At 69.1% G+C, this 56,930-nt stretch carries 48 protein-coding genes (2 of these 48 cut by a window edge); 31 read left to right on the top strand and 17 right to left on the bottom strand.

The window, feature by feature from the left end; translation table 11 throughout:
* The 4 genes from AC07RV_RS00495 to AC07RV_RS00480 form a co-directional block, all read left to right on the top strand.
* Nucleotides 1-2,423, top strand: partial view of an efflux RND transporter permease subunit gene (locus AC07RV_RS00495; RefSeq protein WP_296783838.1) — the 3' portion only. The gene continues 712 nt to the left of window position 1, outside the view; the window shows 2,423 of its 3,135 coding nt (coding positions 713-3,135); the start codon falls outside the window, past its left edge; its stop codon occupies nt 2,421-2,423.
* Nucleotides 2,424-2,439: 16 nt separating this feature from the next.
* Nucleotides 2,440-4,002: an efflux transporter outer membrane subunit gene (locus AC07RV_RS00490; protein ID WP_296783841.1), complete on the top strand. Its 1,563-nt coding sequence runs from the start codon at nt 2,440-2,442 to the stop codon at nt 4,000-4,002.
* A 64-nt stretch (nt 4,003-4,066) separates the two neighbouring features.
* Nucleotides 4,067-4,768, top strand: coding sequence for a response regulator (locus AC07RV_RS00485; protein WP_208508160.1), 702 nt, complete (start codon nt 4,067-4,069; stop codon nt 4,766-4,768).
* Nucleotides 4,768-6,159, top strand: coding sequence for a sensor histidine kinase (locus tag AC07RV_RS00480; RefSeq protein ID WP_208508161.1), 1,392 nt, complete (start codon nt 4,768-4,770; stop codon nt 6,157-6,159). The genes AC07RV_RS00485 and AC07RV_RS00480 overlap by 1 nt, the downstream gene beginning before the upstream one ends.
* A 39-nt stretch (nt 6,160-6,198) precedes the next feature.
* Here the strand turns inward: AC07RV_RS00480 and AC07RV_RS00475 are convergent, their stop codons facing one another.
* The 6 genes from AC07RV_RS00475 to AC07RV_RS00450 form a co-directional block, all read right to left on the bottom strand.
* Nucleotides 6,199-7,815, bottom strand: a complete 1,617-nt coding sequence (locus tag AC07RV_RS00475) for a glycosyltransferase family 39 protein (protein ID WP_281077161.1) — start codon at nt 7,813-7,815, stop codon at nt 6,199-6,201.
* 73 nt (nt 7,816-7,888) lie between these two features.
* Entirely contained in the window at nt 7,889-8,242 is a 354-nt protein-coding gene (locus AC07RV_RS00470) for a hypothetical protein (RefSeq protein ID WP_296783851.1), read from the bottom strand.
* The gene (locus AC07RV_RS00465; RefSeq protein WP_093345317.1) at nt 8,242-8,613 is read right to left on the bottom strand and encodes a RidA family protein; all 372 of its coding nucleotides are present in this window, start codon (nt 8,611-8,613) and stop codon (nt 8,242-8,244) included. Before AC07RV_RS00465 ends, AC07RV_RS00470 begins: the two co-directional genes overlap by 1 nt.
* The gene (locus tag AC07RV_RS00460; protein ID WP_296783854.1) at nt 8,610-10,124 is read right to left on the bottom strand and encodes an efflux transporter outer membrane subunit; all 1,515 of its coding nucleotides are present in this window, start codon (nt 10,122-10,124) and stop codon (nt 8,610-8,612) included. The genes AC07RV_RS00465 and AC07RV_RS00460 overlap by 4 nt, the downstream gene beginning before the upstream one ends.
* 12 nt (nt 10,125-10,136) lie before the next feature.
* A complete protein-coding gene (locus AC07RV_RS00455) occupies nt 10,137-13,232 on the bottom strand; it encodes an efflux RND transporter permease subunit (protein ID WP_296783856.1) in 3,096 nt (1,031 codons plus the stop codon).
* Nucleotides 13,225-14,364 (bottom strand): efflux RND transporter periplasmic adaptor subunit, encoded by a 1,140-nt coding sequence (locus AC07RV_RS00450; RefSeq protein WP_296783858.1) that lies wholly within the window; start codon nt 14,362-14,364, stop codon nt 13,225-13,227. Before AC07RV_RS00450 ends, AC07RV_RS00455 begins: the two co-directional genes overlap by 8 nt.
* 182 nt (nt 14,365-14,546) lie before the next feature.
* Between AC07RV_RS00450 and AC07RV_RS00445 the strand changes: the two genes are divergently transcribed.
* From AC07RV_RS00445 to AC07RV_RS00410, 8 genes are all read left to right on the top strand, one after another.
* Entirely contained in the window at nt 14,547-15,233 is a 687-nt protein-coding gene (locus AC07RV_RS00445) for a response regulator transcription factor (protein ID WP_208510203.1), read from the top strand.
* Entirely contained in the window at nt 15,226-16,668 is a 1,443-nt protein-coding gene (locus tag AC07RV_RS00440) for a sensor histidine kinase (protein ID WP_296783861.1), read from the top strand. The genes AC07RV_RS00445 and AC07RV_RS00440 overlap by 8 nt, the downstream gene beginning before the upstream one ends.
* Nucleotides 16,669-16,745: 77 nt before the next feature.
* Complete coding sequence (locus AC07RV_RS00435) at nt 16,746-17,126, top strand: glycosyltransferase (protein ID WP_366929021.1); 381 nt, start codon at nt 16,746-16,748, stop codon at nt 17,124-17,126.
* A 27-nt stretch (nt 17,127-17,153) separates the two neighbouring features.
* Nucleotides 17,154-17,744, top strand: a complete 591-nt coding sequence (locus tag AC07RV_RS00430; RefSeq protein WP_444813840.1) for a hypothetical protein — start codon at nt 17,154-17,156, stop codon at nt 17,742-17,744.
* A complete protein-coding gene (locus tag AC07RV_RS00425; protein ID WP_296783862.1) occupies nt 17,741-18,574 on the top strand; it encodes a ChbG/HpnK family deacetylase in 834 nt (277 codons plus the stop codon). The genes AC07RV_RS00430 and AC07RV_RS00425 overlap by 4 nt, the downstream gene beginning before the upstream one ends.
* Nucleotides 18,575-18,721: 147 nt before the next feature.
* Nucleotides 18,722-20,287 (top strand): AMP-binding protein, encoded by a 1,566-nt coding sequence (locus AC07RV_RS00420; RefSeq protein WP_281078802.1) that lies wholly within the window; start codon nt 18,722-18,724, stop codon nt 20,285-20,287.
* 13 nt (nt 20,288-20,300) lie between these two features.
* On the top strand, nt 20,301-21,281 hold the full coding sequence (locus AC07RV_RS00415; protein ID WP_208513206.1) for a Bug family tripartite tricarboxylate transporter substrate binding protein: 981 nt from the start codon (nt 20,301-20,303) through the stop codon (nt 21,279-21,281).
* A 71-nt stretch (nt 21,282-21,352) separates the two neighbouring features.
* Entirely contained in the window at nt 21,353-22,396 is a 1,044-nt protein-coding gene (locus AC07RV_RS00410; RefSeq protein ID WP_296783868.1) for an AraC family transcriptional regulator, read from the top strand.
* Nucleotide 22,397: 1 nt separating this feature from the next.
* Here the strand turns inward: AC07RV_RS00410 and AC07RV_RS00405 are convergent, their stop codons facing one another.
* Nucleotides 22,398-23,519 carry a CaiB/BaiF CoA transferase family protein gene (locus AC07RV_RS00405; RefSeq protein ID WP_296783870.1) on the bottom strand — a complete coding sequence of 374 codons (1,122 nt, stop codon included), beginning with the start codon at nt 23,517-23,519 and terminating at the stop codon, nt 22,398-22,400.
* Nucleotides 23,520-23,671: 152 nt separating this feature from the next.
* Between AC07RV_RS00405 and AC07RV_RS00400 the strand changes: the two genes are divergently transcribed.
* Nucleotides 23,672-24,667 carry an NADPH:quinone oxidoreductase family protein gene (locus AC07RV_RS00400; RefSeq protein WP_296783874.1) on the top strand — a complete coding sequence of 332 codons (996 nt, stop codon included), beginning with the start codon at nt 23,672-23,674 and terminating at the stop codon, nt 24,665-24,667.
* Nucleotides 24,668-24,700: 33 nt separating this feature from the next.
* Here AC07RV_RS00400 and AC07RV_RS00395 read toward each other — a convergent pair whose 3' ends face one another.
* Entirely contained in the window at nt 24,701-25,861 is a 1,161-nt protein-coding gene (locus tag AC07RV_RS00395; protein WP_296783877.1) for an acyl-CoA dehydrogenase family protein, read from the bottom strand.
* A gap of 277 nt (nt 25,862-26,138) precedes the next feature.
* On the opposite strand from AC07RV_RS00395, the gene AC07RV_RS00390 reads away from it, so the two are divergent.
* Entirely contained in the window at nt 26,139-26,681 is a 543-nt protein-coding gene (locus tag AC07RV_RS00390) for a hypothetical protein (RefSeq protein ID WP_296783880.1), read from the top strand.
* Nucleotides 26,682-26,758: 77 nt separating this feature from the next.
* On the opposite strand, the gene AC07RV_RS00385 is transcribed toward AC07RV_RS00390, so the two are convergent.
* Nucleotides 26,759-28,039, bottom strand: a complete 1,281-nt coding sequence (locus tag AC07RV_RS00385) for a hypothetical protein (RefSeq protein ID WP_296783883.1) — start codon at nt 28,037-28,039, stop codon at nt 26,759-26,761.
* Nucleotides 28,040-28,596: 557 nt separating this feature from the next.
* On the opposite strand from AC07RV_RS00385, the gene AC07RV_RS00380 reads away from it, so the two are divergent.
* Complete coding sequence (locus AC07RV_RS00380; protein WP_296783886.1) at nt 28,597-28,887, top strand: hypothetical protein; 291 nt, start codon at nt 28,597-28,599, stop codon at nt 28,885-28,887.
* A gap of 32 nt (nt 28,888-28,919) precedes the next feature.
* Nucleotides 28,920-29,582 carry a Crp/Fnr family transcriptional regulator gene (locus AC07RV_RS00375; RefSeq protein WP_296783888.1) on the top strand — a complete coding sequence of 221 codons (663 nt, stop codon included), beginning with the start codon at nt 28,920-28,922 and terminating at the stop codon, nt 29,580-29,582.
* Between the two features lie 404 nt (nt 29,583-29,986).
* Here the strand turns inward: AC07RV_RS00375 and AC07RV_RS00370 are convergent, their stop codons facing one another.
* Entirely contained in the window at nt 29,987-30,160 is a 174-nt protein-coding gene (locus AC07RV_RS00370) for a hypothetical protein (RefSeq protein ID WP_296783892.1), read from the bottom strand.
* Nucleotides 30,161-30,194: 34 nt separating this feature from the next.
* Between AC07RV_RS00370 and AC07RV_RS00365 the strand changes: the two genes are divergently transcribed.
* The 11 genes from AC07RV_RS00365 to AC07RV_RS00315 all read left to right on the top strand — a co-directional run bounded on the left by AC07RV_RS00365 (nt 30,195) and on the right by AC07RV_RS00315 (nt 42,059).
* Complete coding sequence (locus tag AC07RV_RS00365; RefSeq protein WP_296783895.1) at nt 30,195-31,694, top strand: GGDEF domain-containing protein; 1,500 nt, start codon at nt 30,195-30,197, stop codon at nt 31,692-31,694.
* Between the two features lie 91 nt (nt 31,695-31,785).
* A complete protein-coding gene (locus tag AC07RV_RS00360; protein WP_296783896.1) occupies nt 31,786-32,790 on the top strand; it encodes a helix-turn-helix domain-containing protein in 1,005 nt (334 codons plus the stop codon).
* Nucleotides 32,791-32,987: 197 nt separating this feature from the next.
* Nucleotides 32,988-33,926 (top strand): NAD(P)-dependent oxidoreductase, encoded by a 939-nt coding sequence (locus AC07RV_RS00355; RefSeq protein WP_296783898.1) that lies wholly within the window; start codon nt 32,988-32,990, stop codon nt 33,924-33,926.
* 9 nt (nt 33,927-33,935) lie between these two features.
* Nucleotides 33,936-35,294, top strand: coding sequence for an MmgE/PrpD family protein (locus tag AC07RV_RS00350; RefSeq protein ID WP_296783900.1), 1,359 nt, complete (start codon nt 33,936-33,938; stop codon nt 35,292-35,294).
* A complete protein-coding gene (locus tag AC07RV_RS00345) occupies nt 35,294-36,145 on the top strand; it encodes an NAD(P)-binding domain-containing protein (protein WP_296783903.1) in 852 nt (283 codons plus the stop codon). The genes AC07RV_RS00350 and AC07RV_RS00345 overlap by 1 nt, the downstream gene beginning before the upstream one ends.
* A complete protein-coding gene (locus AC07RV_RS00340; RefSeq protein ID WP_296783905.1) occupies nt 36,142-37,305 on the top strand; it encodes an ABC transporter substrate-binding protein in 1,164 nt (387 codons plus the stop codon). Before AC07RV_RS00345 ends, AC07RV_RS00340 begins: the two co-directional genes overlap by 4 nt.
* Nucleotides 37,306-37,316: 11 nt before the next feature.
* On the top strand, nt 37,317-38,189 hold the full coding sequence (locus AC07RV_RS00335) for a branched-chain amino acid ABC transporter permease (RefSeq protein ID WP_093345272.1): 873 nt from the start codon (nt 37,317-37,319) through the stop codon (nt 38,187-38,189).
* Nucleotides 38,186-39,136 (top strand): branched-chain amino acid ABC transporter permease, encoded by a 951-nt coding sequence (locus AC07RV_RS00330; RefSeq protein WP_296783909.1) that lies wholly within the window; start codon nt 38,186-38,188, stop codon nt 39,134-39,136. Before AC07RV_RS00335 ends, AC07RV_RS00330 begins: the two co-directional genes overlap by 4 nt.
* Nucleotides 39,133-39,918, top strand: a complete 786-nt coding sequence (locus AC07RV_RS00325) for an ABC transporter ATP-binding protein (protein WP_208510471.1) — start codon at nt 39,133-39,135, stop codon at nt 39,916-39,918. The genes AC07RV_RS00330 and AC07RV_RS00325 overlap by 4 nt, the downstream gene beginning before the upstream one ends.
* Nucleotides 39,905-40,606 (top strand): ABC transporter ATP-binding protein, encoded by a 702-nt coding sequence (locus AC07RV_RS00320; protein WP_093345264.1) that lies wholly within the window; start codon nt 39,905-39,907, stop codon nt 40,604-40,606. The genes AC07RV_RS00325 and AC07RV_RS00320 overlap by 14 nt, the downstream gene beginning before the upstream one ends.
* 22 nt (nt 40,607-40,628) lie before the next feature.
* Nucleotides 40,629-42,059: an aldehyde dehydrogenase family protein gene (locus AC07RV_RS00315; protein ID WP_296783915.1), complete on the top strand. Its 1,431-nt coding sequence runs from the start codon at nt 40,629-40,631 to the stop codon at nt 42,057-42,059.
* Nucleotides 42,060-42,184: 125 nt separating this feature from the next.
* Here AC07RV_RS00315 and AC07RV_RS00310 read toward each other — a convergent pair whose 3' ends face one another.
* The gene (locus AC07RV_RS00310) at nt 42,185-42,814 is read right to left on the bottom strand and encodes a TetR/AcrR family transcriptional regulator (protein WP_296783919.1); all 630 of its coding nucleotides are present in this window, start codon (nt 42,812-42,814) and stop codon (nt 42,185-42,187) included.
* Between the two features lie 84 nt (nt 42,815-42,898).
* Between AC07RV_RS00310 and AC07RV_RS00305 the strand changes: the two genes are divergently transcribed.
* Nucleotides 42,899-43,870, top strand: coding sequence for an SDR family oxidoreductase (locus AC07RV_RS00305; RefSeq protein WP_296783922.1), 972 nt, complete (start codon nt 42,899-42,901; stop codon nt 43,868-43,870).
* A complete protein-coding gene (locus AC07RV_RS00300) occupies nt 43,867-44,964 on the top strand; it encodes an alpha/beta hydrolase family protein (RefSeq protein WP_296783925.1) in 1,098 nt (365 codons plus the stop codon). Before AC07RV_RS00305 ends, AC07RV_RS00300 begins: the two co-directional genes overlap by 4 nt.
* A 21-nt stretch (nt 44,965-44,985) precedes the next feature.
* On the opposite strand, the gene AC07RV_RS00295 is transcribed toward AC07RV_RS00300, so the two are convergent.
* Entirely contained in the window at nt 44,986-45,894 is a 909-nt protein-coding gene (locus AC07RV_RS00295) for a LysR family transcriptional regulator (protein WP_296783928.1), read from the bottom strand.
* Nucleotides 45,895-46,053: 159 nt separating this feature from the next.
* On the opposite strand from AC07RV_RS00295, the gene AC07RV_RS00290 reads away from it, so the two are divergent.
* Together AC07RV_RS00290 and AC07RV_RS00285 are read left to right on the top strand one after the other, a co-directional pair.
* Nucleotides 46,054-46,800, top strand: coding sequence for an SDR family NAD(P)-dependent oxidoreductase (locus tag AC07RV_RS00290; RefSeq protein WP_296783930.1), 747 nt, complete (start codon nt 46,054-46,056; stop codon nt 46,798-46,800).
* Nucleotides 46,801-46,927: 127 nt separating this feature from the next.
* The gene (locus AC07RV_RS00285) at nt 46,928-47,677 is read left to right on the top strand and encodes an SDR family NAD(P)-dependent oxidoreductase (protein WP_296783931.1); all 750 of its coding nucleotides are present in this window, start codon (nt 46,928-46,930) and stop codon (nt 47,675-47,677) included.
* 188 nt (nt 47,678-47,865) lie between these two features.
* Here AC07RV_RS00285 and AC07RV_RS00280 read toward each other — a convergent pair whose 3' ends face one another.
* From AC07RV_RS00280 to AC07RV_RS00260, 5 genes are all read right to left on the bottom strand, one after another.
* Complete coding sequence (locus tag AC07RV_RS00280; RefSeq protein ID WP_296783933.1) at nt 47,866-49,161, bottom strand: GGDEF domain-containing phosphodiesterase; 1,296 nt, start codon at nt 49,159-49,161, stop codon at nt 47,866-47,868.
* A 144-nt stretch (nt 49,162-49,305) separates the two neighbouring features.
* Entirely contained in the window at nt 49,306-50,052 is a 747-nt protein-coding gene (locus tag AC07RV_RS00275; protein ID WP_093345249.1) for a Crp/Fnr family transcriptional regulator, read from the bottom strand.
* 438 nt (nt 50,053-50,490) lie between these two features.
* Nucleotides 50,491-55,191, bottom strand: coding sequence for a beta strand repeat-containing protein (locus AC07RV_RS00270; protein WP_296783936.1), 4,701 nt, complete (start codon nt 55,189-55,191; stop codon nt 50,491-50,493).
* 89 nt (nt 55,192-55,280) lie between these two features.
* Nucleotides 55,281-56,696, bottom strand: a complete 1,416-nt coding sequence (locus AC07RV_RS00265) for a CsgG/HfaB family protein (RefSeq protein WP_296783938.1) — start codon at nt 56,694-56,696, stop codon at nt 55,281-55,283.
* Nucleotides 56,697-56,709: 13 nt separating this feature from the next.
* Nucleotides 56,710-56,930 carry the final stretch of a hypothetical protein gene (locus AC07RV_RS00260; protein WP_296783940.1) on the bottom strand. It continues 352 nt past the right edge of the window, so 221 of the gene's 573 nt are visible here — the last part of the coding sequence; its start codon lies off the right edge, out of view; the stop codon is at nt 56,710-56,712.

Raw genomic sequence — 56,930 nt, 5'->3', positions numbered from 1 at the left:
TCCGCGCGGCGGTGGTCGCCTCGCGCCAGGGCCGGCCCGTGACGGTGGCCGACTTGGCGCAGGTGCGCGAGGGCGAGCGCCCGCGCCTGGGCATCGCCGCGGCCGGCGAGCGCGACAGCATCGTCGAGGGCATCGTCTCGATGACCAAGGGCGGCGATCCGGCGAAGATCAATGCCGAGCTGCGCCAGCGCATCGCGCAGCTCGAGCCGCGCCTGCCGGCCGGCGTGAAGATCGTGCCGATCTACGACCGCACGCAGCTCGTGCACCACACGGTCGCCACGGTGGTCGAGAACCTGGTGGTGGGCGCGCTGCTGGTGGTGGCGGTGCTCGTGATCTTCCTCTCGAGCTGGCGCGCGGCGCTGGTGGTGGCCACCGTGATCCCGCTGGCCCTGCTGTTCGCCTTCATCCTGATCACCGCGCGCGGCGTGTCGGCCAACCTGATCTCGCTGGGCGCGGTCGACTTCGGCATCATCATCGACAGCGCGGTCGTGATCGTCGAGGCGCTGATGGTGCGGCTCGCGGCCAAGAGCGCGCTCGACGCCGATTCGCCCGAGGCGCGCCACCAGCGGCTGGGCGTGCTGCATCACACGGTGAGCGACCTCGCGCACCCGGTGCTGTTCTCGAAGGCGATCATCATCCTGGCCTTCGTGCCGATCTTCACCTTCCAGCGCGTGGAGGGAAAGATCTTCACGCCGGTGGCCCTGACCCTGAGCTTCGCGCTGCTCGGCGCGGTGCTGCTGACCTTCACGCACCTGCCCGCGCTGCTGGCCACGGTGCTGCAGCGCCGCACCCTGGCCGAGAAGCACAAGCCCTGGCTGGACTGGCTGCAGGCGCGCTACCGCGGCCTGCTCGCGGCGACCATGCGCTATGCGGGCCGCACGCTGTGGCTCGCGGCGCTGCCCCTGGCGCTCGCGCTGGGCCTGGCACCGCGGCTGGGCAGCGAGTTCCTGCCCAAGCTCGACGAGGGCAACATCTGGCTGACCATCACGCTGCCGACCTCGGCCGCGCTCGAGACCACCAAGCAGGTGGAACGCAGCGTGCGCGCCACCCTGCTCGAGTACCCCGAGGTGGCGCGGCTGATCAGCCAGGTCGGCCGGCCCGACGACGGCTCGGACCCGAAGGGGCCGAACAACCTCGAGATCCTGGTCGACCTGCAGCCGCGCTCGGGCTGGCGCTTCGCGGGCAAGGAGGCGCTGATCGCCGACATGTCCGCCAAGCTGGAAGACATCCCCGGCATCAGCACCAACTTCTCGCAGGTGATCCAGGACAACGTCGAGGAGTCGCTGTCGGGCTTTCGCGGCGAGATCGTCGCGAAGGTGATCGGCAACAACCTCGACATCCTCGACGAGCTCGGCGAGAAGGTGGCCACCACCTTGCGCGCCATCCCCGGCGCCACCGACGTGGACAGCACGCGCATCGGCGGGCAGAGCGAGCTGGTCGTCACGCCCGACCGCGCGCGGCTCGCGCGCTACGGCCTCACGGTCAACGACGTCGACAACGCCATCGGCCAGTCGATGTCGGGCGCCTCGACCACCAGCTTCTACGACGCCGACCGCCGCTTCGACGTGGTGGTGCGGCTCGCGCAGCCGCACCGCGACAGCGTGGACGCGGTGCGCGGACTGCAGCTCGCCGTGGCCGGCACGCAGGTCGGCAACGGCCCCGGCACCATCTCGCTGGGCGAGGTCGCGAACGTCGAGGTGCGCCAGGGCGCCTCGCGCATCTTCCGCGAGTCGGGCTCGCGCATGGTCATCGTCAAGGTCAACCTGCTCGGCCGCGACCAGGGCAGCTTCGTGGAGGAGGCGCAGCGCACCGTGGCGCGCCAGGTCGCGCTGCCGCCGGGCTACCAGCTGGTGTGGGGCGGTCAGTTCGAGAACTCGCAGCGGGCCGCGGCGCGGCTCGCGGTGATCGTGCCGTTCACGGCGCTGCTGATCTTCTCGCTGCTGTTCTGGGCCTTCCGCTCGGTGCGGCTGGCCTCGCTGGTGCTGGGCATGGTGCCGTTCACGCTGGTCGGCGGGCTGGCCGCGCTCGGGCTTGCGGGCCTGCACCTGTCGGTCTCGGCCGCGGTCGGGTTCATCGCGGTGGCAGGCATCTCGGTGCAGAACGGCGTGATCATGGTCGAGGAGATCATGGCGCGCGTGCGCTCGGGCGCGGCGGTCGCGACGGCGATCGTCGAAGGCGCGACGACGCGGCTGCGCCCGATCCTGATGACGGCGCTGATGGCGGGCCTGGGCCTGCTGCCGGCCGCGCTCTCGCACGGCATCGGCAGCGAGACCCAGCGGCCCTTCGCCTGCGTGATCGTCGGCGGCATCGTCACCGGCACGCTGTTCACGCTGCTGGTGCTGCCGGTGGCGATCCGCCGCTTCGGCGATTTCTACGACGAGCCGCAGCAGGCGCGCGAGGCGCGCCCGGCGGCCGCGCCCTGATGCACCGGAGCCCGCGATGACGTACGCCCCCGCCTTGTTCTATCCCCGCGTTCGATCGGCACTCGCGCTGGCCTGCGCGGCGCTGCTGGCCGGCTGCACGGTCGGCCCCGATTTCCGGCGCCCCGATCCGCCCGCGGCCACCGGCTATGCGCCGTCGGCGCTGCCGCTCGACACCGCGTCGGCACCGGTGCCCGGCGGCGACGCGCAGCGCTTCGCGCCGGGCCGCGACATCCAGGCCGACTGGTGGACGCTGTTCGGCTCGCCGCGCCTCGACGCGCTGATCTCGCGCGCGCTCGCGCGCAGCCCCACGCTCGAGGCCGCGCAGGCCGCGCTGCGCGCGGCGCAGGAGAACGTCTACGCGCAGCGCGGCTTCTTCTTTCCCACGGTCGGCATCGGCTATTCGCCCGCGCGCACCAAGATCGCGGGCAACCTCGGCGGCAATTCGCCGGGCGTGCAGGGCAATGGCCGCGTGATCTCCACCTACCAGGGCACGCCGGCCAGCGAGGGCGGCAGCGCGCCCTTCAACGCGCCGGTGATCTACAACTTCCACACCGCGCAGCTCACGGTCGGCTATGCGCCCGACATCTTCGGCGGCCAGCGGCGGCAGCTCGAGAGCCTCGAGGCGCAGGCGCGGATGCAGCACTACCAGCTCGAGGCGGCGCGCCTCACGCTGGCCTCGAACCTGGTGGCGGCCTCGATCCAGGAGGCGCTGCTGCGCCGGCAGCTCGCGATCGCCGAAGGCATCGTCGAGGCCAACGAGCAGGCGGTGGCGCTGGTGCAGCGCCAGCTGCGCGCCGGCTACGCGGCGCGGCAGGACCTGGCGCAGCAGGAACTCGCGCTCGCGCAGGCGCGCCAGCAGTTGCCGCCGCTGCGCAAGCAGCGCGAGCAGACGCGCAACCTGCTGCGCGCGCTGGCCGGCGATGGCCCCGACGAGGACCTCGCGATCGACTTCGACCTCGATGCGCTGGTGCTGCCGCGCGAACTGCCGCTGGCCCTGCCCTCGCGCCTGGTCGAGCAGCGGCCCGACATCCGCGCCGCCGAGGAGCAGTTGCATGCCGCCAGCGCGCAGGTGGGCGTGGCGGTGGCCGACCGGCTGCCGCAGTTCTCCATCGATGCGAGCTGGGGCGGCGCGGCCAGCCGGCTCGGCGAGATGTTCCTGAAGTCGGGGCGCTTCTTCAGCCTCGCGGCCAATGTCGGGCAGACCCTGTTCGACGGCGGCACGCTCGAACACCGCCAGCGCGCGGCCGAGGAAGGGCTGCGCCAGGCCGATGCGCAGTACCGCGCGACCGTGATCGCGGCACTGCAGAACGTGGCCGACACGCTGCAGTCGATCCAGGCCAACGCGCAATCGCTGCAGGACGCGGCGCTGGCCGAGGAGAAGGCCCGCAGCGGGCTGGAGCTGGTGCGCCGCCAGCTGCGGCTCGGCGACGTCAACCGCCTCGCGTTGCTCAATGCGCAGCAGGCCCACGACCAGGCGATGCTCGCGCGCGTGCAGGCGCAGGCCGCGCGCCTGGGCGACAGCGCCGCGCTGTTCCAGGCCTCGGGCGGCGGCTGGTGGCAACGCGCGCCGACGTCGTGAACGCGCCGCCGCTGGCCGACAATGGCGGCCCCTCCGCCCCCGCGTCCCGCCGCCTCGCACCGCGATGCTCCTGCTGCTGATCGAAGACGACCCCGTGATCTCGCGGGAACTGCAACTGCGCTGGCGCCAGCGCGGCTGGGTGGTGCGCGGCTGCGGCGACCTCGCCGAGGCCGACCGCGCGCTGGCCGAGCGCGACGTGCAGGACTTCGAGCTCATCGTTCTCGACCTCAACCTGCCCGACGGCGACGGCCTGGACTGGCTGCGGCGACTGCGCCAGCGCGACCGCCTCACGCCCGCGCTGATCCTGACCGCGCGCAGCCGCGTGGCCGACCGCGTGCTGGGCCTGCAGGGCGGCGCCGACGACTACCTGGTCAAGCCCTTCGCGCCCGAGGAGCTCGATGCGCGCATCGAGGTGCTCGGCCGCCGCGCCCAGGTGGCGCGCGGCGACCATCTGCACTATGGCCGGCTGACCTGGCGCGGCGACCTGGGCCGGGCCTACGTGGACGACCGCGTGCTCGAGCTGGCGCCGCGCGAGTTCGAGGTGCTGGGCCTGCTGATGCAGCGCGCGCCGCGGCTGGTCGCCAAGCGCGCGCTGGTCGATGCGCTCGCCGAGCGCAACATCGAGCTCGGCGACAGCGCCTCCGAGATCTACGTCTCGCGCCTGCGCCGCAAGCTGGTCGACGCGGGCGTGCAGGTGCGCACCGTGCGCGGCTTCGGCTACATGCTGGTGCTCGACGCGGCCGCTCCCGGCGCGCAGGAGGCTTGATGGAAGCGATAACGCCACAACCGCCGCGCCGCATCCGCTGGCTGCGGCGCGAACTGCTGCTGCGCCTGATGCTGCCGCTGATCACGATGATGGCCGTGGCGGGCGGCTTCGGCCTCCACTACACGCACGCGGTGATCGAGCGCGTGTTCGATCGCTGGCTGCTCGATGCCGCGCGCTCGAGCATCGCGCTGCTGCGCTACGACGACCGGGGCATCGCGGCGATCGACATGTCGCCGCAGCTCAAGGCCATGCTGCTGTTCGACGAGATCGACCAGAACTGGTTCAGCGTCACGCAGTCCGACCGCCTGCTGGCCGGGCAACCCGGCCTGCCCGACCACGGCAGCAGCCGCGTCGGCTACCGCCGCGGCGAGGCCTTCGATGCCGAGTACCTGGGCCAGCCGGTGCGCGTGGTGCGCGTCGAGCTGACACGGCCCGGCGCCGCGCCGGTCACGATGCTGATGGGCGAGACGCTGACCAAGCGCCATCGCGCCGAGCAGGAACTCTGGGTGCTGCTGTGGCCCGTCGTCGCGCTGGTCGTGGCGGCCGCGCTGGCCATCGCGATCGCGGTGCGCCGCACGGTGCGGCCGCTGCAGGCCATCGCCACGCGCTGGAACGAGCGCTCGCATGCCTCGCTCGATCCCATCGGCGTGGACGAAGTGCCGCGCGAGCTGCAGGCCTTCGCGAGCTCGCACAACGAGCTGCTCGCGCGCATCCGGACCATGCTGGCGCGCGAGCGGCAGTTCGCCGCGACCGCGGCGCACCAGCTGCGCACCTCGCTGACCGGCCTGCAGCTCGGGCTGGCGCGTGCCAGCGAGACGCCCGATCCGCAGGCGATGCGGCGCATCGTCGACGAGCTCGGCGGCTCGATCCAGCGCTCGGGCCGGCTGGTGCAGCAGCTGCTGACCTTCGGCGCCCTCGACCCCGAGGCGCGCGCCGACCTCGACCGGCGCCGCATCGACCTCGTCGCGCTGGCGCAGGACGTGGGCGCCACCCACATCGAGCAGGCCTCGGCGCGCGCGATCGAGCTGGAACTCGCGGCGCCCGAGCGGCCGGTGTGCGTCGCGGTGCAGCCCGAGCTGATCGCCGACGCGCTGAGCAACCTGCTCGACAACGCGATCCGCTACACGCCGCCGGGCGGGCGCGTGCTGGTGGAGTTCGAGAGCGATCCACCCGCGCTGCGCGTGAGCGACTCGGGACCGGGCATTCCCGAGGACGAACGCGAGGCCGTGCTCGAACGCTTCGTGCGCGGCCGCGATGCGACCGGCGACGGCAGCGGCCTGGGGCTGGCGATCGTGCGCGATATCGTCGCGATGCACGGCGCCACGGTCGCGCTGTCGGACAGCGCCTGGGGCGGCCTCGCGATCACGCTGCGCTTTCCGGCCGGGCACTGAGCACTGAGTACCGAGCGAGTTCGGCGCGCGGCGGCCGGCTCAGCGCGCGGCGCTCGCCTGCGGATCGTGCCCGCAGGCGATGCCCGGCGCGCCCCGTTCGTTCTCCGCCAGCACGATGCCCCAGCGCAGGCGCACGCGGCGCTCGGGCCCCTCGCCGGTCCAGGGCAGCTCCATGCTGCCGGCGCAATCCACGGTCTTCATCAAGGGCTCGAGCAACGGCCCCTCGGCCTGGAACGGCCGCGTGTCGAGCATCAGCACCATGCCGCCCTCGCGCGCCAGCACGCCCGGTGCCAGCCAGGGCGAGGTCCGCTCGTCGCCGTCGATGAGCAGACGCACGCCGGGATCCATCCGCAGCGCGACGGCGCCCGCGAACCAGGTATCGCCGACCAGCAGCGTCAGCGGACGCTCGCCCATGCGATCGCGCCATGTCGCCTCGACCGCGGCGGCGATCCGCTGCGAGGGCAGGTTGGCGCGCGTGGCGCGGCCGGTCCGCGCGCTCCAGACGCCGTCGACCCCGGCATAGCCCCAGGCGGTGGCGATGTGCAGCAGCCCCGCCACCGCCAGCACGGCCTGCCAGCGGCGCCGGCTCCAGCGCTCCACGTCGAGCCATGGCAGCGAGGCGGCCGCCCATACGCCCAGCGGCAGGAAGAAGGTCGTGAGCCAGGCCGGAATCAGCCGCGAATGCAGCAAGGCCGAAGCGACCAGCACCAGCACGGTGGGACCGAGGGTCGCCCAGGCCAGGAAGCGCCGGTCGAATGCGGCGGGCAGCGGCGCCCGCTGCGTGGCCGCTTCGCGCCGCTGCGCGAACCAGGCCCAGCCGATGAACAGCAGCATCGGCGACAGCCGCGCGAGCTGGACCAGCAGCACGAACACCGGCCGGGGCAGCAGGTGCCTGCCGGGTGCATGCACCGAATGGACCGAGTGCCGCGCATAGAGCACCGTGGTGTCGCCATGCTGCAGCACCCACCACAGGTGCGGCGACAGCAGCAGCAACGCGAGGCCGGTGGCCAGCAGCAGGTCGCGCCGCACGCGCGCGTCGCGCCACAGGCCCTGGCGGACCACGAAGCCCAGGCCCACGGCGAACTGCACCGCCGCGCTGTACTTGGTGAGCATCGACAGGGCCGCGAACAGCCCGAGCCAGACCCAGTCGGCGCGGCCGCTTCCGGCCGGCCGCAGCACGCGCCACAGCATCCACCAGTAGCCCGCGAGCGGCAGCAGCTGCACCGTGTTGTGGTTGTAGACCACCGCGCGCTGCACGTGGTAGGTGACCAGCGTGCCCAGCAGCAGCGCGAAGGCGGCGCGCGCCGGCGTCATCATCTCGCGCGACCAGCGCCACAGCAGGTAGAGCGCGCCGACGCCGCAGCCCACGCCGGCCACGTAGGTCAGCCACGGCTGCCGGCCGAGCAGCGCCACCGGCAGGCTCAAGAGCCAGCTCGGCAGCGGCGGATGCTTGTAGTAGCCCCACTGCAGGCTGCCGCTCCAGAACAGCTCCTCCACGTTGTCCCAGGGCGGCGTGACATCGAGCGCCACCATCGGCCAGGCCCACGCCAGCACCAGCGCGACGAGCAGCGCGGGCACCCAGCGCTCGATCGGCTCGCGTGCCGCGGCGGCGGCGGGAAGAAAGCGGCCCGGCACGGGCGTCGATCCGGAAGTCATGGGCGGGATTTATAGGGACCGCACCCCACCGCCGCCTGACTTCGCGCGCCGTTGCGCGTGCGTCACCGGGCCCTCACGACGCGTCGGCGGGCGCCGGCCGCGAGAGCAGCTCCAGCGGCGCATTGCAATCGAGCACGTCGACGCGCACGGTGTCGCCGACGCGCAGGTCCGGCGGCAGGCGCGTGGTGCCGAGCGCGCGCGTGCGCAGTCCGCCGTCGTGATAGCGCACGACCGCATAGGGTTCGTCCGCACCGGCCCGCGGCGCGCAGTCGCGGTACATGCCGCGCGCGAGTTCGCCGGCGCGGCCCAGGGCCTCGACGCGCCCGGTGCGCCAGCCGGCCACGAAGTCGGCATGGCTGGCCGCGAGCCCGGCACAGCCGGCCAGCGCGAACAGGCATGCCGCCAGCGCGCAGCCGAGGCCGCGCATCAGCCGCGCGCTCCCACCGCGGCCGTGGCCTGGATCTCCACGCGGTACTCCGAATCGATCAGCCTCGCGCCCACGGTCGCGCGCGCCGGCGTGTGGCCCGCCGGCACCCATTCGTCCCACACCGCGTTCATCGCGGCGTAGTCGCCCACCGTGCGCAGGTAGATCGTCACGCTGACCAGGTTCTCGCGCGTGGCGCCCTCGAGGCCGAGCAGGTCGTCGATCTGGCGCAGGATCTGGCGCATCTGGCCGGTCACGTCGAGCGAGGGGTTCTCCGCCACCTGCCCCGACAGGTAGAGCAGGCGGGCTGCGCCGAGGTCGACGGTCACCATCTCGCTGAAGCGCGGGCCCATCTCGTGGCGGCTGATGTTCATGGCGTTGCGGTCGAAGAAGAAGAAGACGACGAGGAAGAAGCGACGGGGGCAGCCGCCGGTGGCCGTGGATCGGCGGGCGCGTTCCACCAGCCGCCGCCGAGCGCCTGGAACAGCGCGGCCGCGTCGGTGAGCCGCTGCGCGCGCGCCTGCACGAGGTTGATCTCGGCCTGCGCCTGCTGCTGCTGCGCGAGCAGCAGCGCCAGCGCGCTGGCATCGCCCCACTGCAGCTGCGCGCGGGTGCGCGCGAGCGCCTGCGCGGCGGTGCGCTCGGCCCGCACCGATGCCTGCAGCGCGCGCGTGTCGGCATCGATGGCGGCCAGCGTGTTGGCCACGTCCTGGAAGGCCGAGAGCACGGTCGCGCGGTACTGCGCCGCCGCTTCGTCGAACGAGGCGCGCGCGGCCGCCTCGCGATGCCCGAGCGCACCGGCATCGAACAGCGGCTGCGCGACGCCGGCCGCGACGGTCCAGAACATCGCGGGCGAATGGAACAGCTGCGACAAGGTGTAGGCCGAGGAACCGAGGTTCGCGCTCAGCGTCACGGCAGGCAGCCGCGCCGCCACCGCGACGCCGATGGCCGCGCTCGCGGCCTGCAGCTGGGCCTCGGCGGCGCGCACGTCGGGCCGGTGTTCGACCAGCAGGGCGGGCAGCGCGAGCGGCAGCTCGGTGGGCAGTGCCAGCGTGTCGAGCTCGAAGCGCGCGGCCACCTCCTCGCTCGGGTAGTGGCCGCCGAGCACCGCCAGCTGGTTGCGTTGCTGCGCGAGCTGCTTGTCGAGCGCGGGCACGGCGGCCTCGGTCGCGGCCAGCAGGGCAGCCTGCGCCTCCACGTCGGCCTGCGCGACCTGCCCCAGCGCGAGCTGGCGGCGATAGGCCTGCAGCGCCTGCGCCTGGCTCTCGGCGATCGCCAGCGTGGCACGCCGCTGCGCGCGCAGCGAGGCCTCGGCGATCGCGGCCGCCACCACGTTGCTGCTGAGCGTGAGCCGCGCGGCGAGCAACTGGAAGCGCTGCGCCTCGGTCTGCGCCTGCGCGCCCTCGACCTGCCGGCGCGTGGCGCCGAACACGTCGGGCGCATAGCTCACGTTGAGCTGCGCCGTGTGCAGCGTGTAGAGGCTCGCGTTCGACGACACCGGGCTCGCGACCGCATTCGCCACGCGCTGGCGCGTGGGCGCCAGCCCGGCCGTCAGCACGGGCCAGAAGGCCGCGCGCTGGGCCGCCTCGTTCTCGCGTGCCGCGCGCAGCGCCGCGTCGGCGGCCTCCACGCCGGGATTGCCGGCCAGGCTCTGCGCCACCAGCGCGTTCAGCGGCTCGTTGTGGAAGGCGGCCCACCACTGGGCCGGGATGTCGAGGCCGGGCGCCAGCCGCGGCAGCGGCACGCCCTCGCCGGCCTCGGCCAGCGGCGGCGCGGCCGTGTAGCGCGCGGGCAGATCGAGCGGCGGGCGCGCGTAGTCGGGACCGGCCGCGCAGCCGGCCAGGCACAGCGCGACGGCCAACGCGGCGGGAATGCTCTTGTTCATCGTTCTCTCCCCTTAGCGATCGCGCCGCGAGCGCACGCCCCAGCCCTTGCGCTCGAACAGCCGCTCCATCGCGTAGTAGAAGGCCGGCAGGATGAACAGCGTGAGCAGGGTCGACACCACCAGGCCGCCGACCACCACCGTGGCCAGCCCGCGCTGCACGTCGGTGCCCACGCCCGTGGCCAGCGCCGCGGGCAGCATGCCGACCGAGGCCACCGAGGCCGTCATCAGCACCGGGCGCAGCCGCTCGGTCGCGCCCTCGAGCACCGAGGCCCGCAGCGCCAGCCCCTCGCCGCGCACGCGGCGGAAGTTCGCGACCATGATGATCCCGTTCTGTATCGACACGCCGAACAGCGCGATGAAGCCCACCGCGGTCGCCATGTTGAGCGTCTCGCCCGCGAGGTGGACCGCGATCAGCCCGCCGAGCGTGGCCATGGGCACCACGCCGAGGATCAGCGCCACGTGCCGGATCTTGCCGAACTGGAAGAACAGCAGCACCGCCATGATCGCGACCACGATCGCGAGCGACACGCCCAGGCGCGCCTGCGCGCGCTGCTGGTTCTCGAACTGGCCGGCCCACTGCAGCCGGAACTTCGCGGGATCGAAGGGCACTTCCTTCGCGATGCGCGCGCGCGCCTCCTCGAGGTAGGAGGCCAGGTCGCGGTCGCGGTTGTCCACGCGCACCGTGATCTGGCGCTCGTTCATCTCGTGCGAGATGGTGCTCTCGCCTGTCTGCAGCCGGATGTCGGCCACCTGAGCGAGCGGCACCTTCGCACCGTTGGCGCCGTTGAGCAGCAACGCGCCGATGGCCTCGGTACCGCCCTTGGCGCTGGCCGGCAGCTTCACCGACACGTTGTAGGTGCGCGCGCCCGCATACACCGTGATGACGGGCGCGCCGCCGATGCCGGTCTGCACCAGGCCCGCCACGTCGGCCGCGCTCACGCCCAGCCGCGCGGCCGCCTCGCGGTCGAGCCGGATCACCACCTGCGGGATCGGCGGCTCCTGGAACAGCGAGGCCGAGGCCGTGCCGCGCACCGTGCCCAGCAGCTCGACGATCCGGTTGCCGATGCGCCGGCTCTCCGCGAGGTCGTCGCCGTAGATGCGCAGCACCAGCGGACTGTGGGCGCCGCCCACGGCGTCGTTCACGCCGTCGATGATTGGCTGGCTGATGCCCACGTCGAAGCCCGGCATGCGCGCGAAGCGCTCGCCCAGCATGCGCACGAAGTCGGCCTTGTGCATGCCCGCGGGCCATTCGGCATAGGGCTTGAGGCCCACCGGCACCTCCATGTGCGAGGGCGTCCAGGGGTCGGTGCCGTCGTCGTTGCGGCCCAGCTGCGTGACCACGTAGGAGACCTCCGGGTACTCGAGCAGCACGTGGCGCAGCTCGGTGGCCATCTCGCTGGCCTTGTCGAGCGACAGGCCCGAGGGCAGCTGCACCTGCAGCCACAGCGCGCCCTCGTCGATGTCGGGCAGGAACTCGCGCCCGGCCGTGGCGCCGAGCACGGCCACCGCCAGCAGCGCGGCCACGCCCAGGCCGTAGGCGATGGCGGGCATCCCCAGCAGCAGGTCGAGCGCGCGCCGGTAGGCCGCGGTGAGCCACAGCAGCGGCCGGTTGACGAAGGGACGCCGCGGCTTGCGCAGCGCCACGTAGGCCAGGCTCGGGATCAGCGTGAGCGCGCACAGCAGCGCGCCGACCAACGCGTAGCCGACCGTGAAGGCCATCGGCCGGAACAGCTTGCCCTCGGCGCGCTCGAAGGCGAACAGCGGGAAGTAGGCCGTGATGATGATCAGCGTGGCGAAGAAGATCGGCCCCGACACGTGGCTCACGGTCTCGAGGATGTTGCCCTCGGTGAGCGTGGCGTTCGGTTCCTCCTCGCGCCGCCGCAGGATCGCCTCCATCACCACGATGGCGCCGTCCACGATGATCCCGAAGTCGATCGCGCCGAGCGAGAACAGGTTGGCCGGCATCCGGGTGAAGTGCATCACGATGAACACCGTCACCAGCGACATCGGGATGGCCATCGCCGCGACCACCGCGCTGCGCGGGCTGCCGAGGAACAGGATGAGCACGAAGCACACCAGCGCCATGCCCTCGAGCACGGTGTGCGTCACCTTGTCGACCGTGAGCTTCACCAGGTCGTCGCGGTCGATGTAGGGCACGATGCGCACGCCCAGCGGGGCCAGCTCGGCCTGCAGCGCGTCGATCTTCCGGTGCACGCCCTCGAGCACGCGCGAGGGGTTCTCGTACTTGAGCATCAGCACGATGCCCTCGATCGTGTCGGGGTCGGTGTTCTTGCCCAGGATGCCGCCGCGCTCCTGGTGCCCGAACTGCAGCCGCCCGAGGTCGCTCACCAGCACCGGCGCGCCGCCGCTGTTCGACACCATCACCGCGCCCAGGTCGTCGAGCGAGCGGATCTGGCCGATGCCGCGCACCACGTAGCTCTGCTCGCCGCGCGCGATGCGCCCGCCGCCCGCGTTGGCGCTGCCGTTGTTGATCGCCGACACCACGTCGTTGAGCACCAGCCCGTGCGCCTGCAGCCGCGCGGGATCGAGCTCGAGCTGGAACTCGCGCGTGAAGCCGCCGAAGTTGTTGACGTCGACCACGCCCGCCACCTGCTTGAGGGCCGGGATCACCTTCCAGCGCTGCAGCTCCGACAGCTCCATCAGGTTCATGCGGTCGGACTCGAGCGTGTAGCGGTAGATCTCGCCGGCCGGCCCCGCCACCGGCCCGAGCGCGGGCTGCGCGCCCGCCGGCAGGCTGACCTGCCCGATGCGCTCGGTCACGCGCTGGCGCGCGAAGTAGTCGTCGGTGCCGTCCTTGAAGGTCAGCGTGATCAGCGACAGGCCGAAGGTGCTGCTCGAGCGGATCGAGGCCAGCCCCGGCGTGTTGCTCAGCGCGCGCTCCAGCGGCGTGGTGATCTGCTGCTCCATCTCTTCCGAAGCCAGGCCGTTGACCTGCGTCGTCACCTGCACCGTGACGTCGCCGAGGTCGGGATAGGCCTCGACGGTCATCTGCGTCCACGACCAGGCGCCGAACAGCACCAGCGCGACCGACAGCGCCCAGGCCAGGTGCCGGCGGCGCAGGAACTGGGAAATGACGAGATTAATCATTGAGCAGCACGCCGCCACGGACCACCACGCGCTCGCCGGCCGCGAGGCCGCCGCGGATGCGCACCCGGTCGCCGTCCTCGCGCCCGAGCTCGACCGCGCGCCGCTCGAAGGTCCATGGCTGCACCTCGACGAACACGCTCACGCTGTCGTTGTTCATCAGCAGGGCCGAGCTCGGCACCTGCGGCTGCGCGGCCTGCGGCAGCTCGAGCGCGGCGCTCGCGTACATGTTGGGCTTGAACACGCCCTCGGGGTTCGCGAACACGATCCGCGCCCGGGCCCGGCGCGTGTCGGCATCGAGCGCCGCGCTCACGAAGGCGACCTGGCCCGCGAACCGGCGCCCCGGCTGCGAGGCCAGCGTCACCGTCGCGACCTGGCCCGCCGCGACCAGCCCCAGCAGGTCCTCGGGCACGCCGACCGTGACCCAGACGCGCTCAAGGTTGGAGACGGTCATCAGCGCCGCGTTGGCGTCGTTGAGCACCGCGCCGCTCGCGGCATTCAGCGCGGTGACGGTGCCGGCCATGGGCGCGACGATGCGCAGCACGCGGTCGTCGCCGGCGCTCGCGCCGATGCCGTGCAGGCGCGCTTCGCTGCGCCGCAGCTCGGCCGTCTGCTGCACCACCGCGCTGCGCGCCGCCTCCACGTCCTTGGCCGCGTTGGAGCCGGCCTCGTTCACGCCCTGCGCCCGCGCGAGCGCGCGCTCGGCCAGCGCGAGCGCATCGCGCGCCTTCTGCGCGTCGGCCACGGCCTGCGCGAGGTCGGGCGAGGCCATCGTCGCGAGCAGCTGCCCGGCGCGCACCGCATCGCCGAGGCGCACCTTGAGCTCGAGCAGGCGCCCGGCCAGCGGCGGCAGGATGTTGACGGTGCGCGCCGGGTCCGCCTCCACCGTCGCGGGCAGGCTCAGCACGTGCGAACGCGCGCCCTCGGTGGCGGCGGCGACCTGCAGCCGCTCGCGCAAGGGAGAGCCCGCGGGCATGCTGAGGCGGTGGCCCTCGCGCACCAGCAGCGGCGCGGGCGCGGCCGTGGCCTGGGCGCCGTGCGCGGCGGTGTGGAACCAGACCGCGTACAGGGCCGCGCAGGCCAGCACGCCCGCGGCGGCGGGCGCGAGGAGGGTCTTGTGCAGGGAGTTCTTCATGACAGTGGATGCGTCGCGGCGATGCGGCCCGTTGCCTTCGCCGGTGCCGCAGCGTAGAAAGGCGCGGCTGAAGAACGCCCGAAGAAATCCTGAAGACGTCTTCAGGTTCGCGACCGCGACGCATCGATGCCACGCGGGTCGTGGGCAGCGGGCAGTCAGGTAGCGGCGGGATGATCCGCGCCATGCGAATCCTGTTGATCGAAGACGACCGCAAGGCGGCCCGGCTGCTCGCGCGCGGCCTCGAGGAGGAAGGCTTCGTCGTCGATGCGGTGCACACGGCCGAGGCGGGCGACGAGAAGGCCTTCGTCCAGACCTACGACCTGCTGATCCTCGACTGGATGCTGCCGGGCCGCGACGGCCTGGCCCTGTGCGGCGACCTGCGCCGGCGCGGCTGCGGCACGCCGGTGCTGATGCTCACGGCGCGCGATGCCCTGCAGGACCGCGTGGCCGGCCTCAACACCGGTGCCGACGACTACCTGACCAAGCCCTTCGCCTTCGACGAGCTGCTGGCGCGCGTGCGCGCCCTGCTGCGGCGCCCGGAGAGCATGCGGCCCGTGATCCTGTCGCTGGCCGACCTGAGCCTCGACCCGCAGCGCCAGAGCGCGCGGCGCGGCGGCGCGGCGCTGGACCTGACGCGCAAGGAGTTCGCGATCCTGCACATGCTGCTGCGCCATGCCGGCGAGGTCGTGAGCCGCGCGCGGCTGGCCGAGCAGGTGTGGAAGGACGACCTGATCGGCATCGACAACCTGATCGACGTGCACGTGGGCAACCTGCGCCGCAAGGTCGATGCGGCGCCGGCGGTGCCGCTGATCCAGACCGTGCGCGGGCGCGGCTTCCGGCTCGCGGCGGCGGACGGCGCGCATGCTTAGCCTGCGCCGGCGGCTGGTGCTGGTGCAGGTCGGCGTGACCGTGGTGGTGATGGCCATCGCGGCCTTCGGCGCCTACGCGGTGTTCTCGCGCAACGTGCACCGCGAACTCGACGCCGCGCTGCTGGCGCTGGCCGAGACCGAGCTCGGCATGCTGCTGTCGGCCGGCCCGGGCACCGCGGCCACGGTGCACGAGGCACCCTCCGGCCCCGGCGCGCCCTCCTTCGTGCGGCTCGACCGGCTGGTGCAGATCGTCGGCCCCGATGGCCGCGTGCTCGCGCGCAGCGCCAACCTGGGCGAGGCCCAGCTGCCGATCCCGCCGCTGCTGCGCGAGCGGCTCGCCGCGGGCGAGACCGTGTTCGAGACGCTCGAGGGCTTCGGCGAGGAACCCACGCGCATGGTCTCGGTGCCGGTGCCGGGCCGCGACGCGACGCTGGCGGTGCAGGTGGCCGGCTCGCTCGACGACATCAACCGCACCGTCGCGATGGCCAGCGTGCTGTTCCTCGTGCTCGGCGGCACGCTGCTGCTGGCGCTGGGCCTGGCCGGCACGCTGATCACGCGGCGCGCCTTCCGCGCCATCGACGACGTGGTGCAGCAGGCGCATCGCATCAGCGACGCCAACCTCAGCGAGCGCCTGCCGGCGCCCGGAACCGCCGACGAGGTCGGCCGGCTCGTCGAGACGCTCAATGCGATGCTGGCGCGCATCGAGCACGGCATGGAAGCGCAGCGGCGCTTCACCGCCGATGCCTCGCACGAGTTGCGCTCGCCCCTGTCGCGGCTGCGCACCGAGCTCGAGCTCGCGCTGCGCCGGCCGCGCGAACCGGCGGTCTACGTCCAGACCCTGCGCTCCGCGCTCGACGAGGTGGAATCGCTCACGCTGCTGGTGGAGGAACTGCTGGTGCTGGCGCGCATCGATGCGGGCCAGGAACGCGAGGCCGCGGAGACGGTGGCGCTCGATCAGCTGGCCGAGGAGGCGCTGCGCCGCCTCGAGCCGATGGCGCGCGAGCGCGGCGTCCGGTTGCGGCTCGAGCTGATGGAGCCGGTCGCGGTCCGCGTGGCGCGCGGTGCCGCGAACCTGGCGCTGGCCAATCTGCTCGACAACGCGCTGAAGTTCTCGCCCGATGGCGGCACCGTGCACGTGGACGTGTTCGCACCGCCCGGCGGCGGCGAGGCCGTGGTCCGCGTCGCCGACCACGGCCCGGGCATCCGCAGCGACGAACTGCCGCACCTGTTCGAGCGCTTCTACCGCGGCGCCGGCGCGCGTTCGGACGAGGCCACGCCGGGCCTGGGACTCGGGCTCGCGCTGTCGCAGGCCGTGGTGCAGGTGCATGGCGGCCGCATCGAGGCCATGAACGCGCCGGGCGGCGGCGCGCGCTTCGAGCTGCGGCTGCCGCTGGCCGCGACGCCCGCGGAGCCGGTCATGCTGACCCCGCACTGACCGTGCGGAATGGGTCGCTTCGCGTGCATGGGATTGAGTGCTTTCCTATCCACGAGCCCTTAATCTCCTGCCCATCCATGAACGCTCCGCTGCGCGATCTCTCGAACCTGCAACGGCCCCGGACGGCCTCGGTCCCGGGCATCTCGTGCGTGGTTCCGTGCTTCAACGAGGCACGCAACCTCGGCGCGCTGCTGCCGGAACTCGACCGGATGCTGCGCGCCACCCAGTTGCGTTGGGAAGTGATCGTGGTCAACGACGGCAGCACCGACGACACCGATGCCGTCATCGAGCAGTGGTGCCAGCGGCCGGGCATCCGCTGCCTCTCGCTGTCGCGCAACTTCGGCAAGGAAGCGGCGCTGACCGCCGGACTGGGCGCGGCCCGGGGCGACGCGGTGGTGCTGCTCGACGGCGACATGCAGCATTCGCCCGCGCTGGTGCGCGCCATGATCGACCAGTAGCGCGCGGGCGCCGAGGTGGTCTATGCGGTGCGCCAGGACCGCAGCGACGAAGGGCCGCTCAAGACGCTGAGCACGCGCCTGTTCTACAAGCTGCTGAATGCCTCCGACCGTTTCGCGGTGCCCGAGAACGCGGGCGACTTCCGGCTCATGGACCGCAAGGTGGTCGATGCGCTGCTGAAACTGCCCGAGCGCAGCCGCTTCATGAAGGGCCTGTACGCCTGGGTCGGCTTTCGCGCCGTGGCGCTGCCCTACACGCCGGCGCCGCGCGCCGAGGGGCGCAGCCGCTTCAACGCGCGGCGCCTGTTCAAGCTGGCGCTCGACGGCCTGACCTCCTTCACCACCTGGCCGCTGCGCATGGTCAGCGTGGCCGGACTGATGCTCGCGCTGCCGGCCTTCGGCTACGGCAGCTACGTGGTCCTGGACTACATGTGCTTCGGCAACGAGGTGTCGGGCTGGTCCACCATCGTCGTGAGCCTGATGTTCTTCATCGGCGTGCAGATGATCTCCACCGGCATCCTCGGCGAGTACGTCGCCCGCATCTTCGAGGAGGTCAAGGGCCGGCCCGTCTACGTGGTGCGCGAGCAGCGCGGCCACGGGCTGGAAGCCGAGGAGCCATGACCGCATCCGCGGCCAGAACGCAGCGGCTTTGCATCTGCGCCGACGACTTCGGCATGAGCCCGGGCATCAACGCGGCGGTGCTCGACCTGATCGCGCGGGGCAACCTCTCGGCCACCGGCTGCCTCGTGCTGCGCGAGGCCTGGTCCCGGGGCCTGCCCGCGCTGCGGCGCGTCGATGCCGCGCGCGTCGACGTCGGCCTGCACCTGGACCTGACCCCGCCACGGACGCCGCGCGCCGGGGAGCCCGGCCTCGGCCCGCTGATCCTGCGCTGCTACACGCGGTCCGCGCCGCGGCGCCATCTGCGCCAGACCATCGCCGAACAGCTCGCGCGCTTCGAGGACGGCCTGGGCCGCGCGCCCGCCTTCGTCGACGGGCACCGGCACGTGCACCAGCTGCCGATGGTGCGGGAGCTGCTGCTCGAGGAGCTGTCGCGCCGCTACACGGCCGCGCCGCCGTGGCTGCGCAACACGCGGCCCGGCGCCACGGCGCTCAAGCCCCGGGTCATCCACGCGCTGGGAGGCCGTGCGCTGGTGCACGAAGCCGCGCGGCGGTCGATCCCGACCAGCCGGGGGCTGCTCGGGGTCTACGACTTCGCGGGCGGGGTGACGGGCTACCGGCGGCGCCTGCTCGCCTGGCTGTCCGCGGCACGCAGCGGCGATGTGCTGATGTGCCATCCCTCGCTGGCCGAGGACGCCGGCACGCCGCACCACGAGGCGAGGGCGGCCGAGTACACGGTGCTGGCGGCCATGGCCTTTCCATGGCGCGATCCCCGCGGCGGGCAGGTCGAGCTCATGGCGTTGTCGGCGGGCGGCCTGCAGCCGGGCGCCTGAGGTCCGGCCAGGGCGCCGTCGCCGCGCGTCATGCAGTTTGATCGGCCCGGTCATGCCGCGCGCCGACCCGGCTTCGTATCCTCGGACCATTGAACGAGAGACAAGGTCCGCGCCACCGCAGGTGGCCAGGGCCCCACGGAGACCGTCTTGCCACCGAAAGAACCCGTCCTTGACGGCCTGGCGCGCTTCGCCGCCGAGGCCCCCGCACGACCGGCCGCCATCCTGGCCGAGACCGGCGAAACGCTGGACTACCGAAGCCTGCACGAACGCTCGGCGCGGCTCGCGCAGTTCCTCGCGGCCCGTCTCGAGGCCGGCGAGGTGGTCGCGATCCTGCTGGGCAACCGGCTCGAATACTTCGAGCTCACCTTCGCCGCGCGCCGCGCCGGCCTTTACTACGTGCCGATCAGCACGCACCTCACGCCGGGCGAGATCGACTACATCCTGCGGGACTCGGGCGCGCGCATCCTGCTGACCGAGACGGCGCTGCGGCCCTGGGCCGAGCGCTCGGCCTGGCCGGCGCCGCTCGAGGCGGTGCTCTGCATCGATGCCGAAGACCCGGTCGAAGGCGCCGCGAGCTACCGCGCGCTGGTCGAGGCCGAAGGCCCGGTGCCGCCGCTGCCCGACCGCCCCCTGGGCCTGGACTTCGCCTACTCCTCGGGCACCACCGGCCGGCCCAAGGGCATCAAGCACAAGCTCGAGGACCAGCAGTTGCGCAAGGCGCTCGCGGGCGACTGGCTCTCGTTCTTCGCCTTCGATCCCGCGAGCGTCTATCTCTCGCCCGCGCCGCTCTACCATGCGGCACCGCTGCGCTTCAGCGTGCGCTGCGTGGCCTTCGGCGGCACGGTGGTGCTGATGCGCCGCTTCGACGCCGAAGGCGCGCTCGAAGCGATCGCGCGCTGGCGCGTCACCCATTCGCAATGGGTGCCGACGATGTTCATCCGCCTGCTCGCACTGCCGGCCGAGCGCCGCGCGGCCCACGACCTGTCGAGCCACCGGCTGGCGCTGCATGCGGCGGCGCCCTGCCCCGTCGAGGTCAAGCGCCGCATGATCGACTGGTGGGGCCCGATCGTCTGGGAGTACTACACCGGCTCGGAGCGCGCCGGCGCCACCGCGATCTCGGCGCCCGAATGGCTCGCGCATCCCGGCTCGGTGGGCCGCGCGAAGCAGGGCGTGCTGCACATCGTCGGCGACGATGGCGGCGAATGCGCGCCGATGGTCGACGGCCTGGTCTGCTTCGAGGGCGGCCCGAGCTTCGCGTACCACAACGATCCGGTGAAGACCGCCGAGACCCACACGCCGCAGGGCTGGGGCACCTTCGGCGACATCGGGCACGTCGATGCCGAGGGCTACCTCTACCTCACGGACCGGCGCGCCAACATGATCATCTCGGGCGGCGTGAACATCTATCCGCAGGAGGCGGAGAACCTGCTGCAGGACCACCCGCTGGTGCACGAGGTGGCCGTCATCGGCGTGCCGCATGCGGAGTTCGGCGAGGAGGTGAAGGCCGTGGTCCAGCTCAAGGACCCCGCACTCGCCGATGCCTCGACCGCGCAGCAGCTCATCGACCACTGCCGCGCCCACCTGTCGGCAATCAAGTGCCCGCGCAGCGTGGACTTCGCGACCGACCTGCCGCGCACCGAGACCGGCAAGCTGCTCAAGCGCGTGGTGCGCGACCGCTACCGCGCGCTCGCCGCGCCCGCTTCCCAACCGTGACGGAGACCCGACCATGACGATCGACATCGGACGCAGGCACTGGACGATGGCCCTGCTGGCCTCGCTGGCCGGCCTGCCCGAGCTGGCCAGTGCGCAGCAGGACACCCGGCCGCTGACCTTGCTCGTGCCCTATGCCGCCGGCGGCGCCGCCGACCCCGTGGTGCGCCCGCTTGCACAACGCCTGCAGGAGGTGCTCGCGCGCACCGTGCTGGTCGACAACAAGGCCGGTGCCAACGGACTCATCGGCACGCAGTACCTGCTGCGCCAGCCGCCCGACGGGCTGACGATGCTGTTCCACATCACGAGCCTGATCCAGAACATCGCGCTGTCGCGCGGCAAGCCGCCCTACGATTTCGCGAAGGACATCGAGCCGCTGGTGCTGCTGGGCCGGCAGGCGGTGGTGCTGGTGGTGCCCGCGTCGAGCCCCTACCAGAGCCTGGCCGACCTCGCGCGCGCGGCCAAGGCCAACCCGGGCAACTTCTCGTTCGGCTCCTATGGCGCGGGCTCGACCTCGCACATCTACGGCGAGCAGCTGCGCGCGGCCTGGAACATCGAGATGCCGCACGTGGCCTTCCGCGGCACCAGCCCGCTGCTGCAGGACATGCTGGGCGGGCGCGTGCCGATGGCCTTCGTCTCGGCCGCCACCGCGATCGAGCGCCAGGGCGACAAGGGACTGCGCTCGATCGCGGTGGCGCACAGCAAGCGGCTGACCGCGCTGCCGCAGGTGCCCACGCTGCACGAGCTCGGCTACGCGGGCTTCGACTACACGGGTTGGTGGGGGCTGTTCCTGCGCGCGGGCACGCCGGCGCCGGTGGCCGAGCGCCTGCGCAACGCGATCCGCGCCATCCTGCAGGAGCCCGACATGGTCGGCCGGCTGCAACTGGCCGGCCTGGAGCCCAGCAGCGAGACACCCGAGCAGATCACGGCCGCGATGCAGAACGAGTACCGCCACTGGGAAGCGCTGAGCCGGCGCTTCAACATCACGGCCGATTGACGCTGTCGCTCGTGCGGGCGGCGCGACAATGCGAAGCGCATGCCCGCGCTTTCCCTGCACCCGCCCGCTTCATGACCGCTGTCCCCGGCCCCTCGCCGAGCGCCACGCCGCCGCCGATCGCCGGCTGGTTCGTGCAACTGTTCCTGCGCAGCGCGGCCCTGCCGCCGACGCAGGCCGAAGCGGTGCTGCGCCGTTCGGGCATCGATCCGCTGCAACTCGACACGCGCGGGCTGCGCGTCACCGAGCAGGCCTTCACGCGCTTCCTGATTCTGCTGGCGCGGCGCGCGCGCGACGAGGCCTGGGGCATCGCCTCCCGGCCGATTCCACCGGGCACCTTCCACACCCTGTGCCGGTTGATCGTCAATTGCCGCACGCTCGGCGAGGCGCTGGTCGTCATCGGCCGCTTCTATGCGCTGGTGGTCGACGACTTCTCGATCAAGATCCGCCGCGAGGGCGGCGAGGCCATCGTCTGGCTCAAGCCGCTGCGCGCGCTCTCGCCCGAGCGGCACGTGAGCCTGCATGGCGCGACCGTCTTCCTGCTCTACCAGTTCATGTGCTGGCTGGTCGACCGCCGCATTCCGCTGACCGCGGTCGAGTTCTCGTACCCGCGCCGGCCGACCAGCGCCGAGACGCTGCGCACCTACGACACGCGCGAGATCCGCTTCGAGCAGCCGTTCACCGCGCTGCGGCTCGAAAGCCACCTGGCCTCGCTGCCGATCATCGGCGGCGAAGAGCGCCTGAGCCGTTTCCTCTCGGAGGCGCCGCGCACGCTCATCACGCGCTACTACGACCACAGCCGCGTGAGCGACCGCGTGAAGTCCATCCTGCGCGCGCAGGTGGGCACGCCGATGAGCCTGGACGACGTGGCGGCCCGGCTGCACCTGACACCGGTGACCTTGCGGCGGCACCTGGTCGACGAGGGCTGCGGCTTCTCGGAGCTGCGCGACGACGTGCGCCGCCGCGCGGCGCTCGACATGGTGCGCCAGGGCCATGTGAAGCTCGAGACCATCGCGCTGCGGCTGGGCTTTGCCGAGTACAGCACCTTCCATCGGGCCTTCAGGCGCTGGACGGGCACGGGGCCGACCGAGTACCGGGCCAACCCGCCGGCGTCCTGATTCAGGGTCCGGGGTTCGCGGGCCGTGCCCAGTCCGCGAGCCACTGCGCATCGGCCACCACGGACGTCGCGGGCCGCGGCAGCGAGGGCGAATGGCTGAAGCGCGGGGCCGGGGCCGGCTGCAGTTCGCCTTCGAGTTCGACGAAGGCCTGTCGTGCGACGAGGTGCGGATCGCGCGTGCTTGCGGCGAGGTTGTTGACGGGCGCCACGCAGGCATCGCTGCCTTCGAACAGCGCCTCCCAATGCGCGCGCGGCTCGCGTGCGAACAGCGCCTCGAGCGCGCGCGCCTGTTCGGGCCAGCGGTCGCGATCGTGTTGCGCGAAGGCCTTGCCGTCCAGGCCCAGGCGTGCGAGGAACTCGGCATGGAACTGCGGCTCGATCGCGCCCACCGCCAGATGCAGCCCGTCCGCGCAGCGGTAGCTGCGGTAGTACGGCGCGGCGCCATCGAGCACGTTGGCCTGCCTCTCGTCGCGCCAGCGCGATGCGGCGCACAGGCCATGGATCAGCGACAGCAGCGACACCGTGCCATCGCAGATCGCGGCATCGACCACCTGGCCGCGCCCGCTGCGCGCCGCCTCGTGCAGCGCCGCGAGCACGCCCACGGCCAGGTAGAGCGCGCCGCCGCCGTAGTCGCCGACCAGGTTCAGCGGCACGCTCGGGCCCTCGGCGGGACCGATGGGATGCAGCGCGCCCGCGACCGCGAGGTAGTCGATGTCATGGCCCGCCTGCTGGCTGCGCGGACCCTCCTGCCCCCAGCCCGTCATGCGGCCGAACACCAGCGCGGGCCGCAACGCGAACAGCTCGGCAGGACCGAGCCCCAACCTTTCCATCACGCCGGGCCGGAAGCCCTCGATCGCCACATCGGCATGGCGCAGCAGCTCGCGCGCCGTCGCGAGGCCTTCCGTCGAGCGCAGGTCGAGCGCGAGGCGTTCGCGCCCGCGCATCGTGGCGCCGTGCTCCATTGCCACCGCGCCGGGACGCTCGATGCGAACCACCCGCGCGCCCATGTCGGCGAGCAGCATCGCGGTGAAGGAGACCGGCCCCAGGCCCGCGAACTCGACGACCCGCAGGCCGCGCAGCGGGCCGGCGGGCGATGGGGATGCTTTCTTCGTCTCGTCGTTCATCGCTGCATGGTGCCGTCGCGCCTGCATGGCCGCGATGACCGTCGCGCTCGTTCCCCATGACCCTCGCGCGCCGCGCCATGCGGGTTGCGCGCGGCGGTCATGGCGTGGGCCGGGCCGGCCTTTCATCATGGCGCCAACCAAAGGAGCCGAACATGAAAGCATGGGTGAGTCATCGCCCCGGGGGACCGGAGACGCTGGTGTGGCAGGAGCTGCCGGATCCGGTGCCCGCCGACGGCGAGGTGCTCGTGAAGATCGCCGCGGTGGGCGTCAACTATCCCGACGGCCTGCTGATCCGCGACCTCTACCAGGTCAGGCCCGAGCGGCCCTTCGTTCCCGGCAGCGAGTTCTGCGGCGTCGTGGAGCAGGCGGGCCGGGGCGTGTCGGGCCTGCGCGAGGGTGACCTCGTCATCGGCCGCTGCGGCTGGGGCGCCATGGCCGATCGCATTGCCGTGGCCGAGCAGCGCTGCGTGCGCGTGCCGGCCGACACGCCGCGCACGCAGGCGGCCGCCTTCATGTTCGCCTATGCCACCGCCTACCACGCGCTGTGCGACGCCGCCCAGCTGCAAGCGAAGCAGACGGTGCTGGTGCTCGGCGCCGCGGGCGGCGTGGGGTCGGCCGCGGTCGAGGTCGCGCATGCACTGGGGGCCCGCGTGGTGGCCGCCGTGTCCTCGCCCTCCAAGCTGGCCTTCGCGATGGCGCGCGGTGCGTCGGGCGGCCTCGTCTACGAACAGCAGGTCGAAGGCAGGGAGGCGCAGCAGGCGCTCGCGCGCCGCATCAAGGAGGCGGTGGGCGGCGACGGCTGCGACGTGGTGTTCGATCCGGTCGGCGGCGGCTACACCGAACCCGCCTTGCGCAGCCTGCGCCGCGGCGGCCGCCACCTGGTGGTGGGCTTCACCGCCGGCATCCCGAGCGTGCCGCTCAATCTGGCGCTGCTCAAGAGCCGCCACATCGTCGGCGTGGACTGGCGCAGCTTCGTGCAGGAAGACCCGAAGCTCAACGACCGCAACGTGCACTCGCTGCTCGCGATGTGGCGCGAGGGCCTGCTGCAGCCCGAAGTGACCGAGACCTTCGCGCTGGCCGATGCGCCTGAAGCCATCGCGCGGCTCGATGCGCGCGGCGCGCTCGGCAAGATCGTCGTGGTCGCGTGAAGGCGGCGGCCGCCGGGGCCGCCGCTTTCTTCTTCAGTTCAACTCGCCCGAAAGAATCTCGCGCGCCATCACGATCTTCATGATCTCGGTCGAGCCCTCCATCTGCTTGCACATGCGCAGCAGATTGTGGAAGTCGAAGAAGGGATAGTCCTCGATCGCGAGGCCGCGGCCGCCCAACACCTGCATCGAGCGGTCGATCACGCGCAGCCCCGCATCCACGCAATAGGCTTTCACCATGGCCGCCTGCAGCCGCGAGGCCGAGTAGCCGCCGCGCGCCACCATCCAGGCCGCGTAGTAGGTGTTGAGGCGGATCGATTCGATGTCGTACTGGTTGTCGGTCAGCATCCACTGGATCGCCTGGTTGTCGCCGAGTGCCTTGCCGAACACCTTGCGCTCGCGCGCGTATTCGACCGCCAGTTCCTGGCTGCGCTCGGCCATCCCGAGCGCGGTGCCGCCCAGGCGCAGGCGGAAGCGGTTGAACTGGTGCTGCGCGATGGAGAAGCCCTCGCCCTCCGCGCCCAGCAGGTTCTCGGCCGGCACGATCACGTTCTCGAGCCGCACTTCCTGCTCCGTGCCCCATTGCCGCGCGATCACCGGGATGTCGCGCGACTTCGTGAAGCCCGGCGTGTCGTTGTCGACCAGGAACACGCTGATGCCCTTCGGCCCCTTGCTCGGGTCCGTGACCGCCGCGACCGCCGTGTACGACGCGAAGTGATGGCCGGTGCGCCACATCTTCGTGCCATTGAGCACCCAGTGGTCGTTCTTTCGCACGGCCGTCGTGCGGATGCCCGCGAGGTCCGAGCCGGCCTCGGGTTCGGTGAAGCACATCGACCAGCCCGTCTTGCCCTCGAGCACCGGATAGAGGTACTTCTCGCGGATCTTCTCGGGCGCCTGGTAGAGCACCGGCCAGGGCGCGAACGGCCCGCCCGGCATGCGGCGCGGCGACTTCGAGAACTCGGCCAGCACGATCACGTCCTCCATCGGCCCCAGGCCCTGGCCGCCGAATTCCTTGGGCACGATCAGCTTGGCCAGTCCGTACTCGGCCAGCTTGCCCTTGAGGTGTGCGTTGAGCTCGGGGCTGTAGTCGCTGTTGGCGACCGGCCATTCGCGGTAGTGCGGCAGGACTTCCGTCCCGATGAAGCTGCGCGCGCGCTGCTGAAGATCGCGTTGCGCGGGGTTGAGTTCGAAATCCATGGTGTGCCTCTTGTGTTCGGACATGCGCCCGATGGCATGTCAACGCGATCGATTGGATCGGCGCGGGCGCGTGGCCTCCATGGCACCGTCGTTCAAACTGCATGACATCGCTGCCGTGACGCGGTGTCCGGAAAGCGGACGCCCGCTGTCCCCGGATCATCCGGATGCCGGCGCGGCGGCGATCGCAAGTCGTTGATTTCAAAGGATTGCGGTGCTGGCACGTTGCGTGAGATGTCCTGGGGACATCCACCCCACACGAGCTTCCGAGGACCTCCCCATGCCACATCACCATCAGCCCGCCGAGCACGACGACATCTGGTCCGTCGAGGGCCGCTTCCAGCACCTGATCTACAGCCCCAAAGGCGGCATCGAAGGGCTGTTGATCGAAACCGAAGGCATCGTCACGCAGTTCGTGATCGATCCCGACGACGCCGCCAGCGTCGCCCAGTTGCTGAGCCTTCGTCGCGACCAGGCACTGGTCGTCGAAGGCCGCGAAGCCAGACCTTCACCGAAGAGCGACGGCGAACACGTGGTCTACCACTTCGAGCGACTGGCCGCCGCCGACGGTCGCGCGACCCACGCGGCTGCACGAGAAACGCAGGTGCATGGAAAGGTCGTGCGCCTGAACTTCGCGAAGCATGGCGCCGCCAATGGCGTTGTTCTGGACAGCGGCGACTTCGTTCACCTCCGTCCGCAAGGCATGGAGCGCCTGCAACTGAAGCCCGGAGATCAGGTCCAGGCGGAAGGCGCGGCGCATCCGCTCGTCACGGGCAGCGGATGGGTGATCGAAGCGCACAGCGTGAACGGCGAAGAGCTTTGAGCTTGCGCCATGGCCCGACAGTCGTCCTGTTGGGCATCGACTTGCCTGGCCGTGCGGCCGAGCGCGGCACCGCTGTCCTACTCCCGGTGCTCTTCCTTCTTCGGCTGTTCGACATGCTGAGGCGAAGCCGGTGGGTGCCCCGCCTGGACGTGCACAGGAGGTGCCGGGCGCTCTTTCGGCATCGGCTCATGCATGCGCAAGGCCTGTTGCGCTTCCGATCGGCGTGGTGCATCGACCTGGCGTTCTCTCTCCATCGATGCGGGGGCAACGGATGGCGGGCGCTGCGGTCCGCTTGCCACAGGTTCCGCCCTTCGCGGCGCTTCAGGTGTCGGCCGAGCGGAGGCTGCGGCCGGCACGGCGGGCTCGACCACCTTGGCCGCAACAGGGGGTGGCGCGACCCGGGGATGCCCCTCAGCGGGTGCCACCTGGATCTGCGGCGGCACTGCGACCGTCTGCCGTGCAGGCTCGACAGGCCGGGGGGTGACGGGCGGATGCCCAGGCACAAGCGCCGCGACCGGCTTCGTGCTGTCCGGGACCGGGGCCATCGCATGCACCACGGAAGGCAGCGCGGCGGCCAGATGGGCACTTGCCGGCACTGCTGCTTCAAAGGAGCGGCCGCTGGCCGTTGCGCTGGCGGGCGCCACCACCGTGACCGTGCGCGTGTTGTTGATGTTCGTGACGTTCGTGACGTTCGTCGTGGTGTTCGTCACGTTGTAGATGGTCGTGTTCTGCACGCGCATGCCGACGTTGGTCACCGGCGGTGCGCTGACGACCACCGCGGGTGGAGTTCCCACGGGTGCCGGCACGATCAAGCCGAGGCGCGAGCCGGGCGGTGCGGGAACGAATACGCCTTGCGGCCCGATGGGTGCGAGCCCGGCCACCACGCCTGCTGCCGCGGCTGAAACCACGAGGCCAAGACCCGGCGGCGGAGGAATGAACGCGACGCCCGGTGCCGACCAATGGCCGGTGATGAAGACCACCATGCCATCGCGATGCTCGTAGTACGGCTGCACCCAGCTATAGCCTGGTTCGGGCGGCGTGGCCCACCGTCCCGCGGCCCATACCCAGTTGCCCTGCCATGTCCAATAGCCGCCAGTCCAGACTGCCCCCGCGAAGGGAGGTGCCGGCGGTCTCTCCACCAACATGGGCGGCGGCGCCCATGCCACGGCGATCGGCGGCGGCTGATACAGCGGCGGATCGACATACACGCTGACGACACGCGGAGCAACGGATGCGACAGGCACGGGCTGGACCGTCGCATGAGACACGAGCGGTGGCTGCACGACACAGCCCGCGGCCAGGAGGGCCAAGGTCATTGCCGAAATTTTGACAATGGAGAATGAAGATGTATTGCTCATTGTTCTTCTCGATTAGCGTGCATCGCGGCACGGGAAGAACCTAACGGGCACCGAGAAATTGGCGCTGACAGCGTTGAAGAGAATTTCTCTTCAACGCGGTTCTTTTCTTTTCAGTCGCGAACCGTCAGGTGGCACTCAGGCTATCGATACCTGTGTTGCAACGACTTGGGCGAAGTACCGGCGATTCAAGACAGAAGCTCGAAGCTTCAAAGGTTGCACATCCCGTGCAATCAGCAGCTGGCCAACATCAGCCCGCTGACCGTGCACTTCCCGCGTCGCGCAATGGAGGTGTCCGGAAAGCGGACGCACGCTGTCCCCGAATCATCCGCATGCCGGCGCGGAAGTTCCCGTAAGTCATTGATCTCAAAAGATCTCGGCGTTGGCACGTTGCGTGAGATATCCCTGGAACATCCACCCTGCAAAGAGCATCCCATGGCAGTCCGCACCCTCTTCATCGCCGCCGCCTTCTTGCTCGCAGGCGGCACGGCCTTGGCCCAGTCGGCTTCGCTTCCGTCGGGGCCCGATGCGGCGCCCAAGGTCGGCACGATCGTCACCGGTTGGACTTCTTCGCACCCGACATCAAGGGCGTCGTCTCTCTCTTCCTGACGGCCTTCACCTCGGCACATTCGCCCGGAATGCACAACGCGCTTGCCATTCGAGCTGCGCGCTACACGACGCCGACCGAGCCCGGTTCACGAACCATCGCGCCAATGCTCGACGACCTGGCATCGCACAAGCGTCCTTCGAAGAAAGATAAAAAAAGGATCGGCAATTCGCGCGCAATTCCTACAGCCGCGCCATTCCGCCGCATCCGTCATCCAGCCCTGACGCCCATGTCGGGCCGATGAACCTGTGACTCAGCTCGATTCCGCTTGCACCCATGTATCTACACAGCCTGTTCAAACACCTTCCCACCACCGAGCGCGAGTACCTCGTAAGCCGCAGTGAGTTGAAGACCTATCGGCGCAATGAGAGGGTATGTGCGACAGATGAGCGAATCAAGAAAGTATGTCTGGTTGCCTCAGGCCTGCTTCGGGTGGTCGTGGACGAAGACGTTACGACAGACTTCGTTCGCGAAGGTGATCTGTACCTCCATCTCGAAGCAACCGAACCGACATACGTTCTCGTGGCCGCTCTGCCGACTTCCGTCTACTTCGTCCCGGCGGACGACATCTGGCAGATCTGCAGGGAGTATCCCCAAGTCGCGTTGGAGCTTCTCAGACTCACCATCGAGCGCGTTGCAAACCTCAGAAAGCATTTGCAGCAGATTTCTTCGAATACATCGGAGGCTCGAATCGCCTGTGCCATGCATGAACTCACGCTTTTGGCACCCGGCAGAAATGGCGGCTATGACAAGCGCATTTCACAAGGAGTCATCGCGTCGTACACGGCACTTTCACGCGAAGTCGTCAACAGAGCCATGCGCGATCTGCAGGTTCGAGGCTTGCTGCGAAAAGATCGGAATGCCGTTCATCTGCAAATGGCTTCGAAAGCTGGAACACCAGCTTCGCTGCGCGAAGAGATCGGGCCACCCAAGCTGTGATCTCGATCACATTGTTGATGCGCCTTTGTGCCACACAACACATCCTCGATACAAAAAAGGAGAAGAACCGATTTCGGAGCGGGTCCTTATCTATAGTACGTTCTTCTACACATTGCTTCTTTGCTCGCACAGGCAAAACCAGCTGACTTTCGTACCGTATGAGCAGCCCTGTAGAGCAAGACCCGCCACCCGAATTGACAGATGGGCCTCGGGACGATGGCGAGCCGCAGGCCTGTGCAGGTCATGGCACGGTACTTTGTCGATTCAGCCTCCCCTTTCAACTGAGCGAATTCCGTCGCTCCTCTCATCCGGCGAGTGCTTTGTTCCGCCTCGCATCCAGGGAGGAGGTCGACTCCTGGCTGCTGAAGAAGGGGCGATCTTTCAGAACGGACAGAGATCTGGTTCTACGCTATTCGCTGGAACTGCGCGATCTTCGCCATGAAGACGAGCCTCCCATGTGCTTGAAGAGCATCGTCGCCGATGAGCGAGCGGCGGCCATGATCGCAGCGGTATTTCTCAGCACATTGCAATTCAGCTGCGAGTCTTGAGCAGACGATGAGCGCTTCCCGCTCAGGCATGACCGGCCCTCTGAGGAAGTTCAGCAATTAAAAAATGAAGCGCGATCTTCGCCTGGCCAAGTTTCTGCTATTGACCGTCGTAGTTTCAGTGTCGTGCGCCACCATTTGGCAAATCTGGGCGACGCGCCAGCGCACCCTGAATGAGATCAATACCAACAGCCTCAATCTGGCACAGGCATTGAGCACTTACGCCGAAGGCATCTTTTCTCAAAGCGCCATGTTGTTGAGTGTGGTCGAGAACCTGGAGGCCGAAGGTCGCGCCCCTAAAAATCTGCAGCGCATGCAGTCGCTCGTCAGCCACCGGGAAGGACTGCTCGATCAACTCGACAGTGTCTTCATCGTCGACGCTCGAGGCCATCGCCTGATGCCGACCCATTCAGAGGATCCGAGACCGACCGACAGCAGCAAGAACGCCTACTTCGTTCACCATCGAGACAACGCCACCCATGACATCTTCATCAGCTCGGCGGTTCGCAGTCGCCCGGGCAGCGAATGGGAGCTCACCGTCAGTCGTCGCCTGCAGGACAGCGACGGAAACTTCGCCGGCGTCGTTGTTGCAACGCTGGACATTGGCGACTTCCTGCAACCATTCGGCACCATCGATATTGGAAAAAGCGGCGCCATCAGTCTCACCACAACCGATGGACAATTGCTGCTGCGTTACCCTTCGCGGGTCGAAGACATGGGCCGCAACCTGTCCGGATCGCTCAACTTTCGGCGTTACTACAGCGAAATTGCCACCAGGGGGACTGCGTCTTTTCGCTCCCAGTTGGATGGGACCCATCGGCTCTACGCCTTTCGAAAGGGCGACCACTATCCGATCGTGACGACCGTGGCACTCGGCAGGGATGAGATGCTCTCTGCCTGGCGACACCAGTCGTTGCTGACATTGTGCGTCGTGGGCGCATTGCTGGCCGCCGTGACGACGGCGGGGTTGCGGCTGATCGTCAACATCAACGGTCGCGTCAGCGCGGAATCCTCACTGGTAGCAGCGCGGGAAGAACTATTGCAGGCCAATCGCCGCCTGGAGGTCCTGGCGTCACAGGATTCGCTCACCGGCCTGGCCAACCGTCGGGTTTTCGAGCAAGCGCTGGAGCTCGAAGCGCGACGGGCAGAACGCGAGAACACGCCCTTGTCGCTGCTGCTTTTCGATCTCGACTATTTCAAACGCTTCAACGACACCTACGGCCACGTGGCCGGCGATCAATGCCTGAAGATCGTCTCCGACACATTGGCCTACAACGTTCACCGCCCGGGCGATCTGGTCGCTCGATATGGGGGCGAGGAGCTCGCGATCATCTTGCCCCATACCGAACTGAAAGGGGCATGCGAGCTGGCCAACGCATTGCTCGATCGCATACGCTCTCTGAACATCCCGCACAGCGCCAGCCCGCATGGGCGCGTCACCGCCAGTGCCGGCGCGGCCACATTGAATGGCATGAGCTCCGCCAATTGGAAGCTGCAACTCATCGAAGCAGCGGATCGCTCGCTCTACAAGGCCAAGGAAAGTGGGCGCGACAAGGCGATGGGTTGAGTGACTCGAGGGCGGCCCTGTTAAGCTTTTTGCCGAAGAGACGACAGACACACCTCGGCAGCCACGCGGTACGAGGTAATTGGAGCCCCGAATGACCCTGCCTCAGACCGTGCCGGATTCGCTTGCCTTGATGCGGACCGTGCCCACCGAGCGCGCCTTCGAACCCGAGCCGCTGAGCACCAACGTCTTCAGCCGCTGGGGCGAGACGATGTCGTCGAAGATCCTCACGCTGCAGGCCCAGAATCTCCAGCCTTCCGAGCACTTCTCGGGGCAGGCCTGCATCGCGCGCTTCCACCGCTGCGTGGTGGCGGACATCCACAGCAGCGCGCACCGTGTCATGCGCACGCGCGCCCTGGCGTCGGAAGACCAGGACCGCTACTTCAAGGTGATCTGGCAGATCCAGGGCCGCAACCTGATCGAGCACAACGGCCATTCGGTGACGATCGATCCCGGCCAATGGACGATCTACGACACCTCCCGCCCCTACTCGGTCGAAACCTCGAACGGATCGCGCTTCATGGTGCTGCTGGTGCCGGTCTCCGAGATGGGACGCTGGAACCCGGGCATCGAGTTCGTCACCGGGAAGGTGCTGCCGACACGCGGAACCGCGGAGATCGCACGCTCGGCCCTTTCGGGCATGTTGTCCGGCTTCGTCGAGCTCGAACAACAGGGCGCGATCGTGATGCAGGACTCGATCAGTGCGTTGATCGGCACCGCGGTGGCGCAGATCCACGGCAGTTCGCCGAAGCAGGACGGGGCCATCTCGCAGCGGCTGCAGAAGGTGCAGGCCTTCATCGAGAGCCGGCTCACCGAGCCCGAACTGAGCCCCGAACTGGTGGCACGCGAATGCGGCATGTCGCGCCGCAGCCTCTACGCGGCCTTCAACGCGCTGGGCCAGACGCCCAGCAGCTACATCATGAACCGGCGCCTGGCGGTAGCGGCGCAGCGGCTGGTCGAGCAGTCCGAGCGCACGACCATCACGCAGGTCGCCTTCGAACTCGGCTTCTCGGACGCGGCGCATTTCTCGCGCGTGTTCAGCGAGAAGTTCGGCCAAAGCCCGAGCCGCTGGCGCAACCAGCAGATCGCCGGTCACTGACGCGCGTTCACTTCGGCCGGCGCTCGCCGGCCTCAGGGTAAATACCCGGGCGCTTGTGCACGGTCAGCCAAGGCGCCGCATCAAGGTGCAAGCCCGTTCGGCCTCCTTTTCATAACCTCGATCCATCATCGACGGAGCTCGGGCATGACTGGCGCATCGCCAGCATCCGACTCCGCGAAGCTGATCTCGAGGACCTTATGGAAACAGCTGGCGAGAGTTTGAATGTGGGCTTCATCGGCCTGGGCGTGATGGGGTCGCCGATGGCGACGCACCTGGCGCATGCCGGCCATCGGCTGACGCTCAACGATGCGAACCTGGAAGCCGCGCGGGAACTGGCACGCACGCTCGGCGGCGAGGCGGTCGCGGTGGCGACGCCCAGGGAGGTCGCGGCCCGCAGCGACATCGTGATCACGATGCTGCCCAACGGAGAAGTCGTGCAGGCGGTGGCGCTCGGCGAGAACGGCCTGCTGGCCGGCTGGCGGCCCGGCACGCTGTTGCTCGATACCTCTTCCTCGCAACCCTGGCTGACCCAGCAGACCGCGAAGCAACTGGCGGCGGCCGGCATCGCGATGGTCGACGCCCCGGTGTCGGGCGCGCAGTGGGGGGCGCAGGAGGCCGCGCTGGTCTTCATGGCCGGCGGCGCGACCGAGGACCTCGAGCGCGTGCGGCCCTTGCTCGACCGCATGGGGACTTCGGTGTTTCATCTGGGCGAGGTGGGTTGCGGCCACGCCATGAAGTGCATCAACAACCTGATCACGGCCATGACCTTCAGTGCCACCTGCGAGGGCTTGACGATGGGCAAGCGCTACGGCCTCGACCCGGCCGAGATGGTGCGCGTGCTCAACGTCTCCACCGGCATGTCGTGGATCAGCAAGACCCACATCGAGCAGCGGATCCTGAGCCGCACTTTCGACGATCCCTTCAAGCTCGAGCTGATGCTCAAGGACATCGGCATCGCCAACGCGCTGGCGCGCGAGACCGAGACCTCGGCGCCGATCTCGGCGCTGGGTCAGCAGTTGTGGATGGCGGCTTCGCGCTTCGCCGGACCGGGCGCCAGCGTGAGCGAACTGGGCCGCTGGGTCGAGCAGCAGTCCGGCACGGTGATCGAGCCCGGTGCCACACCGCGCCAGGCCTGAGGTGGCGCGATGAAGCTGGAACGCCGACTCGCCGAGTTCGTTGTCACCTTGCGCGCCGACGAGGTGCCCGAGGACGCGCGCCGCATCTTGCGCTGGATGGTCATGGCGGTGACCGGCACCGGTATCGCGGGCGCGGCCGAGGACGGCATCGAGGCCCTGCGCGCGGTGCTTGCCGAGTCCGGCGGTGCGCCGCAGGCGACCACGCTGGTCTACGGCGATCGCCTGCCCGCGAATGCCGCGGCCCAGTTCAACGCCACGATGTGCCGTGCGCTCGACTACTGCGACGCGATGGCGCCCGGCCCGCACATCGGCTCGGCCCTGCTGCCGGCGGCCTTCGCGGCCGCGGAGCTGGCGGGCGGCTGCAGCGGCTCGGAGTTCCTGGCCGCGCTGGCGGCCGGTGCCGAACTGAGTTCGAGGCTCAACCTCAGCGAAGCCCAGTACGACGGCTTCGATCCCACCGGCATCGCGGTCGTGTTCTCGGCCGCCGCGGCCGCCTCGCGCATCCTCGGGCTCACGAGCGAGCAGACCCTGCATGCACTGGCGCTGGCATTCAACCGCTGCGGCGGCAGCTTCCAGAGTCATGTCGATGGCTCGCTGGGCGTGCGCGTGGTGCAGGGCTGGGTCGCGCAGGCCGGCGTGCAGTGTGCCGAGCTGGCGCGCCGCGGTGTCACGGGGCCGGTCAATTTCCTCTCGGGCCACTACGGCTACGGCCACCTCTATGGCCGCGGCACGCTGGACCTCGACGCCGTCGGCGAAGGACTGGGCACGACCTGGCGCCTGCACCGCATGGTCTTCAAGAAATACCCGAGCTGCGGCGTCACGCAGGGCGTGACCGAGCTGGCGCTGTCGCTCCTCGAGGACGGCGTCTCGGCCGAGGACTTTCGCGCGGCCGAAGTGCGCTTGCCGCCCTACGCCTTCCGGCTGGTCGGCAAGCCCTTCGATCCGGGCACCAACCCGCGCGTCGACGGCCAGTTCAGCGCCGCCTACTGCGTCGCCAATGCCTTCGCGCGCCGCGCATCGAAGCTCGCGCACTTCGCGCCGGAACAGGTGCTCGATCCCGCGTTGCGCACGCTGATCGACCGCATCACGGTCGTGCCCGATGCCGCGCTCGATGCGCGCGGCCATACCGCGGTCGACCTCACTGTCCACACCGTCGATGGCCGCAGCCTGCGACGCTCGCTCGACATCGCGCCGGGCTTTCCGGGCGCCGACCTCGACGAGACGCAGCATCGCGCGCGCTTTGACGACTGCCTGGCCTATGCCCCACGACCCATTGCGGCGGAGCGCATCGAACAGTACCTGCAGGCGCTGCGCGCCTTGCCCGAAGTCGCCGACGTACGCAGCCTGATTCCGCTGCTGGTCGCCTGATGGACGCGAGTGCGATCGGTTCGGGCATGCCGGCCAACGCCACGGGCGCGGCCGTCGGTTTCGACGGCCTCGACGGCGTGGGATGGGCGCTGGCGTCCAGCCTTGCGCGCGCCGGCCATGCGCTGGTGGTGCACGACGACGACGCCGCGCGGGCCCGCGCCTTCGCGCAGGAGTTCCAGTGCCGCGCGGCGAACGATCTGGCCGGGCTGTCGGCATCCGGCCTGTTGCTCTTCGCGCCGCCGGGCTTCGCGGTACGAGAGCGGATCGCGTCCGTCTCGCAGGGCCTGCACGCGGGCGCGATCGTGGTCGACCTCGGCGCTGCCGATCCAACGCTCACCCGCAGTCTCGGCGCACAGCTCGCACAGCGCGGCATCGTGCTGATCGACGCGCCCCTGTGCGGCGACGCGCAAGACAGCGCTGCCGCCGCCATCGTTCATGGCTGCGACGACGACTCCGCGCTCGACGTCGCACTGCCCGTGCTGCGCACGCTGGGCCTCGAGCTCGTTGCCGGTGGCGCGCTGGGATGCGGCCAGGCGCTGCGCCTGGTCGAGGCCCACGTGCATGCCGACGTGCTGGCGGCCAGTGCCGAAGCGCTGCTGGTCGGCGACCGCATCGGGCTCGCGCCCGCCGGCCTTCGCGCCCGCATCGCGGCCGCGATCCGCCGCGGCGCCGAGCGCGAGGCGCTCGAGCAGGCCGGCAGCTCCGGCCAAGGCTTCGCGACCGGACTGGCGCTCGGACTGTTCGCCCAAAGCCGCGCCGGCCAGCTGGCAGCGCCTGCCTCGGCACCAGGCCTCACGCGCCTGCTCATCGAATTCACCACCCCCGCCAACGACAAGGAGACAGTTCCATGAAAAGAATTTCCGCGCGCCTTCGCCACCTGGCGCTTGCCATCGCCCTGCCCCTGGGCCTCTCGGCCTCGGTGCAGGCAGCCGAACCCATCCGCATCGGCTCCGTGCTGTCGGTGACGGGCGCGGCTTCCTATATCGGCGATCCCGAAGCGAAGACGCTCAAGCTCTATACCGACCGGATCAACGCCGCCGGCGGCGTGCTCGGGCGGCCGATCGAACTGGTCACCTACGACGACGCGGGCGATGCCAACAAGGCCCGCACCTTCGCCCAGCGCCTGGTCGAACGCGACAACGTGGTGGCGATGGTCGGCGGCTCCACCACCGGCACGACGATGGCGATGATCCCGGTGTTCGAAGCGGCCAAGCTCCCCTTCATGTCGCTCGCCGGCAGCGTGAACATCATCGAGCCGGTGCGCCAGCAGGTCTTCAAGAGCCCGCACACCGACCGCATGGGTTGCGAGCGCGTGTTCTCGGACATGAAGAAGCGCAACTTCACGTCGATCGCGCTGATCGCCGGCACCGACGGATTCGGCACCTCGATGCGCGAGCAGTGCCTCAAGGTGGTCGACAAGTACGGCATCAAGATCCTGATCGACCAGACCTACGGCGCGCAGGACACCGACATGACGCCGCAGCTGGCGAAGATCAAGGCCACGCCGGGCGTGCAGGCCATCCTCAACACCGGCGCCTCGGGCCAGGGCCCGGCGGTGTTGACACGCAACTACGGCCAGCTCGACATGAAGAGCATTCCGCTCTACCAGAACCCCGGCGTGGCGTCGAAGAGCTACATCGAGCTCTCGGGCGCCGCCGCCGAAGGCGTGCGGCTGCCGGCCGCGGCGCTGCTGGTGGCGTCGAAGCTGCCGGCCAGCGATCCGCAGAAGCCGGTGGTCACGGGCTACATGGCGACCTACGAGAAGGCCACGGGCCAGCCGGTCTCCACCTTCGGCGGTGGTGCCTACGACGGCCTGATGATGGTGGTCGAGGCGATCAAGCGCGCCAACAGCGCCGATCCCAGGAAGATCCGCGACGCACTCGAGCAGACCCGCGGCTTCGTCGGCACGTCGGGCGTGGTGAACATGACGCCGCAGGACCATCTGGGCCTCACGGTCGAGGCCTTCCGGATGCTCGAGGTCAAGAACGGCGACTGGCTGCTGATCGACTGACGAAGCACTCCATGTCGCAGTTTCTCCAGTTCGTCTTCTCCGGGCTCACGGTCGGCGCCGTCTACGCGGTGGTGGCGATCGGCTTCACGCTGATCTACGCCGCCTCGGACGTGGTCAATTTCGCGCAGGGCGAGTTCGTCATGCTGGGTGGCATGACCACGGTGTTCCTGATCGCCATGGGGCTGCCGGTATGGCTGGCGGCCGCCTCGGCGGTGGCCGTTGCGGTCATCGTCGGCATCCTGCTGCAGAAGCTCGCCATCGAGCGCGCCCGCGATGCCTCGCCCGTGACGCTCATCATCATCACGCTGGGCGCATCGATCTTCATCCGCGGCGTGGCCGGGCTCCTGTTCGACAAGCAGTTCCACAACCTGGCGCCCTTCTCGGGCAACACGCCGATCGCGGTCGGCGGCGCGAGCGTGCTGCCGCAGAGCCTCTGGGTGCTGGGCAGCGCGATCGTGATGTTTCTCGCGCTCTGGCTCTTCCTCGACAAGACCCTCACCGGCAAGGCCCTGCGCGCGAGCGCGGCCAACCGGCTGGCGGCGCGCCTGGTGGGCATCAACATCTCCTTCGTGCTGGTGCTCGCCTTCGGCCTGTCGGCCGCGCTTGGTGCCATCGCCGGCATCCTGGTCACGCCCGTGACGCTGACGCGCTACGACATCGGTGCGCTGCTGGCGCTCAAGGGCTTCTCGGCCGCGATCTTCGGCGGCCTCGGCAATCCGGTGGGTGCGGTGCTCGGCGGGTTGCTGCTGGGCCTGCTCGAAGCCGGCGCGGCCGGTTACGTGACCTCCGTCTACAAGGACGGCGTTGCCTTCGTCGCGCTGATCCTGATGCTGCTGGTGATGCCCAACGGCCTGCTCGGCAGCAAACTGGTGGACCGCGTATGAAAGCACTTCAAGGTTCCAACGCAGGCTGGCGCGCCCTGGCACTGCTGGTGCTGATCGTGGCGCTGCTGCCCGTCGTGGCGGGCTCCAGCTACGTGATGCGCATCGCGGCACTGGTGTGGATCATGGGGCTGGCCGCCGTCGGCCTGCACATCCTCATGGGCATGGCCGGGCAGATCAGCCTGGGCCATGCGGGCTTCTTCGGCATCGGCGCCTATGCCAGCGCCGTGCTGCCGGCGCGCTACGGCGTGCCGGTGGTGGTGGCGGCGGCCGGCGGCATCGTCCTGGCGGGACTGATCGCCTACCTGGTCGGCAAGCCGATCCTGCGGCTCAAGGGCCACTACCTCGCCATCGCGACGCTGGGCTTCTCGCTGCTGATCGGGCTGGTGATCACCAGCGAGGTCGCACTCACCGGCGGCCCCGACGGCATGGACGTGAAGCGCCTCGGCATCGCCGGCTTCGCGCTCGAATCGCCGAGCACCTGGTACTGGATCAGCGCCGCGTTGATGATCGCGGGCGTCGCCGTCGCGATGGTGCTGCGCGACAGTCCGACCGGCCGCGCCCTGCGCGCGATCCTCGACAGCGAGGTGGCGGCCGCCAGCATGGGCGTGGACGTCGCGCGGCGCAAGCTCCAAGCCTTCGTGATCGCATCGGTCTATGCGGCGGTGGCCGGCAGCACGCTGGCACTCATGAACGGCTTCATCACGCCGGACCTCGCGGGCTTCATGACCTCGGTGGAGTTCGTCGCGATGGTGGTGATCGGCGGCGCCGCGACGCCTTTCGGCGCGCTGGTCGGCGCGGCACTGCTGACCCTGCTGCCGCAATTGCTCGCATCCTTCCATGACTACCAGGACATCGCGGTCGGGCTGATCATCATGCTGTCGATGATCTTCCTGCGCCAGGGCATCGTGCCCACGCTGGGCCAACTGCTGCGGAGGGCCAGCAAATGAGCGCGGCACTCGAAGTCAGGGACCTGGGCATCGCCTTCGGCGGCGTGGTCGCGGTGGACGGTGTCTCCTTCGATGCGCCGACGGGCGAGATCCTGTCGATCATCGGACCGAACGGCGCGGGCAAGACCACGCTCTTCAACATGGTGTCCGGCCTCTACACGCCGCGCTCGGGCAGCGTACGCATGGGCGGCGAGGACGTGAGCGGCCTGCCGCCGTTCAGGCTGGCCCGCAAGGGCATGTCGCGCACCTTCCAGAACCTGCAGGTGTTTGCGCAACAGACCGCGCTCGACAACGTCATGGTCGGTCGCGCTCGCTGGGAAAGCACCACGTTGCTCGAGGATCTGCTGCGCCTTCCCTCGGTGGGCCGGCAGAACCGGCAAAGCCGCGAGCGCGCCATGGCGGCGCTGGAGCGCACCGGCCTCGCGGCCCATGCGAACGCGGTGGCCGGCAGCCTCTCCTACGGCGTGCTCAAGCGCCTCGAGATCGCGCGCGCACTGGCCAGCGAGCCCAAGGTGCTGCTGCTCGACGAGCCGGCGGCCGGTTGCAATGCCGTCGAGACCGAGGAGATCGAGCACATGCTGCGCGGCATCGCGGGCGAGGTGTCGGTGGTTCTCATCGAGCACGACATGAAGATGGTGATGCGGCTCTCCCACCAGGTGCTGGTGCTGAACCAGGGCCGCATCCTGGCCCAGGGTACGCCGCAAGAGGTGCGCGAGAACCCGGATGTGATCGCGGCCTATCTCGGTAGTCACGCAAAGGAGCTGGCCCATGCTGAGGGTTGAAGGCCTGTGTACCGCCTACGGGCGGGTGTCGGTGCTCAAGGACGTGACGCTCGAGGTGCACGCCGGCGAGATCGTGGCGCTGCTCGGCGCCAACGGCGCGGGAAAGACCACCTTGATGCACACCATCTCGGGCCTGCACTCGCAGCTCGGTGGCAGTGTCTGGCTCGAAGGCGCGAAGCTCGACGCGATGAGCCCGCACCGTCGCGTCGGCATGGGGCTGGGCCATGCGCCCGAAGGTCGGCAGGTGTTCAAGCCCCTCTCGGTGGCCGACAACCTGCGCCTGGGTGCCTACCGGCGCAAGGACGCCGAGATCGCGGCAGACACCGACATGGTCTATGCCATGTTTCCGGTGCTCGGCGAGATGCGCCGCCGCGTGGCCTCCGATCTCTCGGGGGGCCAGCAGCAGATGCTGGCCATCGGCCGCGCGCTCATGAGCCGGCCCAAGCTGCTGCTGCTGGACGAGCCTTCGCTCGGCCTCGCGCCCCTGCTGATCGACCAGATCTTCGAGGTGCTGGTGCGACTGCGCGCACAGGGCGTGACCATCCTCGTGGTCGAGCAGAACGCCGCCGCCGCACTGACCGTGGCCGACCGCGGCTACGTGCTCGAGACCGGCCGCATCGTGCACAGCGGCACCGGCCGCGCGCTGCTCGCGGACCCGGCGGTTCGCAACGCCTACCTGGGCGTCTGAAAAACATTCACCGGAGCAACCATTGAAATCCTTCACGAACACCGTCGACGGCCGCGCCGTCCCCTCCGCCCGGAGCTTCGAATCGAAGAACCCCGCCAACGGCGAGGCGATCGGGCTGGTGCCGCATTCCGAGCCGGCGCAGATCGCGCAGGCGATCGCTTCCGCGAAGGCGGCCCAGCCGGCGTGGGCCGCGTTGCCCGATGGCAAGCGACGCGAACACCTCGAGCACGTGGCCGACGCCCTGAAGCGCAACGCGACCTACCTCGCCGAATGGGTCACGCGCGAACAGGGCAAGCCGCTCGGCGGCCTGGGGCCGGACCAGGTGCCCGGCGCGCTGTTCGAGCTGGCCGGTTGCGAGGCCTGGACCCGGGTGCCCGCCAGCCTCGAGCTGCCGGTGGAGACCGTGTTCGAAGACGATGGCCGGCGCTACGAAGTGCACCGCAAGCCCTACGGCGTGATCGCCGCCATCGCGCCGTGGAACTGGCCGTTGCTGATCGCCATCTGGCAGATCGTGCCGGCGCTGCGGGCCGGCAACACGGTGGTCATCAAGCCTTCCGAGTACACGAGCATCGGCACGCTCGAGATGGTGCGGATCATGGCCGAGCACCTGCCGCCGGGCGTGCTCAACAGCGTCAGCGGTCCAGGAGAAGTCGGTGCCGCACTGGTCGACAACCCGCAGATCGACAAGATCATGTTCACGGGCTCGGGTTCGACCGGCGCCAAGATCACGGCGATCGCGGCGCGTCATCTGACGCCGACGACCATGGAACTGGGCGGCAACGACGCGGCCATCGTGCTGGCCGACGCGGACCCGGCCGCCATTGCCATGGGCCTGTTCTGGGGCGCCTTCATCAACATGGGACAGACCTGCGCGGCCATCAAGCGCCTGTACGTGCCGGAGTCATTGCACGACGCGGTGGTGGACGAACTCAGGAAGATCGCAACCACGGTGCCGATGGGCGACGGCTTCGGTGCCGGCGTGGTCATGGGGCCGGTGCAGAACCGGATGCAGTTCGACAAGGTGAGCCGGCTGGTGGAGGCATCGCGCCGCGATGGTGGCGAGATCGTCTGCGGCGGTCAGCCGCGCGAAGGCGCCGGCAACTTCTATCCGCTCACGCTCGTGACCGGCCTGGCCGATGGCGCCGCGCTGGTGGACGAAGAGCAGTTCGGCCCCGTGCTTCCCATCATCAAGTACCGCGAGCTCGAGGATGCGATCGCGAGCGCGAACCGGCTCGACGTAGGACTCGGCGCCTCCGTGTGGTCTTCCGACGTAGCGCAGGCGCGTGCGGTTGCCGTGCGGCTGCAGGCCGGCACCGTGTGGATCAACCAGCACGGCGCGATCCATCCGATGGTGCCCTTCGGCGGCGTCAAGGGCTCGGGTTGGGGCGTGGAATTCGGTGCCGAGGGCCTCAAGGCGGTCACGCAGCCACAGGTGATCAGCATTCCGAAGTAACGGGGCGCGCACCCCGGCCTTGGCATCGCGCGGCATGCTCGGCACTTCGAGCAACGCGAGCCTTCAACCAATCGGGCGGGCTCGAGCCTGAAGAAGCCATTGGCGGCCTGCCTCGAGGTGCGCCGTCAAAGCTCCGTTCGCAGGCTGTCGAAGGCCTCCCGCAGAAACCTGGCCACCGGCTTTCGCGGGCCGGTCTGGTCTCTCCAGGCCTGAAGCGCCAATCTCATCGCACCGGTGGACACCATGGCCACCATCCGAAGCGACGTACGGCGCTCGGGCTGCCGCCAGACTTCGCACAGCGTGCTGAAGAGCGCCTGCTCCTGCTCCACGTAGTGCGTCTGCTTGCGCGCAAGAAGCGCTTCGCTCGATCGCATGAGATTGTCGAGCGCCGTCATCTGCTCGGTCGTGTAGAGCGAGATGTGCTTCACCATGACATCGCGGACCGCATCGAGCGGCGGCACATCGGGCGATGTCTTCAGCAGATCGGCATACAGACTGGCCGATCCGGTCTGCTGCCAGAACACGATGATCTCGTCCTTCGACTTGAAGTACGAAAAGAAAGTCCGGCGCGAAATACCGGCTTCCGCCGCAATGGCATCCAGAGTGGTGCTTTCGTAACCGTTGGCGAGGAACAGGCGCTGGCCGACCTCGGCGATGCGCTGACGTGTCTCACGGCGCTTGCGTTCCCGCAGGCCCTCTGTGGGCACCGTGCCCGCGGGCGAGGGATTTCCTGGCATTTCGATGGCCTCTTGCATAGCTGCACGAAGTGCATTAAATTATGCACTCAGTGCTGTTTTATATGCATTGATTCTACCGTCCCCCTCTTCCCCAGCTAAGACATGGCCCACTGGACAGCTTCCGACATTCCTTCCCAGCGCGGCCGCACCGCGGTCGTCACCGGCACCGGCGGCCTTGGGTTCCAGGACGCGCTCGCGTTGGCCCGTGCAGGTGCGAACGTCGTCATTGCAGGTCGCAACCCGACGAAAGGGGCGGCAGCAGTCGACCTCATTCGCCAAAGCGTTCCGGGCGCGAAAGTGGTTTTCGGGGCGCTGGATCTCGCGAGCCTTGATTCCATCGAGGCTTTTGCCGAGAGCCTCCGGAGTTCGCACGACCAGTTGGACCTGCTGATCAACAACGCGGCGGTGATGGCACCGCCCAAACGCCTGGCGACTGCCGACGGATTCGAGATGCAGTTCGGCACGAACTACCTGGGCCACTTTGCCTTGACCGCCAGGCTCCTCCCCTTGCTAAGCAAAGGCAACCAACCGCGCGTGGTCAGCCTGTCGAGTGTTGCCGCCCGAAGCGGCGCGATCAACTTCGATGACCTGCAGGCTCGATACGGCTACAGGCCGATGCCGGTCTACGGTCAATCGAAACTCGCGTGCCTGATGTTCGCCCTCGAGTTGCAACGCCGCAGCGATGCCGGGGGCTGGGGCATTCAGAGCATCCCTGCCCACCCAGGCGTTTCGCGCACCGATCTGTTGCCCAACGGCGCGGGCGCATGGAGCGCCGCGGGCATCGCTCGCCGCTATATGTGGTTCCTGTTCCAGCCGGCCGCGCAAGGCGCGTTGCCCACCCTCTTCGCCGCGACCTCGCCGCAGGCTCGAGGCGGCGCCTACTACGGCCCGGACAAGCTCGGCGAAACGCGCGGCTATCCGGTCCTGGCCAGGATCCCGCCTCAGGCACTGGACCAGAACGTCGCCGCGAAGCTGTGGCTGGAGTCGGAGGCGCTCACCGGTGCGGTGTTTCCCACCCGCGATGGTCGGAGGTCCGCGGAACCGCTCGACGTCATCCAGCCCCCGCGCGCATGAAACACCGCAGCACCCAAGACATGCAGATGAATCTGAGCCGGCGGCAAGTCAATGCCGTGTTGCTGTGGGCTGCGCTGGCCTCAGGGCCGACGAAAGCGACAGCGCAACCCACCGAGCCGCCCTATCGGGTGATGGATTTCGACTGGGTCGACCAGGCGCGATCCCGCCCGGTGCCGGCGCGCCTGTACTGGCCGACGGTTGCGACGTCCGAAGTGTCGGTGCCGTTGGTGGTGTTCTCGCACGGAATCGGCGGTTCGCGGCAAGGCTACAGCTATCTCGGAAAACACTGGTCGACCCGTGGTGTCGCCAGTCTGCATGTCCAGCATGTCGGCAGCGATGCGCAGCTTTGGCGGGGCAACCCGTTCGGCGTGGTGGGCCGCTTGCAGGCTGCGGCTCAGGAAAAGGAGGCCATCGCGCGTGCCGCCGATGTGCGCTTCGCGCTCGACCGAATGCTCTCCGACGAAACTGGCCGTCTTGGCGCTGCGGTGAACCGCCAGCGCCTTGTGGCGGCGGGCCATTCCTACGGCGCGAACACGACGCTCCTCACGATCGGCGCGCAGATCGTGAGGAACGGCCTGACGCTCGACTGCCTCGATTCCCGCTTCTCGGCGGCAGTCGTCATCTCTGCGCCGCCGTTCTATGGCGAACCCGATCTGGCGGCAGTGCTGGGCAAGGTGTCGATTCCCACCATCCATGTGACGGCGACCGAGGACGTGATCGAGATCCCGGGCTACCGCTCAGGCGTGGACGACCGACTGGCCGTCTTCGATGCAATCCCCAATCCCCACAAGCTGCTGGCCGTGTTCCAGGGCGGTTCCCATAGCATGTTCACCGATCGTTCGCTGACCGGCGGTCCATCGCTCAACCCCAAGGTCAAGGTCGCTACCGCGGATCTCGCACTGGCATTCTTCGACCTGATCTTCGAGCACGACGGCACGGCGCTCGCACGGTGGCAAACGACCTGGCAGTCCATCTTGGCGCGAGCCCCGAGGCCCGACAGCGCACAAACCGTCAGGATGACGCGCGCCCGCACGAATCCAAGCCCAGCCTTCCGGGACCTCGCACCGGACTCGACCCAAGGCCGCCCGGCATAGCCTTTCGAGCGCCAACTGATCTCACGATGCCGCGGCGGGCCTGTCCGACGCCCTCGCCACCAACTCTCCCAGCCTGGAAACAAACAGCTGAAGCGCCGGCGATGCATTGGACTTGCTGTACCCCACCACAAGATCGATGGTCGGCACCTCGCCTGCCAGTGGACGGCTGACGACCGACCAGGGCAGCAGGTTCTCGACATAGTCGGGAATCAGGGCCAGGCCGCGTGTCGAGGCGACCAGCGACATCACCATGGCGGGGTTGTCCACGCCTTGTGTCGGCGTGATCTTCACGCCCGAGCGCACCAGGTAGTCGTCCACCACGGCCTGCAACACCCGCGCCTTGTTGGCCATGCCGATGAACGGACTGCCGACCAGGTCCTGCGGCGTGACGGCGGCCCGAGCCGTCAGCGCATGATCGCTGGGCATCAGGACCACCAAAGGCTCTCGGCCCACGGTTCGATAGCTCAGGTCGAAGCCCGGCTCGGCGCGCAGAAAGGCCAGATCCAGCTTGCCGCGTGCCACGGCATCCGCCAGATCGGGGGAATAGTCGCTGGAGACCGTCACGTCGATGTTCGGCAACTCGTCTCGAAGCAGATGCATTGCTCGGGGCAACCAGGTCATCTCCTGCCCCGTCAGAAAGCCCAGTGCGAAGCGCTGCTTCGAAGGCAGCGCGGCCCGCCGAGCAGCTTCGACAGCCGCGTCGACCTGGGTCAGCGCCAGCCGCGCATGGTCGATGAACGCCTTGCCGGCCGCCGTCAACTCCACCCCGCGGGCGCTTCGATGCAACAACGCCACCCCGACCTGGTCTTCCAGGTCGCGGATCTGTCGACTCAGCGACGGCTGCGAGGTATGCAGGCGCCGCTCGGCCGCGACGGTCAGGCTGCCCGTCTCCGCGACCGCGATGAAATACCTCAAATGTCGCAGTTCCATGTGCATCCCCATGCTTCACAGGCATGCCTACCAGCCCACAAAGTCTTTTTAAAAGTTGCGCCGAATCCCTAGATTCTCCCCTATGGAGACGCGACCGACGGTGAAGTGGTCAGTCGGGCCATCCATGCTTTCATTGTCATGCCCATAGGATTTTTCATCATGAACCAACCCGTTGTCCTCATCACCGGTGCCTTCACCGGCATCGGCCGTGCCACCGCCCTGGCATTCGCCCGCACCCATGCCCGCCTGGTCGTCTCCGGACGCCGCGTGCCGCAAGGCAAGGCGCTCGAAGCCGAGCTCCATGCGCTGGGTGCGCAGGCCTTCTTCATCGAAGCCGACGTGCGCAACGATGCCGAGGTCGGCCAATTGGTGGACCAGACCGTCGCCCGCTTCGGCCGCCTCGACGTCGCCATCAACAACGCCGGCACCGAAGGCCAGCCTGGCCCGATCGTCGATCAGACGGCGCAGAGCTACGCCGCGACCTTCGACACCAATGTGCTCGGCACGCTGCTGAGCATGAAACACGAGCTGCGCGCGATGACCGCGCAGGGCAGCGGAAGCATCGTCAACATCTCCTCGACCTATGGCCACGAAGGCGCTGCCTACGCCTCGATCTACGCAGGCAGCAAGCATGCCGTCGAAGGGATGACGAAGTCGGCCGCGCTCGAAGTTGCAGCCTCCGGCGTGCGCGTGAACGCCGTGGCTCCCGGCCCGACCGACACCGGCATGCTGGACCGCTTCACAGGCACGCCGGAGAACAAGGCGGCCCTGGCCGCGGGCGTGCCCCTGGGCCGTGTCGGCAAGCCGGACGAGATCGCTGCCGCCGTGCTCTTCCTGGCCTCGGAAGGGGCCGCCTTCGTGACGGGCCAGATCGTCACGGTGGACGGCGGCAAGACCGCCGGCTGACTCGCCACGAACCGCACATGCAGGAGTTCCATCATGTCCAACCGTCCATCGCTCAGCGAGCGCAGCCAGGCCGTCGCCGACGCGCATCGCTTCCTGTTCGAAGCCATTGCAATCTGAGGAGCACGCCGTGAACAACACTCTTTCGGGCAAGACCGCCCTGGTCACGGGCGCATCGCGCGGTATCGGCCGAGCCAGTGCTTTGGCCCTCGCTCGCGCCGGGGCCCAGGTACTGGTTCACTACGGCAGCGGCGAGAAGGAAGCGACCGCCGTTGTCGACGAGATCCGCGGTGCAGGGGGCAAGGCCGAGAAGGTCGCAGCCGACTTGCGCTCGCCCACCGGACCGCACGACTTGGCGCAGCGCGTGCGCGACATCATCGGCGGCCGCCTCGATGTGCTGGTGGCAAACGCCGGCATCTCCAAGGCCGCCTCGATCGAGGACACGACCGTGGAGGACTTCGACCATCTCTTCGCGGTGAACGTGCGCGCGCCGTTCTTCCTGGTGCAGCAATTGCTGCCGGCGCTGTGCGAAGGCAGCAGCATCGTGATGGTTTCCTCGCTGGCTGCGCGCGCCTCGGTCGGCACCCTGTCTGCCTATGCCGCGAGCAAGGGGGCCATCGACACGCTCGTGACGCACTTCGCCACGGCACTCGGCGAGCGCGGCATTCGCGTCAACGCGGTCGCACCGGGCGTGGTCGAGACCGAGATGTCCAGCTTCACCAGGACGGATGCCGGGCGCGCCGCCACCTTGGGCATGCAGGCACTCAAGCGCCTGGCTCAGCCGGAGGACATCGGCGATGCCGTGGCGTTCCTGGCGTCCGACGAGGCTCGCTGGGTCTCCGGCCACACCTTGCACGTCGACGGCGGCTCGAAGCTCTGAACCGCACTGTCGATTCCTCCATCGCTCGCATGCATGTTGCTGGCTGAAAAAAGGCTTGCCTCTTCCGCTGTCCCGATCGATCCGGGTGGGGCGAACAGCATTCAAGCCAGCAACAGCAGCAGCTCGGCGGCCGCAGGCGGATCCGTGAGCTGCGCCAGTGCGCCTTGCCAACAATCGGGGTGTGCTGGCTAGCCTCCATCCAATCTTGCGTGACGAACCTGGGCGATCAATGTCTCGAGCGGCGTCGGCCGCGCCAGGTAGTAGCCCTGCACCAGCGAACAACCGAGCAAGCGCAGGTGCTCGAGTTCTTCGAGCGTTTCCACGCCCTCGCCCACCACCTCCATGCCCAGTGCGTTCCCGAGGTGAATGATCGAATCCACGAGCAGCATGCGCCTGTCGGACCGGTGGAATTCCGATATCAGCAGTCGATCGATCTTGATCTGCTTGACGTACTTGTCGCCCAGCATCGCCAGCGACGAATAGCCGGTGCCGAAGTCATCCACCGCGATGGCGATCCCGGCTGCCGCAAGCGCTTCGAGCTGCCCCGAAGACGACAGACTGTCCAGCGCGCTTTCCTCGGTGATCTCGATCCTCAGATGCCGAGGGGCGATGCCCTCGCGCAGCAATGTCCTCAACACGATGTCGCTCAGAGGAAGATCTCCGATCTCACGGGGCGACACGTTCATGGCCACGGGAACCTTCTCGAACCGGGGGTCCGCATCCGCCAACGCGTGCAAGCCGTGGCAGACCTCCTGCAGGATGTGCTGCAACAGCGTTTCGCCCATCCCCATGACCGCGGCCGCGTGAACCACCTCCTCGGGTGAAGTCCATCCCTGCCTCGGATGGTGCCAGCGCAACAGCGCTTCCAGGCTATGGAGGCTGGCTCCATCGCTCGAGAGGATCGGCTGATACCAGAGCCCGATCTCCCGTGCCTCGATGGCGCAGGCCAGATCCTTCTCGATGTCCTGGCGGCGCAAGAGGCGTCGATGCATCGCCTCATCGAAGCGATAGCCCCATGCCCCCACCGAGCGCGCGGACGCGTGAAGCGCCTCGCTCGCGAAGGTCAGGAGCTCATCGATCTGGCGTGAACCGCTGTCGCAGAACCCGATGTGCAGGCGCGTCAGGTCCGCCTGTCTGCCGAGACTCGATCCAAGCCCGAGGGACCCGAGGCTCGCGCGATGGATATCGCCGGGAAAGGCCTCGGCGCCGCGCGGCTCGTAGAGCACGACGAACTTGTTGCCCGCCCACCGGCCCAGCACACACCGGGCCGGATCGAACTTCGATGCCAGCCATCGAGCCACCTCCTGCAGCACCTTGTCTCCCCATGCCAGACCTTGTGTCTCGTTGATGATCGACAAGCCGAAGACTTCGAAGATCACCAGGCGCTGGCGCGGCCGCTTCTCCGATCCGAGCCAATGCGACGCCGCATCGACGAAGCTCTGACGAGCGAGCAAGCCCGTGAGCGGATCTTGGACACTCTTCATCTTTCCCTCTCTGATTACCGACGGCATCCATCCTGAAGATCCGATCCGTGACATCCATCCCTGTGTTTTTCTCGTAGTGATTGCGTGTCCCCTCCGCGCTTCGTGGGCGCGCTCTTTGGTGTGAAGGGGAACGGTGCCATGGCGTCAGGAGCCTCGACGTGAGCGGTGCCTATCGGAAGGGTTCTGCAGCTTGGTGTCCGATGCGTCCTCGTTGTCGCCTTCGAGTTCCAGGGCGCCGAAATCTGTGGAAGCGAACTCTGGAGGTACGTGCACGCCCTCGTCGTCGCGCCGGACGAGGCCGCGGTTCTCGAGTTCGCGCATCGCCTTGTTCACCCCCTCGCGCGAGAGCCCGGCATACGAAGCAATCACGGCCTGCGTGATCCGCTTGTCGTAGCCGCCGGGGCCGGCCGGTGCCAGGTGGGTCAATTCATGGAGCACCCGGCCGACCAGCTCGACCGGCGGGAGCGAAGAAATTCGCCGCAGCTGGCCATGCACCATGGAGACCCGCTTGACGGCCGACTCCAGGAGACCCACGGCGACCTGCGGAAAAAGCGTGCAAAGACGCCGCAGCACATGGATGGGGATGAGGTAGACGGAAGAAGGAAGCGCCGCGATCAACGTGGACTGCGCCACGTAGCTGTCTTCCTTCAACGAGGGGCTGAAGAAGAAGTCGTCCTTGCTGACGAAATCGGTGGTGACGCCTTCGCTGTCGCCACCGCTGCCGTGTACCACGACACGCAGCAATCCAGTGGCGACGCAGTAAACATGTTCGGATGTCTCGTCGACGGCGAGTACGACATCGTTGCGGCGATAGTTTCGGAACTCGGTGCTTTGAACAAGCAACGCACGCTCGCTATCGGGCAGCGTGGCAATAAGTGGGTGCAGATACATGCTGGAACGGACGCGGTCTCCTCCTTCGTGCTCCAGCTCGTCCCCCCAAGAGGGACCTGTATCGCTGGCCGTCAGGGTCCCGGCTTTTCCGTGATTGATGAAATGAAGTTGATAAAAACTGAAGCTGTTCTCTCTCTTTGCAGCAGTTGTGTGAAAGGCTGAAAGTGATAAGTCGGCAGGACAACGCGTGCGCCATCACGTGGCGAGCCGTCGTTGGCGGGGCCGTATGCCTTCACTCGGTGCGCCAGATCCACCGCGTTCGAGCGCGTCGAAATCGAGGCTGCGCAGCGGCTGCGCGCGACTTCGAGGTGATGGGCTCTGATGAGAATGCAGGGAGTCAAGAGAAGAACCGGCGAATCAAAAGGCTCAAACCGCCGAAGCGGTTTGAGCAAAAGTCCCCGGCAGCAAACCGTCCGCCGGGGGAGGGGCGAAACTAGATCACCGCACCGACGCGATCGTCGACACGGCGGAGTTGCCCACGGCCGTGGCGCTGACCTGGTTGCCGGCCGCGCGCAGCGTGCTGCCCGTCGCCGCGCCAGTGACGCCGATGCCGTAGTTCACGCCGGTGGCAGTCGCCACGACCGTGCCGCTGTTGGTCTGGAAGTTTCCGACCGCAGCCGTCGGACGGCTGGCGCTAGGCGCACTCACATTCACGCGGTTGGTCGCGGTGTTGCCGTACGCTTCGGCGGCGGTCGTGTTGCCGGTGACGGCCACGGTGCTGCCGCTCACGCCAGGCACGAGCACGGGAGCCGTCGCGTTCAGGGCCACCTGGTAGCTGGCCGTCGCGAACGAGCTCACGTTGCCCGTGTTGCCCTGGTTGTTGAGCACGGCAGCGGCCGCTTGCGAGGCGCCGACGGTGCTGCCGGCAACCGGTGCGGGCGTCGCGTAGCTGCTGCCAGCCGACACGTTGAGCACGTTGCTTGCCGCGTTGCCGCGAGCCAGCGCCATCGTGCTGTTGCCGTCGATGGTCAGCCCGCTGTTGAGCGCGGCGGTCGCTGCCGGCACGCCACCCGCCAGGCTGAAGCCCGCGGCGGTGATCGAGCTCGCGTTGACGGCGGCACTGCTGGTCTGCGCATTGCTCAGACCGGCGTTGCTGCCTTGCAGCGCGGCGCCGGAGAGCGTCACGCTGTTGTCGGCGCGGTTGGCCGAAGCCTCGGCCGTGGTCGCGTTGCCGGTGATCGAGAACGTGCTGTCCGCCAGGCCCGTGGTGGCCGTGGCCACGCGATCCTGGTTGTACAGGCGCGTGCTCGCCGTGCTGGAGACCGCGGTGGACGCGGCCTGGCTGTTGCTGAGCACGTGGTCGCCGGTGGCGCCCGCCGCGTTCAGAACGGCATTGGTCGTGGCACCGACCGGCGTTGCGTTGCCCGCGGTGACCGTCAGCGCGTTCGTGGCATCGTTGATCACGCCCAGCGAGACGTTGCGGTTGTTGGCCAGCGCCACCGACGAGCCCGACACGGCGCCCGGCGCGTACAGCTCCGCGTCCGAGCTCGCGGCGACCGAGGCGGTGCTCGATTGCTGCGAGGCCAGCGCGGAGGTCGCTGCCAGGTTGGTGGCGGTCACGCCCAGGGTGTTGGTGGCCGTGTTGGCCACCGAGCTTGCGCGTTGGCTGTTGTTGGACACGCTCACCGTGGAGTTGCCGATGGCCGAGCCGGCCACGGTATCCACCGCGAAGCTGCCGTACACGTTGCTCACCAGCGCCGAGTCACCGGTCACCGACTGCACGTTCGACAGCGCGTTGTCCGCCTGCGCGCCCGAGCCGGTCACGAGGGCACCAGCGGTCGCCACCGTGCGGCCGCTGCCGGCTGCGACGGAGTTGCCGGTGACGCTCGTGGTGTTGGTCGCGCTGTTGCCCGTGACCGAGCCGGTGTTGCTGTTGCCGTTGACGGACAACTGCGAGCCGGTCACGGCACCCGAGACGGCCAGGATGACGCCGCCCTGGTTGGGGACGCTCGGCGTGGCCGGCGTGCCGGGGATGAGCCCCGACAGCACGGCCGCGCCCCCGTCCACGATCGCCGAGTAGGCCGACAACGAGATCGTGCCGAGCAAAATCGCCGAACCACTGACGTTTCCGCCCGACTGCGTCCAGCCGTTGCTGGTGAGATAGCTCAGTTGCGCCGGCGAGAGGCTGGATGCCAGCACCGTCAGCGTACCGCCCGTCAAGGTCAGGGTCGCGCCGGAACCGGAAACAGTCAGTCCGCTTCCCGTGGCACTGAACGTGAAGGGCTCGGGTGCGGTACCCGCGCTTCCCGCCACACCCGCCTGGCCGATCAGCGCATTGACGCTGGCGCTGGTCGTCTGCGAGTTCTGCAAGGCGGTGGTGGTCGACAGGCCGTTGCCCGACAGGCCCAGGCTGTTCGTCGCGGCGTTGCTGGTCGCCGAGGCGGTGGAGACGTTGTCGTTCGAGGCGATGCTCGAGCCGGTCACGTTGCCACCCACGGCGGTCAGCACGCCGGCGGCGGTGCCACCGACCAGCGCTCCGTCACGCTGCGTCGCGGTGACCGAACCCGCGCCCGATTGCGCGTTCTGCACGCTGAAGGCGGCGTTGGTCGTGAGCGTGCCGGCGTTCGAGGTCGCGCCGGTGAGCGGCGTGGCCGATGCGGTGTCGATGCCATTGCCCGATGCGCTCAGGCTGTTCGTGCCGCGGCTTCCGAACGCCAGGGCCTGGATCTGGTTGCCGGAGGTGGCAACCGTCGAGGCCGAGACGTTGTCCTGGATGGCGGTGGCAATAACGGCGCCGCCGGTGGCGGTTGCCGACACGGCACCGCTGGCCGTCTGTGCGCTGGTGACGTTGGCGATCGATGCCGCGCCCGCTGCGTCGACACCGGTGCCCAGGCTCACGCTGCCGGCGTTGCTCGCGTCGTTGCCGTAAGCGGCCGCGACGAAGGCATTGCCCTGGTTGGCGATCTGGCTGCGGGTGGCGTTGCCTTCCAGCAGGACCGTCAGCGCGCCCAGCGGACCGCCGAAGCCGGTGGCTTGCGCATCCACGTCGCCGAGTGCCGACTGGTTGTTCAGCAGGCCGTAGGCGGCGGTGACCGTGCCGCCCAGGCTCGGGGTGCTCGACAGCGTGGACGCCGGTGCCACCGAGGTGGGCACGGTGGCGCCGTTGGCGGCAACCGTCAGGGTGTTGCCGGTCGAGTTGCCGTAGGCGATGGAGCGCTGCAGGTTGTCCGACAGGCTCAGGCTGGTGTCCGTGATGTGCGTGCCGGCGTAGACCGCGGCGGCCGAGCCGCCCAGCACGGTGCTCACCGGCGAGGCTGCGTCCACCACCTGGATGTTCGCGATGCCTGCGCCCGAGCCGATGCTCGTGCCAGTGAGCGACAGCGTGTTCGAAGCGCTGTTGGCCAGGCCGACGGCTTCCTGCGTGTTCTTGCTGGCGCTGACCGTGCTGCCGGTGATGGTGTCACCGCCGGTGCCGCGCGAGTCGACGTACGCGCCCACGTACGAGCCGCCCAGCGTGGCCGAAACCGGGCTGGCGTAGTTGCTCTGCAGGCTGGTGATCGTGGCGGCGCCGCTGGCCGAGACGTTGCCATCGGGCGTGCGGCCACCGCTCAGGACGGTGGCGCCGGCGCCCAGTGGCAAGGCGTTGGCGGCCAGCGAAAGGCTCTGGGTCGCGCTGTTGCCGTAGGCGGAAGCCGCGGCGCGGTTCTGCTCGACGGCCACCGTGCTGTCCTTGGTGGTGCCGTTTTCCAGGCCGGTCGCGGCACCGATGATCGACGGTGCGGTGACGGCCGAAACGCCGCCGCCGAAGTTGCTCTGCTGGTTCGCGAGCGCGGCGGTGGCGGAGAAGGTCGCACCGTTCTGGCCGGTCGCAATCGCGCTGGAAACGGCGTTGCCGGTGGCCGCGGAGGTGATCGCGTTGCCCGAGACGGTTGCCGCGCCGCCGTCGATCGACTGCACGGTGGCGGTCACGCTGGCGGCATTGGTGGAGCCTTGCAGCGCCACGCCGACATTGCCCTGGGTGTTCAGGATCGCGAGGTCCGCACCGAGCTGCGAGCTCTGGCTGCCGGCGCTGTAGGTGCTGCTGTTGACGGTCGGGCCGCCCGAACCGGCGACGGAGATGCCGTCGGCGAGCACGATGCGGTTGCCGGCGACGCCGGCTGCTCCCAGGGCTTCGTTGCCCGTGGCCGCGCTGGAGATCGTGTTGCCTTGAACGGACAGGGCGCCGTTCAGCACGTTTGTGGTGCCCGTGCCGTTGCTGCCGATCGTGGCATCGATCGAGGTGGCGGTGTTCGACGCGTTGTGCGTCACGCCCACGCCCTGGTTCAATTGCAGATTGCTCACGACGGCCGAGCCGGCGAAGGTCGGTGCGCCGCCGGCCTGGATCGAGGCGGTGTTGGTCGCCGCATTGCCCTTGAGCGTGGCGGAGACGGTGTTGCCGTCGAGTGCAGGCGCCGAGCTCACGGCGTTCGCGCCGTCCGCGGTCAGATCGAGCGTGACGGCATTGCCGCTGGCGCTCGCGGAAGATGCGGGGCCGGTGCCCTGCTGCGCCGTGGTGACCACGATGCTGCCCGAGGCCTGGCTGCTGTTCGTGGCGGCCGAATGCGTGCTCGTGGTGATGCCGGGGGCATTGGAGACGTAGTCGACCGGAACGGTGCCCGCCACCGAGGAGGCACCGCCATTGATCACGGTGGTGGCCGAGATCGTGTTCTGCGTGTTCGAGGCGCCGCCCGAGGAGAAGCCATTGAGGTTCACGCCCACCGAGTTGCCGGTCGCGTTGCTGGTGATGGCGCCGGTGTTGGTCTGCACGCCCAGCGATGCAGCGCCATCGAGCGCGATCGTGTTGCCGGTCAGGGACAGGTCGATCGCGTTGGAGAACTCATTGGCCTTGGCCGTGGCGTTCACCGTGTTCTGCGTCGTGGTGTTCGACGTGCCGGTCTGCACGCCGTCCACCGTGATGCCGATCTGCTGGCCGGCGGCGGTCGCCGACACCGGCTGCGACTTCGTCTGCACCGAATCCACGGTGAGGAAGCCCGAGGCGGTGGCGGTCGAGGTGGTCGCGTTGATGGTGGTGGTCGCGCCCAGTTCGGGCGGTGCGGCCATGGCGCCGCCGGCAGCCAAGCTGGCGAGCACGGCGAGGCCGACGCGGCTGAGTGCCGGCGCCTTGATGGCACGCGACTGGAGATTGCGAGTCTTCTTCATGGAAGTTCCTTGGGTATTGATCAAAAGTTCCGAAAATTCGGTGGATCCGGAGGATCGATGTGGTGGTGGCGTTCAGCTTTCAGTGCGGTTTAGCTCCCTCGTCGTGTGTTCTCCTCTCGGGCTGGTTGAACCGGCCCGCCCTTGCCCGAGCCCGCGCCCTGGACGCGCAACTTGGCGACCTCTTGCAATCCCGGACCGTCGCGATGGATGGCCGTGTCGGCCTTGTCGGGCCGCCAGCTCACGCTGATGCCGCCGGGGGCGATCCCCCGCGAGATCAGCGCCGATGTCACGACGCCGATGCGCTGGTCCGTCAGCAGATCGCGTTTGCCCGCGTCCCAGTTCTCGGTGTCGCGCGCCACCAGCACCACTTCGGTGGGCGCCTTGGCGGCGGCCGCCGCGATCTGGTCGAGCAGATTCAAGGTGCCGCCGGTCAGTGCCGCGGCGCCGAACTCGAACGGGATCTGCACGCTCGCGCCGTCGCCTGCGCTGACGGGCGATGCGTTGCTGGCCGCGTTGACGGCCTCGCCCGTGAGCACGCGCGCGCCGCTGGAATCGACGATCGGGTTGGGAACCTTGCGAAGCGACTCCGCTGACTGGCGCGGCAGTTCATCGAACACGCGCATCCCGAGGCAGGGCTTCGGGTCGACCTTGGTGACGGCGGCGACCAGGCGGACCACGGCCTCTTCCAGCGCCGCGCGAATGCCCAGCTGCACCGGCTCCTGGCCCTTGGCGCCAACGTCCACGTCGAACAGGTCGTTGCGGAAGAAGCGGAAGACGTTGAACCCGACCTCGTAGCCGTTGAACTGCTTGGTCAGGCTGATGGTCTTGAGGATCATCAGCGTGCGGGTATCGACGATGCGCAGGTCCACGCCCACCGACTGGCTGAAGGTCCTGGCCTTGATGCCGACCTGGTTGACGGCGAATTCGGCGCCGCCCGAGTTGATGTTGTAGTTGAGCTCGGTGATGCCGCCCACGATGAAGTAGTCGGACTTGTTGATCGAGCCGCCGAAGTAGGGCAGCCAGGGCACCACCTGGTTGCCGGTCGGTCCCGCCAGCTGGTGCGAGCGGCCGTCGCCGAGCTGCCGGCGATCGGCATAGCCGAGCTCGCGCTCCGCGATGACCGGATCGAAGCGCTCCGCGACCTGGACCGCGCCGCCCATCTTGCCCAGGGCCGAATACACCATCAGCGCACCGCCCTGGGTGATGGCGTTGCCCTCGTTGATGCTGTACTTGCCGGTGTAGTCCTTCACGTCTCCCACGGAGACCACGATGGGCGGCCTGGAGGTGGCGGCGACGTGATCGCCGTAGCAGGCGAGCACGGCCTCCATCGGCGTCACGTTGTCGCGCACGGCCGGTCCGAGAACGATGGGGGCTTCCTTGGGCGCGGCACGTTCCTGCGGGGCGGTGACGCAGCCCGCGAGTGCGGCGAGTGCAACGGCCGCACCGAGCGTGCGTACCGCCGTGGTGGGCATCGGGCGTGGTCGAGCGAAGGTGATCGATGTCATGACTGGATTTCCGTCAGTTGAGCGTTCCGTAGGCACAGGCGGTGCTGCCGCTGACGCTTGCGCTCTGGCTGCCGCTGTTGGTCTGGTTGGAGTTGAGTGCCTGGGCTGCCCAGCCCTGCACCCCGGTGGTCGTGGAGCCGTTCACCTGGGAGCCGACGGTGCCGGCGTTGGCCTGGCCGGTGCTCACCGTGCCGCTGCCGCTCCAGCCGGTGTTGTCGTTGCCGGTCGAGGTGG

It is taken from the genome of Variovorax sp. GW821-FHT09B01, assembly GCF_059418345.1.
The sequence above is the reverse complement of the archived record's forward strand: the minus strand, read 5'-3'. Positions and strand labels throughout refer to the sequence as shown.

Excerpts from the sequence above, each read along its gene's own strand:
- AC07RV_RS00295 (WP_296783928.1), bottom strand. The coding sequence starts at position 45,894 with ATGGAACTGCGACATTTGAGGTATTTCATCGCGGTCGCGGAGACGGGC.
- AC07RV_RS00355 (WP_296783898.1), top strand. The coding sequence starts at position 32,988 with ATGGAAACAGCTGGCGAGAGTTTGAATGTGGGCTTCATCGGCCTGGGC.
- AC07RV_RS00345 (WP_296783903.1), top strand. The coding sequence starts at position 35,294 with ATGGACGCGAGTGCGATCGGTTCGGGCATGCCGGCCAACGCCACGGGC.
- AC07RV_RS00480 (WP_208508161.1), top strand. The coding sequence starts at position 4,768 with ATGGAAGCGATAACGCCACAACCGCCGCGCCGCATCCGCTGGCTGCGG.
- AC07RV_RS00375 (WP_296783888.1), top strand. The coding sequence starts at position 28,920 with ATGTATCTACACAGCCTGTTCAAACACCTTCCCACCACCGAGCGCGAG.
- AC07RV_RS00425 (WP_296783862.1), top strand. The coding sequence starts at position 17,741 with ATGACCGCATCCGCGGCCAGAACGCAGCGGCTTTGCATCTGCGCCGAC.
- AC07RV_RS00455 (WP_296783856.1), bottom strand. The coding sequence starts at position 13,232 with ATGATTAATCTCGTCATTTCCCAGTTCCTGCGCCGCCGGCACCTGGCC.
- AC07RV_RS00470 (WP_296783851.1), bottom strand. The coding sequence starts at position 8,242 with ATGCGCGGCCTCGGCTGCGCGCTGGCGGCATGCCTGTTCGCGCTGGCC.
- AC07RV_RS00300 (WP_296783925.1), top strand. The coding sequence starts at position 43,867 with ATGAAACACCGCAGCACCCAAGACATGCAGATGAATCTGAGCCGGCGG.
- AC07RV_RS00335 (WP_093345272.1), top strand. The coding sequence starts at position 37,317 with ATGTCGCAGTTTCTCCAGTTCGTCTTCTCCGGGCTCACGGTCGGCGCC.
- AC07RV_RS00445 (WP_208510203.1), top strand. The coding sequence starts at position 14,547 with ATGCGAATCCTGTTGATCGAAGACGACCGCAAGGCGGCCCGGCTGCTC.
- AC07RV_RS00275 (WP_093345249.1), bottom strand. The coding sequence starts at position 50,052 with ATGTATCTGCACCCACTTATTGCCACGCTGCCCGATAGCGAGCGTGCG.
- AC07RV_RS00340 (WP_296783905.1), top strand. The coding sequence starts at position 36,142 with ATGAAAAGAATTTCCGCGCGCCTTCGCCACCTGGCGCTTGCCATCGCC.
- AC07RV_RS00290 (WP_296783930.1), top strand. The coding sequence starts at position 46,054 with ATGAACCAACCCGTTGTCCTCATCACCGGTGCCTTCACCGGCATCGGC.
- AC07RV_RS00370 (WP_296783892.1), bottom strand. The coding sequence starts at position 30,160 with ATGCCTGAGCGGGAAGCGCTCATCGTCTGCTCAAGACTCGCAGCTGAA.
- AC07RV_RS00270 (WP_296783936.1), bottom strand. The coding sequence starts at position 55,191 with ATGAAGAAGACTCGCAATCTCCAGTCGCGTGCCATCAAGGCGCCGGCA.
- AC07RV_RS00350 (WP_296783900.1), top strand. The coding sequence starts at position 33,936 with ATGAAGCTGGAACGCCGACTCGCCGAGTTCGTTGTCACCTTGCGCGCC.
- AC07RV_RS00475 (WP_281077161.1), bottom strand. The coding sequence starts at position 7,815 with ATGACTTCCGGATCGACGCCCGTGCCGGGCCGCTTTCTTCCCGCCGCC.
- AC07RV_RS00460 (WP_296783854.1), bottom strand. The coding sequence starts at position 10,124 with ATGAACAAGAGCATTCCCGCCGCGTTGGCCGTCGCGCTGTGCCTGGCC.
- AC07RV_RS00490 (WP_296783841.1), top strand. The coding sequence starts at position 2,440 with ATGACGTACGCCCCCGCCTTGTTCTATCCCCGCGTTCGATCGGCACTC.
- AC07RV_RS00365 (WP_296783895.1), top strand. The coding sequence starts at position 30,195 with ATGAAGCGCGATCTTCGCCTGGCCAAGTTTCTGCTATTGACCGTCGTA.
- AC07RV_RS00385 (WP_296783883.1), bottom strand. The coding sequence starts at position 28,039 with ATGAGCAATACATCTTCATTCTCCATTGTCAAAATTTCGGCAATGACC.
- AC07RV_RS00440 (WP_296783861.1), top strand. The coding sequence starts at position 15,226 with ATGCTTAGCCTGCGCCGGCGGCTGGTGCTGGTGCAGGTCGGCGTGACC.
- AC07RV_RS00310 (WP_296783919.1), bottom strand. The coding sequence starts at position 42,814 with ATGCAAGAGGCCATCGAAATGCCAGGAAATCCCTCGCCCGCGGGCACG.
- AC07RV_RS00360 (WP_296783896.1), top strand. The coding sequence starts at position 31,786 with ATGACCCTGCCTCAGACCGTGCCGGATTCGCTTGCCTTGATGCGGACC.
- AC07RV_RS00410 (WP_296783868.1), top strand. The coding sequence starts at position 21,353 with ATGACCGCTGTCCCCGGCCCCTCGCCGAGCGCCACGCCGCCGCCGATC.
- AC07RV_RS00265 (WP_296783938.1), bottom strand. The coding sequence starts at position 56,696 with ATGACATCGATCACCTTCGCTCGACCACGCCCGATGCCCACCACGGCG.
- AC07RV_RS00415 (WP_208513206.1), top strand. The coding sequence starts at position 20,301 with ATGACGATCGACATCGGACGCAGGCACTGGACGATGGCCCTGCTGGCC.
- AC07RV_RS00305 (WP_296783922.1), top strand. The coding sequence starts at position 42,899 with ATGGCCCACTGGACAGCTTCCGACATTCCTTCCCAGCGCGGCCGCACC.
- AC07RV_RS00330 (WP_296783909.1), top strand. The coding sequence starts at position 38,186 with ATGAAAGCACTTCAAGGTTCCAACGCAGGCTGGCGCGCCCTGGCACTG.
- AC07RV_RS00390 (WP_296783880.1), top strand. The coding sequence starts at position 26,139 with ATGCCACATCACCATCAGCCCGCCGAGCACGACGACATCTGGTCCGTC.
- AC07RV_RS00485 (WP_208508160.1), top strand. The coding sequence starts at position 4,067 with ATGCTCCTGCTGCTGATCGAAGACGACCCCGTGATCTCGCGGGAACTG.
- AC07RV_RS00450 (WP_296783858.1), bottom strand. The coding sequence starts at position 14,364 with ATGAAGAACTCCCTGCACAAGACCCTCCTCGCGCCCGCCGCCGCGGGC.
- AC07RV_RS00405 (WP_296783870.1), bottom strand. The coding sequence starts at position 23,519 with ATGAACGACGAGACGAAGAAAGCATCCCCATCGCCCGCCGGCCCGCTG.
- AC07RV_RS00320 (WP_093345264.1), top strand. The coding sequence starts at position 39,905 with ATGCTGAGGGTTGAAGGCCTGTGTACCGCCTACGGGCGGGTGTCGGTG.
- AC07RV_RS00280 (WP_296783933.1), bottom strand. The coding sequence starts at position 49,161 with ATGAAGAGTGTCCAAGATCCGCTCACGGGCTTGCTCGCTCGTCAGAGC.
- AC07RV_RS00435 (WP_366929021.1), top strand. The coding sequence starts at position 16,746 with ATGAACGCTCCGCTGCGCGATCTCTCGAACCTGCAACGGCCCCGGACG.
- AC07RV_RS00395 (WP_296783877.1), bottom strand. The coding sequence starts at position 25,861 with ATGGATTTCGAACTCAACCCCGCGCAACGCGATCTTCAGCAGCGCGCG.
- AC07RV_RS00325 (WP_208510471.1), top strand. The coding sequence starts at position 39,133 with ATGAGCGCGGCACTCGAAGTCAGGGACCTGGGCATCGCCTTCGGCGGC.
- AC07RV_RS00465 (WP_093345317.1), bottom strand. The coding sequence starts at position 8,613 with ATGAACATCAGCCGCCACGAGATGGGCCCGCGCTTCAGCGAGATGGTG.
- AC07RV_RS00400 (WP_296783874.1), top strand. The coding sequence starts at position 23,672 with ATGAAAGCATGGGTGAGTCATCGCCCCGGGGGACCGGAGACGCTGGTG.